General features: G+C 68.6%; 53 protein-coding genes and 1 tRNA gene (2 of these 54 running past the window's edge). 29 read left to right on the plus strand and 25 right to left on the minus strand.

What is annotated here, in order from left to right; all coding sequences use genetic code 11:
* Positions 1-2,505, plus strand: the 3' portion of a protein-coding gene (locus AAHF99_RS17315; RefSeq protein ID WP_342165751.1) for a vitamin B12-dependent ribonucleotide reductase. It extends 1,200 nt beyond the left edge of the window; 2,505 of the gene's 3,705 nt are visible here — the last part of the coding sequence; its start codon lies beyond the left edge, outside the window; its stop codon occupies positions 2,503-2,505.
* A gap of 84 nt (positions 2,506-2,589) precedes the next feature.
* Here AAHF99_RS17315 and AAHF99_RS17320 read toward each other — a convergent pair whose 3' ends face one another.
* Genes AAHF99_RS17320 through AAHF99_RS17345 form a run of 6 tightly spaced genes read right to left on the minus strand, consistent with a single transcriptional unit; the run spans position 2,590 to position 10,106 of the window.
* Entirely contained in the window at positions 2,590-4,305 is a 1,716-nt protein-coding gene (locus AAHF99_RS17320; RefSeq protein ID WP_342165752.1) for an alpha/beta hydrolase family protein, read from the minus strand.
* A 4-nt stretch (positions 4,306-4,309) separates the two neighbouring features.
* Positions 4,310-6,745 (minus strand): glycosyl hydrolase 2 galactose-binding domain-containing protein, encoded by a 2,436-nt coding sequence (locus AAHF99_RS17325; RefSeq protein WP_342165753.1) that lies wholly within the window; start codon positions 6,743-6,745, stop codon positions 4,310-4,312.
* A gap of 3 nt (positions 6,746-6,748) precedes the next feature.
* Positions 6,749-7,717, minus strand: a complete 969-nt coding sequence (locus AAHF99_RS17330; RefSeq protein WP_342165754.1) for a DUF1839 family protein — start codon at positions 7,715-7,717, stop codon at positions 6,749-6,751.
* A 6-nt stretch (positions 7,718-7,723) separates the two neighbouring features.
* The gene (locus AAHF99_RS17335) at positions 7,724-8,692 is read right to left on the minus strand and encodes an amino acid--[acyl-carrier-protein] ligase (RefSeq protein ID WP_342165755.1); all 969 of its coding nucleotides are present in this window, start codon (positions 8,690-8,692) and stop codon (positions 7,724-7,726) included.
* Complete coding sequence (locus AAHF99_RS17340) at positions 8,692-9,855, minus strand: acyl-CoA dehydrogenase family protein (RefSeq protein ID WP_342165756.1); 1,164 nt, start codon at positions 9,853-9,855, stop codon at positions 8,692-8,694. The genes AAHF99_RS17335 and AAHF99_RS17340 overlap by 1 nt, the downstream gene beginning before the upstream one ends.
* Entirely contained in the window at positions 9,852-10,106 is a 255-nt protein-coding gene (locus AAHF99_RS17345; protein ID WP_342165757.1) for an acyl carrier protein, read from the minus strand. The genes AAHF99_RS17340 and AAHF99_RS17345 overlap by 4 nt, the downstream gene beginning before the upstream one ends.
* A 366-nt stretch (positions 10,107-10,472) precedes the next feature.
* On the opposite strand from AAHF99_RS17345, the gene AAHF99_RS17350 reads away from it, so the two are divergent.
* From AAHF99_RS17350 to AAHF99_RS17360, 3 genes are read left to right on the plus strand one after another with little or no spacing between them, the layout of a single operon-like run.
* Positions 10,473-11,231: an ImuA family protein gene (locus tag AAHF99_RS17350; RefSeq protein ID WP_342165758.1), complete on the plus strand. Its 759-nt coding sequence runs from the start codon at positions 10,473-10,475 to the stop codon at positions 11,229-11,231.
* The gene (locus tag AAHF99_RS17355) at positions 11,197-12,675 is read left to right on the plus strand and encodes a DUF6504 family protein (protein ID WP_342165759.1); all 1,479 of its coding nucleotides are present in this window, start codon (positions 11,197-11,199) and stop codon (positions 12,673-12,675) included. The genes AAHF99_RS17350 and AAHF99_RS17355 overlap by 35 nt, the downstream gene beginning before the upstream one ends.
* Complete coding sequence (locus tag AAHF99_RS17360; protein ID WP_342165760.1) at positions 12,672-15,959, plus strand: error-prone DNA polymerase; 3,288 nt, start codon at positions 12,672-12,674, stop codon at positions 15,957-15,959. The genes AAHF99_RS17355 and AAHF99_RS17360 overlap by 4 nt, the downstream gene beginning before the upstream one ends.
* A 2-nt stretch (positions 15,960-15,961) precedes the next feature.
* Here AAHF99_RS17360 and AAHF99_RS17365 read toward each other — a convergent pair whose 3' ends face one another.
* On the minus strand, positions 15,962-16,138 hold the full coding sequence (locus tag AAHF99_RS17365) for a hypothetical protein (protein ID WP_342165761.1): 177 nt from the start codon (positions 16,136-16,138) through the stop codon (positions 15,962-15,964).
* Between the two features lie 124 nt (positions 16,139-16,262).
* Between AAHF99_RS17365 and AAHF99_RS17370 the strand changes: the two genes are divergently transcribed.
* Positions 16,263-16,712 carry a hypothetical protein gene (locus tag AAHF99_RS17370; RefSeq protein ID WP_342165762.1) on the plus strand — a complete coding sequence of 150 codons (450 nt, stop codon included), beginning with the start codon at positions 16,263-16,265 and terminating at the stop codon, positions 16,710-16,712.
* Here AAHF99_RS17370 and AAHF99_RS17375 read toward each other — a convergent pair whose 3' ends face one another.
* Together AAHF99_RS17375 and AAHF99_RS17380 are read right to left on the minus strand one after the other, a co-directional pair.
* The gene (locus AAHF99_RS17375; protein WP_342165763.1) at positions 16,713-16,880 is read right to left on the minus strand and encodes a hypothetical protein; all 168 of its coding nucleotides are present in this window, start codon (positions 16,878-16,880) and stop codon (positions 16,713-16,715) included.
* Between the two features lie 149 nt (positions 16,881-17,029).
* A complete protein-coding gene (locus AAHF99_RS17380; RefSeq protein WP_342165764.1) occupies positions 17,030-17,938 on the minus strand; it encodes a histone deacetylase family protein in 909 nt (302 codons plus the stop codon).
* A gap of 143 nt (positions 17,939-18,081) precedes the next feature.
* Between AAHF99_RS17380 and AAHF99_RS17385 the strand changes: the two genes are divergently transcribed.
* On the plus strand, positions 18,082-19,224 hold the full coding sequence (locus tag AAHF99_RS17385; protein WP_342165765.1) for a ceramide glucosyltransferase: 1,143 nt from the start codon (positions 18,082-18,084) through the stop codon (positions 19,222-19,224).
* 10 nt (positions 19,225-19,234) lie between these two features.
* Here the strand turns inward: AAHF99_RS17385 and AAHF99_RS17390 are convergent, their stop codons facing one another.
* From AAHF99_RS17390 to AAHF99_RS17405, 4 genes are all read right to left on the minus strand, one after another.
* Positions 19,235-19,717 carry a hypothetical protein gene (locus tag AAHF99_RS17390; protein ID WP_243955652.1) on the minus strand — a complete coding sequence of 161 codons (483 nt, stop codon included), beginning with the start codon at positions 19,715-19,717 and terminating at the stop codon, positions 19,235-19,237.
* A gap of 182 nt (positions 19,718-19,899) precedes the next feature.
* On the minus strand, positions 19,900-20,403 hold the full coding sequence (locus AAHF99_RS17395; protein WP_243955651.1) for a hypothetical protein: 504 nt from the start codon (positions 20,401-20,403) through the stop codon (positions 19,900-19,902).
* The gene (locus AAHF99_RS17400) at positions 20,400-22,100 is read right to left on the minus strand and encodes a chromosome partitioning protein ParA (protein ID WP_342165766.1); all 1,701 of its coding nucleotides are present in this window, start codon (positions 22,098-22,100) and stop codon (positions 20,400-20,402) included. Before AAHF99_RS17400 ends, AAHF99_RS17395 begins: the two co-directional genes overlap by 4 nt.
* A 338-nt stretch (positions 22,101-22,438) precedes the next feature.
* Positions 22,439-23,089, minus strand: coding sequence for a metallophosphoesterase (locus tag AAHF99_RS17405; protein ID WP_342165767.1), 651 nt, complete (start codon positions 23,087-23,089; stop codon positions 22,439-22,441).
* A gap of 536 nt (positions 23,090-23,625) precedes the next feature.
* Here AAHF99_RS17405 and AAHF99_RS17410 point away from each other — a divergent pair.
* Together AAHF99_RS17410 and AAHF99_RS17415 are read left to right on the plus strand one after the other, a co-directional pair.
* Positions 23,626-23,964 (plus strand): hypothetical protein, encoded by a 339-nt coding sequence (locus tag AAHF99_RS17410; protein WP_342165768.1) that lies wholly within the window; start codon positions 23,626-23,628, stop codon positions 23,962-23,964.
* On the plus strand, positions 23,964-24,479 hold the full coding sequence (locus AAHF99_RS17415) for a hypothetical protein (protein WP_342165769.1): 516 nt from the start codon (positions 23,964-23,966) through the stop codon (positions 24,477-24,479). The genes AAHF99_RS17410 and AAHF99_RS17415 overlap by 1 nt, the downstream gene beginning before the upstream one ends.
* Before the next feature lie 9 nt (positions 24,480-24,488).
* Here AAHF99_RS17415 and AAHF99_RS17420 read toward each other — a convergent pair.
* Positions 24,489-24,573 (minus strand) — tRNA-Leu (locus tag AAHF99_RS17420).
* A 129-nt stretch (positions 24,574-24,702) separates the two neighbouring features.
* Here AAHF99_RS17420 and AAHF99_RS17425 point away from each other — a divergent pair.
* Together AAHF99_RS17425 and AAHF99_RS17430 are read left to right on the plus strand one after the other, a co-directional pair.
* Positions 24,703-25,284 (plus strand): YqaA family protein, encoded by a 582-nt coding sequence (locus AAHF99_RS17425; RefSeq protein WP_342165770.1) that lies wholly within the window; start codon positions 24,703-24,705, stop codon positions 25,282-25,284.
* 2 nt (positions 25,285-25,286) lie between these two features.
* Positions 25,287-25,775 carry a disulfide bond formation protein B gene (locus AAHF99_RS17430; RefSeq protein ID WP_342165771.1) on the plus strand — a complete coding sequence of 163 codons (489 nt, stop codon included), beginning with the start codon at positions 25,287-25,289 and terminating at the stop codon, positions 25,773-25,775.
* On the opposite strand, the gene AAHF99_RS17435 is transcribed toward AAHF99_RS17430, so the two are convergent.
* The 4 genes from AAHF99_RS17435 to cpdR form a co-directional block, all read right to left on the minus strand.
* Entirely contained in the window at positions 25,772-26,224 is a 453-nt protein-coding gene (locus AAHF99_RS17435) for a DUF1178 family protein (protein ID WP_342165772.1), read from the minus strand. The two genes, AAHF99_RS17430 and AAHF99_RS17435, sit on opposite strands and share 4 nt — an antisense overlap.
* Positions 26,225-26,243: 19 nt before the next feature.
* Positions 26,244-27,083, minus strand: a complete 840-nt coding sequence (locus tag AAHF99_RS17440) for a carbon-nitrogen hydrolase family protein (protein ID WP_342165773.1) — start codon at positions 27,081-27,083, stop codon at positions 26,244-26,246.
* Positions 27,076-27,345 carry a glutaredoxin 3 gene (gene grxC, locus AAHF99_RS17445; RefSeq protein WP_243955640.1) on the minus strand — a complete coding sequence of 90 codons (270 nt, stop codon included), beginning with the start codon at positions 27,343-27,345 and terminating at the stop codon, positions 27,076-27,078. The genes AAHF99_RS17440 and grxC overlap by 8 nt, the downstream gene beginning before the upstream one ends.
* A gap of 85 nt (positions 27,346-27,430) precedes the next feature.
* On the minus strand, positions 27,431-27,787 hold the full coding sequence (gene cpdR, locus AAHF99_RS17450; RefSeq protein WP_003603128.1) for a cell cycle two-component system response regulator CpdR: 357 nt from the start codon (positions 27,785-27,787) through the stop codon (positions 27,431-27,433).
* 210 nt (positions 27,788-27,997) lie between these two features.
* On the opposite strand from cpdR, the gene AAHF99_RS17455 reads away from it, so the two are divergent.
* Complete coding sequence (locus tag AAHF99_RS17455) at positions 27,998-28,909, plus strand: N-formylglutamate amidohydrolase (protein ID WP_342165774.1); 912 nt, start codon at positions 27,998-28,000, stop codon at positions 28,907-28,909.
* Positions 28,910-29,113: 204 nt separating this feature from the next.
* Here AAHF99_RS17455 and AAHF99_RS17460 read toward each other — a convergent pair whose 3' ends face one another.
* Entirely contained in the window at positions 29,114-29,980 is an 867-nt protein-coding gene (locus AAHF99_RS17460; protein WP_342165775.1) for a UTP--glucose-1-phosphate uridylyltransferase, read from the minus strand.
* 166 nt (positions 29,981-30,146) lie between these two features.
* Here AAHF99_RS17460 and galE point away from each other — a divergent pair, with 166 nt between their 5' ends.
* From galE to AAHF99_RS17475, 3 genes are all read left to right on the plus strand, one after another.
* Complete coding sequence (gene galE / locus AAHF99_RS17465; protein WP_342165776.1) at positions 30,147-31,139, plus strand: UDP-glucose 4-epimerase GalE; 993 nt, start codon at positions 30,147-30,149, stop codon at positions 31,137-31,139.
* Positions 31,140-31,142: 3 nt separating this feature from the next.
* A complete protein-coding gene (locus AAHF99_RS17470) occupies positions 31,143-32,330 on the plus strand; it encodes a lytic murein transglycosylase (protein WP_342165777.1) in 1,188 nt (395 codons plus the stop codon).
* 91 nt (positions 32,331-32,421) lie between these two features.
* Entirely contained in the window at positions 32,422-33,822 is a 1,401-nt protein-coding gene (locus AAHF99_RS17475; protein WP_412759904.1) for an SGNH/GDSL hydrolase family protein, read from the plus strand.
* Positions 33,823-33,834: 12 nt separating this feature from the next.
* Here the strand turns inward: AAHF99_RS17475 and AAHF99_RS17480 are convergent, their stop codons facing one another.
* A complete protein-coding gene (locus AAHF99_RS17480; RefSeq protein WP_342165778.1) occupies positions 33,835-35,268 on the minus strand; it encodes a glutamate synthase subunit beta in 1,434 nt (477 codons plus the stop codon).
* A 103-nt stretch (positions 35,269-35,371) separates the two neighbouring features.
* On the minus strand, positions 35,372-40,069 hold the full coding sequence (gene gltB, locus AAHF99_RS17485; RefSeq protein ID WP_342165779.1) for a glutamate synthase large subunit: 4,698 nt from the start codon (positions 40,067-40,069) through the stop codon (positions 35,372-35,374).
* Positions 40,070-40,568: 499 nt separating this feature from the next.
* On the opposite strand from gltB, the gene AAHF99_RS17490 reads away from it, so the two are divergent.
* Positions 40,569-41,399, plus strand: a complete 831-nt coding sequence (locus AAHF99_RS17490; RefSeq protein WP_342165780.1) for a chromosomal replication initiator protein DnaA — start codon at positions 40,569-40,571, stop codon at positions 41,397-41,399.
* A 3-nt stretch (positions 41,400-41,402) separates the two neighbouring features.
* Here the strand turns inward: AAHF99_RS17490 and fdhD are convergent, their stop codons facing one another.
* Positions 41,403-42,179: a formate dehydrogenase accessory sulfurtransferase FdhD gene (gene fdhD, locus AAHF99_RS17495; protein ID WP_412759905.1), complete on the minus strand. Its 777-nt coding sequence runs from the start codon at positions 42,177-42,179 to the stop codon at positions 41,403-41,405.
* A gap of 235 nt (positions 42,180-42,414) precedes the next feature.
* Here fdhD and coxB point away from each other — a divergent pair, with 235 nt between their 5' ends.
* The 10 genes from coxB (at position 42,415) to AAHF99_RS17545 (ending at position 51,680) form a co-directional block, all read left to right on the plus strand.
* Positions 42,415-43,254, plus strand: a complete 840-nt coding sequence (gene coxB / locus AAHF99_RS17500; protein ID WP_342165827.1) for a cytochrome c oxidase subunit II — start codon at positions 42,415-42,417, stop codon at positions 43,252-43,254.
* A 51-nt stretch (positions 43,255-43,305) separates the two neighbouring features.
* On the plus strand, positions 43,306-44,937 hold the full coding sequence (gene ctaD / locus AAHF99_RS17505) for a cytochrome c oxidase subunit I (RefSeq protein WP_243955624.1): 1,632 nt from the start codon (positions 43,306-43,308) through the stop codon (positions 44,935-44,937).
* Between the two features lie 202 nt (positions 44,938-45,139).
* Complete coding sequence (locus AAHF99_RS17510; protein ID WP_342165782.1) at positions 45,140-46,075, plus strand: heme o synthase; 936 nt, start codon at positions 45,140-45,142, stop codon at positions 46,073-46,075.
* Positions 46,076-46,081: 6 nt separating this feature from the next.
* A complete protein-coding gene (locus AAHF99_RS17515; protein WP_243955622.1) occupies positions 46,082-46,246 on the plus strand; it encodes a hypothetical protein in 165 nt (54 codons plus the stop codon).
* A gap of 11 nt (positions 46,247-46,257) precedes the next feature.
* Positions 46,258-46,887: a cytochrome c oxidase assembly protein gene (locus tag AAHF99_RS17520; RefSeq protein ID WP_243955621.1), complete on the plus strand. Its 630-nt coding sequence runs from the start codon at positions 46,258-46,260 to the stop codon at positions 46,885-46,887.
* Between the two features lie 109 nt (positions 46,888-46,996).
* Entirely contained in the window at positions 46,997-47,854 is an 858-nt protein-coding gene (locus tag AAHF99_RS17525) for a cytochrome c oxidase subunit 3 (RefSeq protein ID WP_342165783.1), read from the plus strand.
* Between the two features lie 118 nt (positions 47,855-47,972).
* On the plus strand, positions 47,973-48,332 hold the full coding sequence (locus AAHF99_RS17530) for a DUF983 domain-containing protein (protein WP_243955617.1): 360 nt from the start codon (positions 47,973-47,975) through the stop codon (positions 48,330-48,332).
* A complete protein-coding gene (locus AAHF99_RS17535) occupies positions 48,329-49,069 on the plus strand; it encodes an SURF1 family protein (protein ID WP_342165784.1) in 741 nt (246 codons plus the stop codon). The genes AAHF99_RS17530 and AAHF99_RS17535 overlap by 4 nt, the downstream gene beginning before the upstream one ends.
* 224 nt (positions 49,070-49,293) lie before the next feature.
* Positions 49,294-50,412 (plus strand): dimethylsulfone monooxygenase SfnG, encoded by a 1,119-nt coding sequence (gene sfnG / locus AAHF99_RS17540; RefSeq protein WP_342165785.1) that lies wholly within the window; start codon positions 49,294-49,296, stop codon positions 50,410-50,412.
* Between the two features lie 14 nt (positions 50,413-50,426).
* Complete coding sequence (locus tag AAHF99_RS17545) at positions 50,427-51,680, plus strand: SfnB family sulfur acquisition oxidoreductase (protein ID WP_342165786.1); 1,254 nt, start codon at positions 50,427-50,429, stop codon at positions 51,678-51,680.
* Positions 51,681-51,691: 11 nt separating this feature from the next.
* Here the strand turns inward: AAHF99_RS17545 and AAHF99_RS17550 are convergent, their stop codons facing one another.
* The 3 genes from AAHF99_RS17550 to AAHF99_RS17560 form a co-directional block, all read right to left on the minus strand.
* Positions 51,692-52,579: a cation diffusion facilitator family transporter gene (locus tag AAHF99_RS17550; protein ID WP_342165787.1), complete on the minus strand. Its 888-nt coding sequence runs from the start codon at positions 52,577-52,579 to the stop codon at positions 51,692-51,694.
* Between the two features lie 87 nt (positions 52,580-52,666).
* Positions 52,667-52,903 (minus strand): hypothetical protein, encoded by a 237-nt coding sequence (locus tag AAHF99_RS17555; protein WP_342165788.1) that lies wholly within the window; start codon positions 52,901-52,903, stop codon positions 52,667-52,669.
* Positions 52,904-52,907: 4 nt separating this feature from the next.
* Positions 52,908-53,156, minus strand: a complete 249-nt coding sequence (locus AAHF99_RS17560) for a hypothetical protein (protein ID WP_342165789.1) — start codon at positions 53,154-53,156, stop codon at positions 52,908-52,910.
* A gap of 168 nt (positions 53,157-53,324) precedes the next feature.
* Between AAHF99_RS17560 and AAHF99_RS17565 the strand changes: the two genes are divergently transcribed.
* The 4 genes from AAHF99_RS17565 to AAHF99_RS17580 form a co-directional block, all read left to right on the plus strand.
* On the plus strand, positions 53,325-54,029 hold the full coding sequence (locus AAHF99_RS17565) for a glutathione S-transferase N-terminal domain-containing protein (protein ID WP_342165790.1): 705 nt from the start codon (positions 53,325-53,327) through the stop codon (positions 54,027-54,029).
* Between the two features lie 3 nt (positions 54,030-54,032).
* Positions 54,033-54,419: a hypothetical protein gene (locus tag AAHF99_RS17570; RefSeq protein WP_342165791.1), complete on the plus strand. Its 387-nt coding sequence runs from the start codon at positions 54,033-54,035 to the stop codon at positions 54,417-54,419.
* A gap of 119 nt (positions 54,420-54,538) precedes the next feature.
* Positions 54,539-54,757: a hypothetical protein gene (locus AAHF99_RS17575; RefSeq protein WP_342165792.1), complete on the plus strand. Its 219-nt coding sequence runs from the start codon at positions 54,539-54,541 to the stop codon at positions 54,755-54,757.
* A gap of 31 nt (positions 54,758-54,788) precedes the next feature.
* A protein-coding gene (locus AAHF99_RS17580) for a hypothetical protein (protein ID WP_342165793.1) crosses the window boundary here: on the plus strand, positions 54,789-54,892 show its 5' portion. 64 nt of this gene lie beyond the right edge of the window; 104 of the gene's 168 nt are visible here — the first part of the coding sequence; its start codon is at positions 54,789-54,791; its stop codon lies beyond the right edge, outside the window.

The raw sequence follows: 54,892 nt of genomic DNA on the forward strand, positions 1-54,892 counted from the left end.
GTCTCGCTCACCGACGGCTTCCTCCGCGCCGTCGATGAGGACAAGGATTGGAACCTCACCGCCCGCGTCACCGGCAAGGTCACGAAGACCCTGAAGGCCCGCGACCTGTGGGAGAAGATCGGCGAGGCCGCCTGGGCGTCGGCCGATCCGGGCCTGCACTTCAACACCACGATGAACGACTGGCACACCTGCCCGGCGGGCGGGCGGATCCGGGCCTCGAACCCGTGCTCCGAGTACATGTTCCTCGACGACACGGCCTGCAACCTCGCCTCCACGAACCTGCTGACCCTCTACGACCGTGAGTCGAAGCGGTTCGACGTCGAGGGTTACGAGCACGTCAACCGCCTCTGGACGGTGGTGCTCGAGATCTCGGTGCTGATGGCGCAGTTCCCGTCCCGCGAGATCGCGGAACTGTCCTACCGCTACCGGACGCTCGGCCTCGGCTACGCCAACATCGGCGGCCTGCTGATGACGATGGGCCTGTCTTACGACTCGCATGAGGGCCGCGCCCTGGCCGGTGCCCTCACCGCGATCATGACCGGCGTCGCCTATGCGACCTCGGCGGAGATGGCGGCCGAACTCGGTGCCTTCCCGGCCTACGACGAGAACGCCGACGCGATGCTGCGGGTGATCCGCAACCACCGCCGGGCGGCTCACGGCGAGGCGGACGGCTACGAGTTCCTGAACATCGCGCCGGTCCCGCTGGACCACGCCAACATCCCGCAGGGCGACCTCGGCGAGCGTGCCCGTGTGGCTTGGGACCGGGCGCTCGCGCTCGGCGAGGAGCACGGCTACCGCAACGCCCAGTCAACCGTGATCGCGCCCACCGGCACGATCGGCCTCGTGATGGATTGCGACACCACCGGCATCGAGCCGGACTTCGCCCTGGTGAAGTTCAAGAAGCTCGCGGGCGGCGGCTACTTCAAGATTATCAACCGGGCCGTGCCGGACGCCCTGCGGACGCTCGGCTACCGGGAGAGCGAGATCGCCGAGATCGAGGCCTACGCGGTCGGCCACGGCTCGATGGGCCAAGCGCCGGGCGTCAACCCCTCGACCCTGCGCGCCAAGGGCTTCACCGACGAGAAGATCGCCTCGGTGGAGAAGGGCCTGAAGTCGGCCTTCGACATCAAGTTCGTGTTCAACCGCTGGACGCTCGGCGACGACTTCCTGACCCAGACCCTCAAGGTCCCGGCCGAGAAGCTCGCCGACCCGACCTTCGAGCTGCTGCCATTCCTGGGCTTCGGCAAGAAAGAGATCGAGGCCGCCAACACCCATGTCTGCGGGGCGATGACGCTGGAAGGCGCGCCGTTCCTGAAGACGGAGCATTACGCGGTCTTCGATTGCGCCAACCCCTGCGGGCGGATCGGCAAACGGTATCTCTCGGTGGAGAGCCATATCCGCATGATGGCGGCGGCCCAGCCGTTCATCTCGGGGGCGATTTCCAAGACGATCAACATGCCGAACGACGCCACGGTCGAGGATTGCAAGGCGGCCTATCTGCTGTCCTGGCGCCTCGCCCTCAAGGCGAACGCCCTCTACCGCGACGGCTCGAAGTTGTCGCAGCCCCTCAACTCGGCGCTCATCGCGGACGAGGACGAGGATGCCGACGAGGCGATCGAGGCCCTGATCCAGGCGCCCGCTGCGGCCAAGGCGGCTGCGGCGGCCGAGCGGATCGTGGAGCGGGTGATCGAGCGGGTGGAGCGCATCCGCTCGCGGGAGAAGCTGCCCGGCCGGCGCAAGGGCTACACCCAGAAGGCGGTCGTGGGCGGCCACAAGGTCTACCTGCGCACCGGCGAGTACGACGACGGACGCCTCGGCGAGATCTTCATCGACATGCACAAGGAAGGCGCCGCCTTCCGCAGCCTGATGAACAACTTCGCCATCGCGATCTCGCTCGGCCTCCAGTACGGCGTGCCGCTGGAGGAGTTCGTGGAGGCCTTCACCTTCACGCGCTTCGAGCCGTCGGGCTTCGTGCAGGGCAACGACGCGATCAAGAACGCGACCTCGCTGCTGGACTACGTGTTCCGCGAGCTGGCGATCTCGTATCTCGGCCGCACGGACCTCGCCCACGTCAACCCGAACGAGATCGGCAACACGGTGCTCGGCGGCGGTGAGGCTGGCGACACCACCCGCGAGGGGCCGAAGTCGACCTCGGCGGCCTCCATCGTGTCGCGCGGCCTGCTTCGCGGCTCGGCCGACCGGCTGACCGTGATCCAAGGCGGCCCGGCGGGGGCGACCCTCGCCGTCTCCCCGGCGGCCTCCGGCGGCACGGTCCACGCCATGCGCGGCGCTACGGCCCTGAAGGCCGAGCCCGTCGAGATGGCGCAGATCGCCGAGACCCTGCCCTTCGCCGCGCCGACGCGCACGGTCGAGGATCGCCGGGCCGAGGCGAAGATGAAGGGCTATGTCGGCGAGGCTTGCCCGGAATGCGCGAACTTCACCCTCGTGCGCAACGGAACCTGCCTGAAGTGCGACACCTGCGGCGGCACCACGGGCTGCTCGTAAGCCCTCCGGCACCGCGATAAGAAGAAACCCCGCCCGGCTGATGAGCCGGGCGGGGTTTCTCGTTTCGGTCCTGGCCGGCGACGATCAGCGGCGCGTGGCGGCGAGCGTGTCGGTGATGAGGCGGCGCATCCGGTCCTGAGCGCCTTCGGTACTCATGTTGTGGTCGGTGTCGGACAGCATGACCATCTCGTGGCCGAGGCGTCTGGCCACCGTCGCGGGCGAGCGGCCGAGATGGAGCGCCACCTCGCCGATGCCGGATTCCCCCGCGCTGAAGACGAGAACGAGCTTGGCGCCCCGCTTGCGGAAGGCAACGACCCGGCCCGCGACGCTGGTCGCGGAGGGGAAGGGCTGCATGATCTTCGCCGCGATCTGGCGCAGACGCCCCATCGCGATCCCGGCGAGGCGCCCGGCGATGGCGCGGACCTTCACCTCACCGCGCAGGATCCGGCGCCACGCATCCTTCTGCCGGAGCAAAGAGGCATAGGCCGCCGGGCTGCGGAAGCTCGGCTTCAGGGCTGCCGCGAGGTCGTTCGCCGGGTCCCAATCGAAGCAATACAGATTCGAGATCACGGCCGCCCGCACGCGCGGGTCTGTGCAGATGAGGTGGAAGCCGAAATAGGCGCCGCTGCAATTGCCGGTGACGACGACGCCGTTGCCGTCATCCAGGCGGTCGATGCCTGCGCGGGCCTCCGGCAGGGCGTCGAGGGTGTAGAGGGGCGGTGCCTTGTCAGGCCTGTCCTCGGCATCGCCGACGCCGCGCATGTCCATGCGGAGCGACCGCACGCCCTCGGCGGCGAGGACGCGGGCGAGTTCCGTGGTCTGGCGTCCGTAGCCGGAGCGCGGGTTCACCCCGGAATTGAGGAACAGCACGGCCGGCGTGTCCGGGGCGGCTGTCTCGGGGGTGCAGACGATGCCGACATTGTCGCCGAAGCGGATCACGCTCTCGCTCCAGCCGGGCCCGGTGATCGGCGAGGCGGGCGGGGCGAGGCTCGGGCTGCCGAACGAGGCGGGGACGTCCTGCGCGACGAAACCCGCCACCGTGGCGAAGACATCCGTGGGGGTCTCGGAGATCAGGGCGTTCGAGAGGAACGGCGCGAGGCCGGGAAACGGCCCGGTCGTGACGGTGCTGCCCCCCGCGCGCAGGCGAGCGGCGAGCCCGGCCGGGTCCGGCCCGAGCCAGAGCACATCCGGCACGGGGGCCGGGGGGCGCTTGGCGAGGTCGACCGTGGCGAGGCTCGCGAGCAGCGAGGATGCCGGGCGGAAGCCGCCGAAGACCGGCGCCGCCGGGTCCTGCGGGAAGGGGCGGCCATCCGGCAATTGGTCGATGGTCTTGGTGCGGATCGTCATCTCGCGCAGGTAGGCGCGGCCGGAGGCGAAGGGTGCGAGCAGCACCAGCCGGTCGATTCCGCCCTCTTCGGCGGCCAGCGCGGCGAGGGTCGCTCCGAGGCGCAGGCCGACGAGGACGATCTCTTCGGCGCCGCCCTGCTCTCGCATAAAGCGGACCGCCTTGCCGATGGCGGCAACCAGGGTCCCGACGTCGGTGCTGGCGGGATCGGCCGAATCGCCCTCGCCCGGATAATCGAAGCGCAAGGTCGGGTAGCCGGCGGCGGAGAGGTCGGACGCAAGGCGCCGCCAGCCGCGCCCGGCCGAGATCTGCTCGTAGCCGAGGGTGCCACACAGCACGATGCCCCGTCGCGAGAAGCCGGCGCCGTACCAGCCGAGCATTCCATCGAAGGTGACGGGCATGGCCGGGGCCGGGGTGGAATGAGCGAAATCGGTGTCGGGTCGGGCGAGCGTCATCGCGTCAGATCCTCACCACAGCGTCGTCGTTGAGGGCGCGCACGGTGCCCAGCGGGCGGCCGGCGAGGCCGATGAGTGAAATCCTGCGCGGCAGGCCGGGCATGAGGTGAAACCCGTTCTCGGCGGGTCGCCCCTGTCCTTCGAGGTCGATCTGCACGCCGAGCGCCGGGCGCGCGGTCGAGAGATTCAGGCTCCAGCCTTCCGGACCCTCGGCGAGTTCGGCCGCGAGGCCCGTCGCCTCGGGAGCCACGTCCCGGCCCGCGGGAAAGTGGAAGGCATCCGCAATCACGTCGCCCTGGCTGTCGAGCAGGATGGCGTGTGCGATTCGGTGTTGGGCGGGGCCGAAGCGATAGGCGCAGGTCGCGTCGAAGAACCGCCCGAGCATCTCGGCGGAGGTGAGGGTGATGGCCCCGCGCGGGGCCAGCGTCACGGCACGCTCGGCCTTCACCACCGCCTTGCCGGCGGCGTCGAGGAAGGCGAGGCGCAGCACGGCCTCGACGGGAAGGGGCGTCTCGTTGAGGGCGTGGACATGTAGCCCGTTCAGACCCTCGTCCGAGAGCATCACCTGGACCGGCCGGAAGGCGCGCTTCAGGGCGTACCACGCCGATTTCGGCAGCCCGTCCTGCGCGATCACACCCCAGCCGGCGCCGGGGGCGAGGTCTCGCCAGGAGAGAACGAGCCCGCCCATCGTGCGGGATTGGGCGCGGCGCCATTCAGCGAAGGTCGCCTCCATGCACTCGGCCACCGCCGCGCGGCCGAGGGCGAGGTAGCGCTCGGAATCGTTATGGCGCAGCCGCGCCGGATCGGCGCCGTAGAGGGTGGCGACGTAATGGTCGCGCACCGTCTCGAAATCCCAATCGGCCCCCCGGTCGCGGGGGACGCCCGCCGGCCATCGCGGATCGTTCGGGTCGGTGAGACCCGCGCGGCGCAGGCTCTCGGGCTCCGGCACGTTGGCGAAGGCGAGGCATTCGCTGGCGAAACCCACTTCAGCCCGGCGGGCATCCTCGAAGGGGCGCAGATAGGCGCCGACGCCGAAGTAATGCGCGACGCCCGCACTCACCGAGAACGGCAGATCGCCGCCGGAGGGGGAGTTCGGCACCACGATCAGGTCGGGCCGTACCTCGGCGACGAGGCAGGGCAGGGTCTCGGCGGGGAAGCCGCCCGACCATGTCTCGCGCGGGAGCCCGAGCATCGAAGCCTGCTGCCAGACCTCGCTGCCCCCGCAGATCACGCAGAGCGAGGGGGAGGTCTGAGTGCGGTCGAGGAACGCCGCGATCTCCGCCGCGAGGCTGTCGCGGAAGGCGGGATCGTCGTGCGGGTAGTCGAAATTCGCGAGCATCAGGTCCTGCCAGACCAGGATGCCGAGTTCGTCGCAGAGGTCGTGGAAGGCGTCCGACTCGTAGAGGGTGATGCCGGGCACGCGCAGCATGTTCACCCCGGCCTCGCGGGCGAGGTCGAGGAGCGGTCGCAGGGTGTCCCGGTCGCCGGAAAGACCCACGAGGTCGGCGGGCGTCCAGATGGCGCCCCGGCAGAAGACCGGCTCGCCGTTGATGGCGAGGCTCAAGCCCTCCTCGAACGGGCGCGTCGTAGTGATCGCGCGGAAACCCACGCGGCCGAGGTCGAATCGGCGCCCGCCGATCTCGGCCTCCACCGCATGCAGGCGCGGCTCGCCATGGGTGTGCGGCCACCACGGCGCGACGCCCGGCAGAAGGAGTTCGCCGACGTAGAGGCCGGGCGCCTCCTCGCGGAGGGCGGCTTCGCGGCCGTCGCAGCGGAGCACAGCCCTCCCCTCCCCGTCGGGGAAATCGAAGCGGGCCACGAGGCGGCCGGTGGTGCCGTCGAAGCTGGCGCGCAGATCGGCCGTTGGCGTGCCGATGGGCTCGCGGAGCACCGGCCGGAACGGGCCGACATGGTCGATCACCGGGGACCAGCCGGGCATGAAGCCCAGCAGGGTCGTGCGTGCATTTCGCAGGGAGCCCGGCGTCGCGAGGCGAGGCCGCCAGCGCCCGCGCTTTTGCGGCTTGGCGAGGGAAGCGGCGAGCGAGCGGAAGCAGAGGGTGAGTTCGCTCCGCGCCGTCAGATCCGCTTCGACGATGAAGGGGCGGAACATCGAGTCCGTCGCGAGGAGCAGCACGCCGTCGAGCCAAATCTCGGCGTTCGTCGCCGAGCCCTCGAAGCGCAGGCGCTCGCGGCCCGATCCGGAGATCGGCGCGCGATACCAGATGTCCTTATCTTGGAGTGGCGCCGGCTCGGCATCGTGCCATCGGCCCGCATCGCATAGGGCCTGCGCGGCGGTGCCGGGAACGGGGGCCGGGATCCAGCCGTCCCGGCCGTCGAGGTCGACCGACCCGGCGCAGGCGCCGGCTTCGGTGACGAGCAACCGCCACGGGCCTTCGACGGCACGCGGGAGCGCCCCATCGATGGCATGGATCCGGGCCACGGCTCAGGCCAGGGTGGTGCGCAGGCGGGCGAAGACCTCGTCGTAGGTCTCGGCGGCCTTGTCGAGGCGCTGGGGCAGGCCGGCGGCGCTGCGTTTGGCGAAGGTGCGGGCCAGTTGGAACTGGAACGCCTTGGCCTCGCTCCCGAGGCGGGTGGCACTCTCGGCGGCGGCGGTGAAATCGCCCGCGCCGGAGGTCGTCAGCCAAGCGAGGTGGCTGCCCAGCATCTCGAAGTTGGCGCCGAGCTGGCGCGTCGTGTTGAACGCGTATTTGTGGAACACCGAGAGCGGGCGCACGACCAGCCCCTCGCCGGTCTCCGCGAGGGCGCCCGCGAAGGCCCTCACCGGGTTGCGCCGGGGGGCGCCCCGCAGGTTCGTCCGCAGCAGGTCGAGGGCGACGTGCGGCAGGCGCGCCGCCGGCACCGGATCGGCCACTTGCCGCACGAACTCGGCATAGGGCGGCAACGTCGTCTCGGCGAAGATGCCGTCGTAATCGGCACCGGACAGGGTGAAGCGGCCGGCATTGTGCAGGTAGTCGAGGCGGCGGCCCGCCTTGTCGAGGGCGAGGATGCCGATCGTGGTCTTCGAATGCTCGCGGCCGTAGGTCGTGCCCGCCGTGTCGGGCAGGAAGATCGCGTCAACCTCCACCATCACGACGCTGCCACGCGCGGCCTGGACCAGGGCGTGCTGCTCCAGGCCATCGTAGACCGCGAGTTCATCGAGGCGCAGGCCGTACAGCGCCTCGATCTCGGCCATGGACGGCTTGAAGAAGGTGAACTGGTCGCCCTCGAAATCCTGCTTCACCGTGAAGCCCAGCATCGCCTCCGGGGCGAGCCCGCGATGGTGCAGAAGCTCGATCCAGAGGTCCACGTAGCAGTTGGTCTCGGGCCAAGCCCGGTCCTGCCCGTGGAGCGGATGCGCCGCGTGAGCGGGCGCCTCCGTCCGGTCTTCACGGATGGCGAGGCTGGCAGACACTGTGGCTCAGCCCCAGAGCGTCGCGCGGACGTCCGCCGGCCAGCGGGCGAGGTCGAGCCCGTGGTGGCGCAGCAGCGCGAGGGTGATCCGCTCCAGCCCGAACCCGACGCAGGCCGTGTGCGCGACGCCGCCATCGGCCTGGGTGAGGCCCCAGGTCGTGCCGAAATGGTCCTGGTGATAATTGAAGCTGAGGCAGGCGGTCGGCTTCTCGACGCTGTTGACCGGCACGTTCAGCTCGAACTTCAGGTTCTGGTTGCGCTGATTGTTGGCGAGCATCTTGCCGGCGCGGCCGAAGAAAGGATCATTGGCAAGGTCCACCGCCAGCGGCAGGCCGAGGCCGGCCATCATCTTGGTGCCCCGGTCGAGCCATAGCTCGCGGAAGGCCAGCACCTCGTCCGGGCTGCCCATGCGCACGTATTCGCGCATGCGGAACAGCTGCATCCGGGTCGGTTCCAGCGAGGGCTCGTGCCGGAAGCAGTAGGATTGCAGGTCGAACAGCAGGCCGCCCTGCGGGAGCGGGCCACGGGCGGCGGCCGTCGGGTAGACCGGGTAGCAGGCGGCGGGCGTCAGCACGATGTCGGTCGCGGCCTGCTTGTCGGTCCAGTCCTTGCCGGCCTCGACGCAGGCGAGCAGGCGTGCATGGTCCGCCTCGTTGCCGCAGAAGCTGTGAACGGTGCCCGCCAGGTGCGGGAAGCCCTTCAGGTAGCCGCTGCGCTCGAAGGTCGCCCGGCTCATGCCCGGCGGAAAGCGCATCACCTCGGCGCCATCCTCCCCGCCGAGGCGGGAGACGAGACGGTCCAGGGCCTCAATGACGGATTCAAACGCGCCGCTGCGGCCGTATAGGCCATCGACACCGGTGCGGACGAGGAGACCGGCATCGAACAGCCGGTCGAGGAAAGTGGGGGATTCCACGGTGGTGGAATCCTGCGGCACCTCGGTGGAGGTGTCGATGTCGAGGGCGGGCAGTCTGTCCATCAGGCGCTCAGGAGCTGGCCGCCGCCCTTCTGCACGAGCAGGAGGTTGGCGGTGTTGGAGAGGATGCGGTCGTTGGCGATCATCAGCGGCGCGGACATCACGTCGCGCAGCGGGCGGCCGAGGCTGAACGGCGTGTCGTTGCGGTAGCCGGAGATCCCGACGATCCCGAGCGAACGCTGCACGATGTCGACGGCCATGGAGGAAGCGGTCGTCTTGACGTTGTTGAGGCTCACCGCGAACCCGATGGAGCTGAGCTCGTCCGGTTCGTGCTGGGCGCCCTCGTATTTGCGCAGGCCGGAGAGGACGGTGGCCTTCATCGATTGCAGGGCGCTGGCGGCCTCGGCGAGGCGCATGGCGCTCGGCGGCACCGTACCGGGGCGGCGGCGGGCTTCGCCCTGGACGAAGCTGCGCGCCCGGTCCACCGCGTAGCTCGCGATGCCGAACCACACCGCGCTCCACAGGAGGTGCGAGGAGGCGAGCATCGATTGCGCCGCGATCTCGGCGAAGGGCTTGGGCATGATCTGGACGGTCGGCACGCCCTTGGCTTCCAGGCGGAAGCCCTCGCTGCAGGTGCCGCGCATCCCCAGCGTGTCCCAGGTCGAGGTCCGGTTCAGGCTCATCTGGTCGCGCATCAGGGCGACGAGGACCTGATCGGAGGTCGGGGCTTCCGGGTTGCGCCGGGCGGTGACGAGGACGACGTCCGCCTGCGCCCCGTAGGAGATGACGCTGGCATCCTTGCCGAGGTTGAACAGGTCGCCCTCGGCCTCGACGGCGCACAGGCTGTTGCGCAGGTCGCCGCCGATGCCGGCCTCGGTGGTCGAGGAGGCGATGAGCAGTTGCTCGTTGGCCACCTTGGCCATCAGGCCGCAATGCCAATCGCTGGTGAGCCCGTGGGTCACGAGACTCGCGAGCTTGATGTGGTGCATGGCGAACACCATGGCCGAGGCGCTGCACGCCTGACCGAGGGTGCAGCACACCTCCGCGATCTGCGCGATGCCGGCGCCTTCGCCGCCATACTGGCTCGGCACCTGAAGCCCGAGCAGGCGCTCGGCCTTCAGCGCGGCCACGGCCTCGGCGGGGAAGCGGCCCTCACGGTCGACCGCATCGGCGTGCAGCGCGGCGACCTCCGCGACGCGCTTCGCCCGGCGAGTGAGGTCGCTCACGCGGCGGCTCCCATGGAGAGCTTGCCGACCGTTTCGCGGATGATGCGGATGGTCGAGAAGGAACGGCGGTTCAGGAGCGTATCCGGGAACTCGACCTCGAAGCGTTCCTCCAGGGCCAGCATCAGCTGAACAGAACCGAAGGAGTCGAGACCCTTTTCGAACAGGTCTTCGTCTTCGCCCAAGCTGTCTACGATCCCGGACATGGCTTCGTTCTGCCGAAGGATGTCCCGAATGACTTCATCGGAGACCATTGCGCTGTCCTCTATTGGAGGTTGTACACATACGCCGCGCTGGCGCCTTGTCAAAGCTAACGATGATCTATCGTAAATTTGAGCTTTTTAACGCGAACGCGTTAAGCTCTGATTCCGAAATAGACTGCTTTTCCGGGGCCATAGTCGCAGACGATCACGAATGAATCGTTCCGGAATGCCGCTGAGATGAGAGATTCTCATCCTTAGGGTTGTGGAATCCCCATGCCCCGGGGGGCATCCACAGCCATCCACACCAGTCCACAGGCCAAGCCGCTGTCCTGGCGTCAGATTCCGGAACGGCCAAGGATCGGGTTGAGTTTGTTCCTGTTATGTTCCTATCTCTGAGCATGACCGGACCCGATGACGATGGCACAGGCGCCGACGAGCCCCCCGAAGCCGGAGAGCCCCAAGGATCGCTTGGCCCGGCTGCGTGCGGAGCTTTCCGCCGAGACCTCCCGCGCTGTCGCCGTGATGCCCCTCGGGCATCCGGTGATCGACGCGCATCTCCCTTGCGGCGGCCTTTCCCTTGGGCCGCCTCACGAGATCGTGCCCGCCGAACCCATCGACGCCATCGCCGCCCTGGCCTTCGCCCTGGCCCTCTGCGCCCGCCGCCTCGCGGAGGTGCCGGGCGAGGCGATGATCGCGTCCTCTGGGCACCCCCTCCCCTACGGCCACGGGCTCGCCTCGCTCGGCCTCGATCCGGGGCGCCTGCTGCTGCTCGAAGCGGGGGGCGACGGGGACGTGTTCCGCGCCCTGGAAGCGGCGCTCCACGCCAATTGCCTGTCCGCGCTGATCGGGCTCGTGGGCGAGGGGATGCCGCTCAAGGCCGGGCGGCGCCTGCAACTCGCCGCCGAGACGGGCGAACCGCCCCTCCTCCTCGTCGTGCGCCGGGCGGGGCCGGGCCTGCCCAACGGGGCGGCCACCCGCTGGCGCGTCGCCGCCGCCCCGGCCGGGGCCGACCGCTTCGGCGGCCTTCACGCCCCGCGCTGGCGGGTGCGGCTCGAACGGTGCCGCAACGGACGCGGCGGATCCTGGCTGGTGGAGTGGGACAGTGCCGCGAATCGTCTGCATCTGCCTGAGCGACTGGCCGATGACGCGGCTGCAGCGGGCCGGGCTCGCCCCTGAGGAAGGCCCGCACGCCCTCGCCGCCGTCGGGCCGGGGGGCCTGCGCCTCGTCGCCCTCAACGGGCAGGCCCGCGCCCTCGGCTTGGCCGTTGGGGAGTTGCTGGGCCGGGTCCGCGCGCGGATCGGCGTACCCCTGCGCGTCCACCCGGCCGAACCGGAGGCGGAGCGGGATGCCCTGCACCGCCTCTGCCGCTGGGCGATGCGCTACGCCCCCATCGTCGCGCCCTTCGGTCCGGCCGAGGCGTGCCACGGGCTCGCCATCGACATCGAGGGCGCGTCCCATCTCCACGGGGGCGAGGCGGCGCTTCTCGACGATCTCGCCGGGCGCCTTGCCCGGTCGCGGATCCCGGCGCGGATCGCGCTGGCCGACACGATGGGCGCGGCCTTCGCCCTGGCGCGCAGCGGCCGGGCCTCCCCGGCCCTGGTGCCGCCGGGCGAACACGCCGCGCACCTCGCCCCCCTCCCCGTCGAGGCCCTTCGCCTCGATGCGGAGGTCGCCGCCGGGTTGCGGCGGCTCGGCCTGCGCCGGATCGCGGATGTCGAAGCCCTGCCCCGCTCCGGCCTCGCCCGGCGCTTCGGGCTGGCGCCGTTGCTGCGGCTCGATCAGGCCCATGGCCGCCGAGCCGAACCCCTGGCGCCCCTGGACGAGGCCCGCTCCTTCTCGGCCGCGCGCGGCTTCCTCGATCCGATCGGCCGGCAATCGGACGTGATCGCCGCCGCGCGCGCCCTCATGGAGGAGATCGCCCCTCGGCTCGAACGGGCCGGGCTCGGCGCCTGCGCCCTGCGGCTCACCCTGCACCGGGTCGATGGGGCGGTTCGGACCCTGGAGATCGGCCTGTCGCGGCCGGAGCGCGGCCCGGAGCGCATCGCCGGCCTGATCGCGCTGCGGCTCGAACGGCTCGGCGCCGGCCTCGATGCCGGGTTCGGCTTCGAGACGGTGGACCTCGCCGTCACCTCCGCCGAGCCGATGGCAGCGAAACAGGCCAGTCTCGGTGGATCGGGCGCGGGGGAGCGGGTCGCGAACCTCGCCGACACCATCGCCCAACGCATCGGCCGGCGGCTTCAGCGCCTCGCCCCGCGCGAAAGCCACGTTCCCGAACGGGCCGAGGGCATCGTCTCGTGGGTCGCCCCGCCCCTGCCCTACCCGGCCATCCTGCCGGCACGCCCCCTCGTGCTCTTCGCCCGCAGCGAGGCCGCGCAGGACGTCTTCGCCACGGCGCCGGACGGGCCGCCCCACCGCTTCCGCTGGCGCGCGCGGGAATACCGGGTCGCCCGCGCCGAGGGGCCCGAACGCATCGCCCCCGAATGGTGGCGCGAGCAGGCCGAACCACGCGACTATTATCGCATCGAGTGCGAGGCCGGCCGCCGCCTGTGGCTCTACCGGGATGGGCCGCACGGGCCGGAGCGCCCGGCCGCGTGGTTCGTCCACGGGATGTTCGCGTGAGCGGCTATGTCGAACTCGGCGCCACTACCAATTTCTCGTTCCTGCGCGGCGCCTCGCACCCGCAGGAATACGTGGTCCAGGCGGCGGCTTACGGCCTCGCGGGATTCGGCATCGCCGACCGCAACACCGTCGCCGGTCTGGTGCGGGCGCATTCGGCCGCCCTGCAGATGGCGCAGGACGGCACGCCGATCCGCTTTCTGCCGGGGGTGCGCCTCGTCACGGAGGACGGGTTCGAGGCCCTGACCTATCCGATGGACCGGGAGGCCTGGGGGCGCCTCTGCCGCCTGCTCACCGCCGGCAACCGGCGGGCGCGCAAGGGCGAGTGCCGCTTCTCCTTCAGGGAGATGCTGGAGGCCGCCGAGGGCCAAGTGTTCATCGCCCTTCCGACGGGGCGCCGGCCTGAACCGCAAGCCGGGTTCCTCGCCCGCCTCGAAGCCCTGGCCGTCGCCGCGAGGGGCCGGGTCTGGCTCGGCGCCAGCCATCGCCGCCGGGGGGACGAGCGCCTGCGCCTGCGGCTCCTCGACGAGATCGGCCATCGCACGGGCACGCCGATGGTGGCCGTGGCCGACGCCCTCTACCACCACCCGGACAGGCGCCCGTTGCAGGACGTGCTGACCTGCATTCGCGAGGGCTGCACCCTCGACGCGGCGGGCTATCGCCTGGAAGCCAATGCCGAGCGGCACCTGAAGCCCGAAGCCGAGATGGCGCGGCTGTTCCGCGACCATCCCGAAGCCCTGGCGCGCACCGCCGAGATCGCCGCCCATTGCGATTTCGAGTTGTCGCAACTCCACTACGAATACCCGGACGAGCCCGTGCCCCCCGGACGGCAGGCCCAGGAGTATCTGGCGGAGAAGACGTGGCACCGCGCCCGCTACTGGCGCTACCCGGACGGCATTCCGAACGGCGTCGAGGAGACGTTGAAGACCGAACTGGCCTTCATCGCCAAGATGAAGTTTGCCCATTACTTCCTCACGATCAGCCAGATCGTGGATTTCGCCCGCGACAAGGGCATCCTGTGCCAGGGGCGCGGCTCGGCGGCCAATTCCGCCGTGTGCTTCTGCCTCGGCATCACCGCCGTCGATCCCTCGAAGCACCGGCTGCTCTTCGCGCGCTTCATCTCCGAGAACCGGGGCGAGCCGCCGGACATCGACGTCGATTTCGAGCACGAGCGCCGGGAGGAGGTGATCCAACACCTCTACGAGCGCTACGGCCGCGAGCGCGCTGCCCTGTGCTCGACGGTGATCCATTACCGGCCGCGCATGGCGATCCGCGAGGTCGCCAAGGTGCTCGGTCTGTCGGAAGATGTGGCCGCCTCCGTCGCGGATACGGTCTGGGGGTCCTGGGGCAAGGACCTGCCCGACGCCCATGTCATGCAGGCCGGGCTCGACCCCGCCAACCCGGCCCTGCGGCAGGCCCTGAACCTCGCCCTGCAGCTGATCGGCTTCCCCCGGCACCTGTCGCAGCATGTCGGCGGCTTCGTGCTGACGCGCGGGCGCCTGGACGAGACCGTGCCCGTGGGCAACGCGGCGATGCCCGACCGGACCTTCATCGAGTGGGACAAGGACGACATCGACGTCCTCGGCCTGATGAAGGTCGACGTGCTGGCGCTCGGAATGCTCACCTGCCTCAAGCGCGGGCTCGACTTCCTGAAGCGCGACCATGGCATCGACTACCCGACGCTCGCCGACCTGCCATCGGAGGACCGGGCCACCTACACGATGTTGTCGAAGGCTGATTCCGTCGGCGTCTTCCAGGTCGAGAGCCGGGCGCAGATGTCGATGCTGCCGCGGCTGAAGCCGAAGGAGTTCTACGACCTCGTGGTGCAGGTCGCCATCGTCCGCCCCGGCCCGATCCAGGGGGACATGGTCCACCCCTACCTGAAGCGCCGCTGCGGCGAGGAGCCTGTCGAGTATCCCGCCCCGCACCCGGATCACGGGCCGGCGAACGAACTGGAGGAGGTGCTGAAGAAGACCTACGGCGTGCCGCTCTTCCAGGAGCACGCCATGCAGATCGCCATCACGGCAGCGGGCTTCTCACCGGCCGAAGCCGATGGCCTGCGCCGGGCCATGGCGACCTTCCGCCATGTCGGCTCCATCGGCGGCTTCGCGGAGAAGTTCGTGGGCGGGATGACCCGGCGCGGCTACCCACAGGCCTTCGCCGAACGCTGCTTCGCGCAGATCCGCGGCTTCTCCACCTACGGCTTCCCCGAGAGCCACGCGGCGAGCTTCGCGCTCCTCGTCTACGCCTCGGCCTGGATGAAATGCGCCCACCCGGATGTGTTCCTGGCCGCGATTCTCAACGCGCAGCCGATGGGCTTCTACCAGCCGGCGCAATTGGTCCGCGACGCCCGCGCCCATGGCGTCGAGGTCCGCCATGTCTGCGTGAATGCCAGCGAGTGGGATTGCACCCTCGAACCCTCCGAGACGCCGCGCCTGCACGCCGTCCGCCTCGGGCTGCGTTTGGTGAGCGGCCTACCCGAGGGCGCGATGCGCCGCCTCGTGCGGCTGCGGGCCAACGGCTATGCGAGCATCGAAGGGTTGCAGGCCTCCCTCGCCCTGCCGCGCAACGTGCTGGAACGACTCGCGGAGGCGGATGCGTTCCGGGCACTCGGGCTCTCGCGGCGGGATGCGCTCTGGGCCGTGCGGGCCCTGGAAGGGTTGTCGCGCCGGGCCTCGGCGGCGCATGCGGAGAATGGGCGCCGGGCCGAATTGCTGGACGCGCCGCTGCCGCTCTTCGCGTGGCACGCCGATGACGGCCTGTTCCGGCACGAGCCGGAGGCGGACCTGCCGGCGATGGCACCCTCGGAGACCGTCGCCGACGATTACGCCACGACAAGCCTGTCCCTGCGCGGCCATCCGGTGGCGTTCTTCCGGGAGCGTCTGGGGCGGATCGGTGCCATCACCGCCCGCGCCCATCTCGACCCCGCCCTGCCCCAGGGAACGCGGGCGATGGTGGCGGGAATCGTGCTGGTGCGTCAGCGGCCGGGCACGGCGAAGGGCGTGGTCTTCCTCACCATCGAGGACGAAACCGGCATCGCCAACATCATCGTATGGAAGAAGGTGTTCGAGGCGAACCGCCGGATCGCCATGCAGGGGCGGTTCCTGGCGGTTCGGGGTCGGGTCCAGCGGGCCGGAGAGGTGGTCCACCTCGTCGCCGAGGGGTTTCGAGACCTCACCGAGTCCCTGCGGGACCTGCGGGAAGCTGGGCTGGCTCTACCGGCGGAGACCACCGATTTCGGGGCGCCGACACACAGGCACCCCTACCGCAGCCGAGACTTCCATTGACATCAACGCTGGGCCGCCTCGTCCAAGCGGATCGTCGGGAGCATTGCGAGGGCCTTCGCGGTGATCCGCTCGAGATGCTCGCCCTTGAGACCCTTCTCGGCTCCGAGCTTCTTGATGCGCTCGCGGTGCTGCGCGAGGGTGAGCCCGTAATACGTCTGTTCGGTGGTCTGCTCGGCCATATATCACTCCTGTGGCGGGAGGGGTGATTTGGCAAAAGAACCCCAGTGTTTCAAGGGTCTGGTGGCTACCGCGAGCCACCGACAGCCCCTGTTTCCTGTGCCAGATTGAAGGGACCAACACCCTATGCCGCGCCTGCCCATCATCCTCGCCGCCTGCCTCGCCCTGGCGCCCCTCGCGGCCCATGCCGACGAGTGCGACGACCTCACCCGACAGATCGCGGGCGCGATCGGCGGCAAGGTCGGCAAGCGCTCCGGCCCGAGCATCGACATCCGCCTGCCGGGGCCGAACCGGTTCGACGTGACCTGCCGGGCCGAGCCCATCGTGCAGGCGATCTCGGCCGAGCCGCAGCCCTCGGCCACGTTCTTCCGCGACCTCTCGACGGCGTCCGAAATCCTGACCGGGGAATCGGCCTCGACGGTGGAGCCGATCATCGCGAAGGCCTACCGCACCGCCGTCTCGGACGGGCGCAAATCCTTCATCCAGCAGAACGGCTGGTCCGCGAGCTGCTACGCCGACCCGACGAGCAGCACCATGCGGACCCTCTGCTCGGTGGGCCGCATCCCGCCGGGCTGATCAGCGCGCGTGCGGAATTGTCCCCGTCACGATGGGCTCGACCAGGGCGGCGTCCCGCGCGGGCGACGCTTTCTGCCGGTCGAGCTTGTCCGCCGAGATGAGGGCGGCTGCGATCAGCGCCGCGACCGCAAGTGTCGCTTTGATCGCTTCCCAGCTCCGCGCGAACATGGTCGAACCTCGACGGCGCCCCGGTTGATCGCACCCGGGCCGTCCATCGGCACCGGGCGTCGTAACCGTGATCCTCGGGTCCGCACCTTCTCAAAACCTTACGACGGAACGATTTCACCGCATTGCACAAGCCCCGTGGCCGGGAAGCCTCAGCCCAGTTCCGCCTCGGCCGCCAGCGCTTCGAAGACCAGGGCGTGCCGCCCAGCCAGGGCCTCGACATCGGTGGAGTAGCCGCCGCCGATCACCCCCACGATGGGGATGCCCCTCACCCGCGCCGAGCGGACCACGAAACGGTCACGCGCCCGCAAGCCCTCGTTCGACAGGTTCAGCCGACCGAGCCGGTCGTCCCGGTGCGGGTCCACCCCGGCATTGTAGAAGACGATGTCCGGTTGGAACGCGTCGAGCAGCGGCGGCAGGCGTGCGTCCAGCACCGCGAGATACGCGGCATCGTCCAGCCCATCAGGCAAGCCGATATCCAGATCGCCCGGGATCTTCTGCGACGGGTAGTTCCGCTCGCAATGGATCGACAGGGTGAACAGGTCGGGCTCGCGGCTCAGGCAATCGGCGGTGCCGTCGCCCTGATGGACGTCGAGATCGACCACCATCGCCCGGCCGATCAGACCCTCCTCCCGCAGGGTGAGCGCCGCCACGGCCACGTCGTTCAGGACACAGAAGCCCGCGCCCTGCGCCCGCCGGGCATGGTGGCTTCCGCCGGCCGCGCTTCCCGCGAACCCATGCTGGAGCGCCAGACGGCCCGCCAGCACCGTGCCGCCGACACTCGCCCGCGAGCGGCGGACCAGCGCCTCGCTCACCGGCAAACCGATCTCCCGCTCGATGGCCCTCGGCACGTCGCAGGCGAGGATGGACGCGACATAGGCCGGGTCGTGCGTCCGTTCGAGCATGGCCGCACTCGCCGGTTCGGGCTCGACGAACCCATCGGGCACGAGCCCAAGCCCCCTCAGCGCCTCCGCGAGGAGCCCGTATTTGCGCATGGGAAACCGGTGGCCTTCGGGAAGCGGGGCTTCGTAGGCCGGATGGAAGCAGATGGGGGGTCGCATGCCTCTCGCAACGTGCCGAAGGGGGACGCCGGAGGGAGCTGCACCGCGTCACACAACTGATATGCTGCGGCTGTTAGCCGGACGCCACGGGCGCAGGTGCGCTCCCACGACGCGCCCGGCTCGGCGCCCGACGGCTCTCCCGCATGATCAGCGCGCTGGACGGCGTCTTTCTCGCGCTCGCGGCCTGCCTCGCGATGGCTCTGGTGAACCTCGCGAGCCTCGCCCTGGCCGGCTTCCGCCTCATGCGCCGCATGCCTCGCTCAATCTTCCCCGACGGTGCGGCGGTGTCCCTTGTCCGGCCGGTTTGCGGGCTGGAGCGGTTCAGCGAGGAGACGCTGGAGAGCGGCTTCCGGCTCGCCTACCGAGACTACGAACTGATCTTCTGCGTCGCCGACGCGGGCGATCCCGTCCTGCCCCTGGTACGGCGGCTGATGGCCCGGCATCCGCGGATCCGCTCGCGGATCATCGTCGGCGAGGAGCGGGTCAGCGACAATCCCAAGCTCAACAATTGCGTGCGCGGCTGGGACGCGGCCGAGCACGAGTGGATCGTGCTGGCCGATTCCAACGTGATGATGCCGCCCGATTATCTGCAGACTTTGCAGGCTGCATGGCGGCCGAACACCGGCCTCGTCTGCGCGACGCCCATCGGCGCCCGGCCGGATGGGTTCTGGGCCCTGGTGGAATGCGCTTTCCTGAACACCCTCCAGGCGCGCTGGCAATATGCCGGCGAAGCGGTGGGTCTCGGCTTCGCCCAGGGCAAGAGCATGCTCTGGCACCGTCCCTTCCTCGATAGCGTGGGGGGCATCCGCGCCCTCGCCGCCGAGATCGCGGAGGATGCCGCCGCCACGAAGATCGTGCGGGCGGCCGGGCGTCGGGTGAACCTCGTCGCGTCGCCGTTCTCGCAGCCCCTGGGCCAGCGCAGCTTCGCCGAGATCTGGTCCCGCCAGATCCGCTGGGCGCGTTTGCGCCGGGTGACGTTCCCGCTATTCTTCGCCCCGGAAATCGCCAGCGGGATGCTCGTGCCATGCCTGCTGGCCGCGCTCTACGCCCATTCGGCGGAGGCTACCCTCGGCCTCGGCGCGCTCGTCGCCCTGACCTATGCCGGCGAATACGCCCTCGCCATCCGGGCGGGGTGGTTGCGCTCGCCCGCCCTGATCGCGGCCTTCATTGCCCGCGACCTGCTCATTCCCTTCGTCTGGACCCGCGCCTGGATGCGCAGTGGCGTCGTCTGGCGCGGCAATGCCATGGCCATCGAGACGAAGCCGGGGCGGATCCGGACCGCCTGAGGCGCGCGACCTACGGGAAGTTCAGGTTGGAGCGCACCGCCTCGGAGATGCGGTTCAGCCAATCCTCGGCTTCGCGGGCGCGGTCTTCGGCCGCCTGCAGCTTGTCTTCAAGGGTCTTCACCACATTGGTCGCCCGGTGCTGAACGTCCTGCAGCATCCGCTCGGCCGCCAGCGCGCGGGCATTGGCGGCGGCGATCTCGTCCTGCATGTTCGCGAAGATCTTCTGGGCCTGCATCTCCTGCTGATGCCGGCTCGCCTCGATCTCCTGGATATACTCCGCCGCGTCCTGGATGCGCTCGCAGACGGCCGCCCATTCCTCCTGGCCGAACCGCTTGATCGGCTTCGGCAGGTCGGAGCCCGACTTGGCGATCTCGCCGCCGCGCTCGATCGGGCTGAGCGCCTTCAATTCCTTGCGCATGGTCGGCGTCATCATGAGCGGCGCGGTATCCAGCGTCCTGTCCCGCGTCTCGACCACCCGGTTGCCCTCAGCCATCGCTCCGCCCCGTTAAAGATCGCAACGCCGCTCACGGTGAGACCGGGCGCCGAGACGGCCGGTCCCCTCAGCCTGATTCCGACAGGGCCACCGCGCGGTTCAGAGACCGTGGGGTGCCCGAACGGATACCTTCACGGCGCCCCCCGGCGCCGGACCCGCCACGACCTGCGCGCGGGTGAACTTCAGTGCGACTCGCCCTCACCGGGGTGGAGCGGGCGGCGGAAGCTGGTGATGATCGTGTCGTGCAGGCGCGAGAGCCACGTCTCCGCATCGTTGGCACGGACCTCGGCGGCGCGGGCGCGCTCCTCTGACTTGATCAGCCGGCGCTCCAACGCGGCGACCTGAAGTTCGAGGGCCTTCACCTGCTCGGCCGCGCGGCCGGACACCTGATGAAGCTGCTGCTCCAACTCGGAGGCGCGCTCCTCGGAGAAGCGGATCGCCTCGCTCGCTTCCTTGATGAGGTCGATGGCCGACTTGAAGTCGCGGACGGGGCCACCCTCGCTCGGCTGCGGCTGCGACGGGAAGAACGAGACGTTGCCCGGCAGCGGCACCGGCTCGAAGTTCTGCACGGCTTCGGCCGCAGCGGCGGCAGCGGCGGCATGAGCCTTGAGCGCGGCATAGGCCGCCGCATCGGCGTCGTCCTCGATGGGCATGCGAACCTGTTCCATCATGGTGACTTCACTCACGCATTCATGTCGTTATTGGGCTTCGTGTCACGTCCCTCGCGCTCCGGCGGCGCGAACGGGGTGACATTACTTTCCTCGGCGCGCTCTGTCCGCGCCTCGGGCATCGAGAGCCCGAGCAGCGTGGCCGGATCGACCCCGTGGAGGTTGCGGACGGCGCGCTTCAGGCCCTCATGCTGCTTCTGCAACGAGGCGCGGGTCTCGCGGGCGATGTCGAGGGCGCCCTGCGCGAGGGCCCGCTCGGAGCGCTCGTTCTGTAGCTCCTCGACCAGACGCCGGTTGGCGGCCTGCAATTCGGCCTTCTCGGCCTCGTGCCGGCGGCCCAGCTGCTCCATCCGGTCGGCCAGGGCGGCGACGCGGGTCTGCGACTGGTCCATGGCGGCTTCCTTGGCCGCCAGCGCCTTTGTGAGCATGTCGGCGCGGCTATCCGCCTCCGCGCGCAGGCGCTGGATCTCGGAGACGCGCTCCGTCTGCCGCTGAAGCTCGGCCTGCAAGCCTTCCAGGCGCCGGTCGAGGGTCGTCCGCTCGATCTGAAGCTCCTTCAGCGTCCGGTCGGCGGTGCGAGCATTCTCCTCGCGCTCGCGCAGCTGGCTGCGCACCTGGGCGAGGAGCTGTTCCAAAGTCGCGGCCCGGCCGAGGGACGCGTCCAGCTTCATGGCGAGGTTCGCGCGGTCGGCGCGGATCGCCGCCATCTCGGTCTCGAACTGGCCCTCGGCCCGCTCGCGCGTGGCGATCTCGGAGCTGAGTTGCGTTTCGAGATCGCGGGCACGCTGGCGCAGCACCTCGATCTGCTGGGTCAGCTCGACCACCCGCGCCTCAGCCTCGGACAGGCGCACCGCCTGCTCGCCAGCCAGAGCCTGCAGACGCCGTGCGTCCTGCTCGCTCAGGGACAGGCGCTCGCCCAGGTCGTTCAACTCGCGCTCGGCGCGGGTCATCGCCTGGTCGGCGGCCTGCGCCTCGATGCGCAGCGACTTGTTCTCGCCGGTCAGCGCGCGGACCTGTTCGGTCTCTGCGAAGAGCTGGCGCTCCATGTTCTCGACCGCGACCGTCCGGTCGCGGACGCGCACCCGCAACTCCTCGTTCTCTGCGTCGCGCTCGCGCAACTGCGTTTCGAGGCGTTGCAACTCGGTCGACACCGCCGCGAGTTCGTTGGACGAGGACGCGGCCCGGCCGTTCACCTCGTTCAATTCGCGGTGCAGGTTGCGCATGTGCTCCTGCTCGCGGGCGAGCAGGACTTCGAGTTCGGCGATCTTGATCTTCGCCTGCGGAAGCTCGTCCGCGACGCCGGCCAGGGGCTCGAGGATCTGCGCGAAATCCGCCTGAAGGGTCTTCAGGTCGTCCAGCCGCTCCATCATCTGGCTGATGCGCACGCGCACCATCTCGTTGCGCTGGCCGATGGCGTCGAACGCGCTGTAGGGATGCGCCGCCGGCGCCTCCTGCTGCTGGCGCGGCTGCTCGCGCGGCGCCTGGCGCATCTCCTCATACTCGTCAGGGTCGCGCTCGCGCGGCGGGGCGGGCTGCTGCTGACGCGGCGGCGGCTGCTGCGGCTGGCGCTGCTGCGGCGGAGGCTGCTGGCGCTTCGGCTCCGGCCTCAGGGACTCAAGTTCCAGTTCCGGCAGCCACGCGGAGTCCGAGTTCCGCGACGAATCCGACGATCCCGATCCCTGCCCCAGCAGGCGTTTGATCGGCATCCATGCCATTGCCCGATCTCCTCCGCGCTCAGCCACAACCCGGCCACCCCTCGTATCGCGCGGTTGAGAGACCCTATTGATTTACAGGCATCAAGACCAGAGCGGCACCGCCCGCCGTGAACAGCCCCAGGGGCGTTTCGCGAGGTTGCGCCGGCCCACCGAGCCGTTCTCGTCGCTTAACTTCTGCCCCGGGCGCCAGTCAATTCGGGTTTTTGCCAGACGGATCTCAATTTACGCGAGAGCGTATCGGCTGTGAAAACACTCCAAGGTAGAGGTTTTTCTGCTTGTTGCATATTTGCAACCTTCCGCCATCGTCTTCGCGGCATCCCCGGCAAAAGTAAGCCGGGCTAACGCACTTGGAGGATATCCACCGGATCGGGCTGGGTCTCGTCGAAGATGCCGCAGGTGAACACGCCCGTGCGGCATCCATCGGTGTCGAGGTTGCAGCGGTGCCGCAGGATCTCCGGCAGCCCATCGGCCTGCGGGAAATGACCGTGGACGAGGTACGGCGTGCCGAGATCGGCCGCGGGGGCGAGCGGCGTCCGCGCGCCGAGCAGCATCGTGTCGTCCTGATATTCCATGTTCCCGACCGCCGGGTCGATGGAGGCGTGGACGAAGACGCGCTCGTTGTCCTCGACGTAGCGCAGCAGCTTCTGCCGCAGGAAGTCGATGTAACGAGCCGGAATCTCGGCGGCCTTCGCGACCCCGAAGCTGCGCAGGGTCGCGCCGCCGCCATGATAATCGAAGTTCCAGATGGAGCGCGCATCGCCCCGCGCGGCGGCCAGCAGCATCATGTCATGGTGCCCGCGCAGCGCCATGATCGCGGGCTTGTCGATCAGCAGATCGAGCACCTTGCGCGTATCCGGGCCGATGTTGACGTAGTCGCCGAGCAAGACGATCCGGTGGGGCTCCTCGCCCGCATGCGTCGCGATCCGCTCCAGGACGAGACGTAGGCCATCGACGCAACCATGAATATCGCCGATGGCGTAGGTGTTCATCCCATCCAAGCCTGCGGTGACGGAATTGGCTGCTCTCGCCCGTCTCGCGCAGCGGATTGATCACATTTTTCGTTTTCCCTGGAAAGGTTGCGCCCGGTCAGTTTCCACACCCGTGGGCTGGGTGAGGCTGCCCAACCCCGATTGTACAACTCTAGGCAGCCAGCCGCAGCGATTATCGCGGGGCTTTAAAGCGAAGTTCTCGCACCTCATTGGACATTAACTGTCATTGCGGATGAACGGGCGAAACGCCCTCGAAATCAGGGAAAACTTGGCCGTTCCGTGGCGGCGGGACTTGAGTCGCAGGCCAATTCAGACAAAATTAACGACAAGGCTCAGCGTCGAGCCTTGCCTTCCTGCGGGCACCGTCCACCATGTTTCCGAACATCAATCCCGTGAAGAAACTGCGGTTCGAACGGAGCGAAGACTTCGAGACACCGACCGTGACCGCCCCCGCAGCCGCGCAGCCAACGGGCAGCATTGCGACGATCCTGAGGGCCTTCGGGTCTTCCATCGACGATGACTTGTCGAGGTCCACGATGCGCGAGCCCAATACGGACTGGTCCGTCCTCATCGACCGCATCCGTTCGACGGCGTCCCGCATCCGCGAGGTCGAGGCGCAATCACGCGAGCGGGAATCGCATGTCGAGGAATTGCTGGAACGCGCCCGCGCCGACATGAGGCTGGCGGAGGAGCGCGTCCGGGCGGCGGAGGCGCAGACCTCCGATCTGCAGGTCGCCGCGATGGAGCGGGTGCGCGCCGCCGAGGAGCGCGCCGCCCAGGCCGAGGAGCGCGCCCGGATCTCGGAAGCGTGGCTCAAGCAGATCCACGAGACGATCTTCAACGAGTTCACCGTCCTCGACGAGGCCCCGCGCTGATGTCGCGCCGACTCCACGATCGCCCGGACACCGACGGGGACGCCTTGTCCGACAACGATTGGGAGAACCGCCCGACTCTGCGCCAACTCCTGGCCCCAGGGCACGGAAGCGGCGTGGTGCAGCTTTTCCCCGAGCCGCCCCGTGCGGAGGAAATGGACGACGAGCTGAATTGGCCCGCCGCCATCGAGCTGATCCGCGATGTCGGCTCGCGGATGCGGCAAGCGCGCCGCTTCGCGCAGGACGTCGTGCAGCATTCGCAGGCCGTCCTCGACGGCACCATGCACCGGCTGGAAGAGACGGAGCGCCGTCTGCGCCTCGCGGAATCGGCGGCGCGGGACGCGCATCTGCGCGCCGAGCGGGCCGAACTCGCGGCGCAGATGGCCGATGCCCGGGCGCGGCGCGCGGAGGAGGAGACGGAGCTGAACCGCGCCAAGCTTGCGGAAGCACAGATGTGGCTGAAGCGGCTCTACAGCTCTGTGCAGATCGAGTTCCGCGACCTGTCCGAGGAGGACTGAGCCGGTCTGTGGTGCGGGTAGAGGGAATCGAACCCCCACGCCTTGCGGCTGGCGATTTTGAGTCGCCCGCGTCTACCAATTCCGCCATACCCGCGCGGTGGCGCTCATCGCACAGGTCGGCCTGTGCGGCCAAGAGTTTTCTCCCGCCCTCCGCCTCTCTGGCGTTACGCATTGGGCTGTGCTTGAAGGGGCGCCGCTTTCCTCGCACTCCCCGGACGACTTGATGCTGCGGCGGCTCTACGCCTGGATCCTCGCCCTGAGCGACCGGCCCTCCGCGCCCTACGCCCTCGGGGCGGTGGCATTCGCGGAAAGCTCGTTCTTCCCCGTGCCCCCGGATGCCATGCTGGTGCCGATGGCGGTGAGCCGCCCGGACCGGGTCTGGTTCTACGCGACCGTGGCGACGGTCTGCTCGGTTCTCGGCGGGTTGGTCGGCTACGCCATCGGCGCGCTGCTGTTCGATTCCCTCGGCGAATGGGTCATCAAGCTCTACGGCCTGCAGAACTCGGCGGATGCCTTCCAGCGCTCCTATGCCGAGTACGGCCACTGGGTGATCCTGCTGAAGGGCCTCACGCCGATCCCCTACAAGCTCGTGACCATCACGTCGGGGCTAGCCCATTACAGCCTGTTCTGGTTCACGGTGCTGTCGATCATCACCCGTGGGGCGCGGTTCTTCATCCTCGCCGCCCTGCTCGGCCGCTACGGCGTGCAGATCCGTGGCGTGCTCGATCGGCATCTCAACGCGGTGGCCGCCATCTCCGTGGCGGTGATCGTCCTCGGCTTCGTCCTGTTCAAGGTGATTTTGTAGCGATGGATACGCGTGCTGCCGTCCGCCTCAAGACAGCCGGCCTCTGGCTCGCCCTCGTCGCGGCGGTCACGGTCGGCGCCGCGCTCGTGCTGCAATATGGCTACGGCTACGTGCCGTGTAAGCTCTGCCTGACCGAGCGTCTGCCCTATTACGCGGCGGTGCCGCTCGGCCTCGTGGCCCTGTTCGCGCCGGAGCGGCTCGCCCGGCTCGCCCTCGGCCTCGCGGCCCTCGGCCTGCTCTATGGCGCGGGTGTCGGAATCTACCATGCCGGCGCCGAGTGGGGCTTCTGGCAGGGGCCGACCGATTGCGGCGGCGGCTCGGGCGCCAACCCCGCTGCCGTCGGCGACTTCATGAACTCGCTCCAGAGCGTGCGCGTGGTCGATTGCTCGGTGGCGGCCCTGCGCGTCCTCGGCGTCTCGCTCGCCGGATGGAGCGCGCTCGTATCCTTCGTCCTGGCGTCCTCCGCGGGGACGACGGCGCTCCGGCGCTAGTTCCGGTCGTCCGGCAGCATCGGGATCGGGGCGACCTCGATCCCCTCATCGATCAACGCGCGGGCCTCGTCGAGGCTCGCTTGTCCGTGGATCGAGCGGCCCTCGGCCTCGCCGTAATGGATCTTCCGCGCCTCCTCGGCGAAACGCTCGCCGACATGCTCGGAATGGGCCGCCACATGGTCGTGCAGCGCCTTGATCATCTCGCGCAGCTTGCGCTCCGGCTCGGCGATCATCCGCACCGGAGTCTCGGGCGTTGGCGCCGGGATGGGCACGTCAGCGCGGTCCTTGCGCGCGATCATCGGCGCCATGATGGCCTTGGAAACCGACCCGCTGCCGCAATGGGGGCAGGTCACGAGCCCGCGTGAGACCTGGGTCTCGTACGAATCCGAGGAGGGAAACCAGCATTCGAAGCCGTGCGCGGCCTCGCAGACCAGATTGTACCGGATCATTCGCGTGCGGTTCGGTGTCTCAGGACTTCGCCGCGATCCGTTCGACGCTGAACGGCCGGGCATGGCGAAGCGACGGGATGCGCGCCCTCGCGTCCGCGACGAGGGAGAGGTCGATCTCGGCCAGGATCACCCCCGGCTCGGTGCCGCCCTCGGCGAGGACACGGCCCCAGGGATCGACGATGATCGAGTGGCCATACGTCTCGCGGCCATCCTCGTGGACGCCGCCCTGCGCGGCGGAGATCATGAACGAGCCGGTCTCGATGGCCCGCGCCCGTTGCAGGACCTGCCAATGGGCCTCCCCGGTCTGCCGGGTGAAGCAGGCCGGGCCGGTGAGCACCGTGGCGCCCGCTTCCGCCAGCGCGCGGTAGAGGGCCGGGAAGCGGATGTCGTAGCAGATCGTCAGGCCGAAGGTGGCGAGCGGCGTCACCGCCACCACGGCACAGCCGCCGCCGGTATAGGTCGAGGATTCGCGCCAGCTTTCGCCGCTCGGCAAATCCACGTCGAACAGGTGCAGCTTGTCGTAGGAGGCGGCGATGCCGCCCTCCGGATCGATGAGGAACGCGCGGTTGGCGATCTTCTCGCCGTTGCGCACGGCGATGGAGCCGACCTGCACCCAGGCGCCGACCTCCCGCGCCGTCTGGCGCAGGGCGGTGAGGGTGGGATCGGAGTTCTCGTCCGTGACGACCGCGAACAGCCGCTCGCGGCTGCGCTCCACCAGGGAGGTCATCTCCGGCGTCTGGATATAGCGGGCGCCCTGCCCTGCCGCCTCGCGCAGGCCCGCGACGGCCGCGTCGCGATTGGCCGCCGGGTCGCGCCCGGATCGCATCTGGACGCAGGCGGCGATGAAGTGCTCAGGCATCGGCCGGTGCCTTCAGCAGCGGATCGAGCTTGCCCGAGCGGTCGAGGGCATAGAGATCGTCGCACCCGCCGACATGGGTCGCGCCGACGAAGATCTGCGGCACGCTCGTGCGGCCGCCCGCCCGCTCGACCATCGTCGCACGGGCACCGGCGGCGCGCTCCACGTCGATTTCCTGGAAGGCCACGCCCTTCTGCGACAGCAGGCTCTTGGCCGCCGCGCAATAGGGGCACCAGGACGTGGTGTAGATGGTGACCGGCTGCATTGTCGCTGCGTCCCGCGCGGAAGATCACCCATATAGGGGCTTCGCGCGGAACTTGCCTATGGCAGCACGGTCACGCGCAGCCGTGTCAGGCGGCGAGCAGCTTCTCGACCTCGTTGACGAGATCGCGCAGGTGGAACGGCTTCGACAGGACCTTCGCGTCCTTCGGGGCCTTCGAGTCCGGGTTCAGCGCCACGGCCGCGAAGCCGGTGATGAACATTACCTTGATGTCCGGGTCGAGCTCGGTGGCCCGGCGGGCCAGTTCGATCCCGTCCATTTCCGGCATCACGATATCGGTGAGGAGAAGTTCGAACGGCTCCTCCCTCAGGCGGTTATACGCCGAGAGGCCGTTGTCGAACGAGAGCACGTCGTAGCCTGCGTTCTGCAGCGCCTTGGCGAGGAACCGGCGCATGTCATTGTCGTCTTCCGCCAGCAGAATTTTCATCGGACGGTTCCGAGACCTCGAGTCGAAGCGTTGATCCCACAAAGGGACGGCTTGGTAAACAACGGGTAACCAAAGCGGGTACCGCAAACTGATGACCTACGGACCGTTGTGTCGTTGCAACCGAGCACGCGGCCAGTGGACAGGCGCGGATCCGCGCCCCAGACTGTGCAGACGGGATACGGGATCGCAGCCGGAGCGTCCACGCCGACGATGACAATCTCCGACACGGAAACGTCAGGCCCGATTGGGCCCGCCTCTTTGTTCGCCCCACCCTTCGCGGTGGACGAGCCGGAGCGCCATTCCATCCCCTTCGTGTTCAACACCGGGCATTCGGGCGCGGTCTATCCGCCGAGCTTCCTCGCGGCCTCACGCCTGGACGGCCTGAGCCTGCGCCGCTCGGAGGACGCGCATGTCGACCGGCTGTTCGAGCCGGTGGTGCGGCTCGGCGCCCCGCTGCTGCGGGCGAACTTCCCCCGCGCCTATCTCGACGTGAACCGCGAGCCCTTCGAACTCGACCCGCGCATGTTTGAGGGGCGGCTGCCGCCCTACGCCAACACGCGCTCCATGCGGGTGGCGGGCGGGCTCGGGACCGTGCCCCGCGTGGTGGCCGACGGGCAGGAGATCTATGCCGGCCGCATCACCGCGCAGGAGGCGGTGGCGAGGATCGAGACCCTGTACAAGCCGTACCACCGCATGTTGCGCGGGCTGATCCAGCGCACGGCGAAGGCGCATGGGACCTGCATCCTGATCGATTGCCACTCCATGCCGTCGAGTAGCCTGGGGCGGGAGGAGGCGAAGGCCGACGTGGTGCTCGGCGACCGCTACGGCACCGCCTGCAGCCCGGCCCTCATCGACGCCTTCGAGGCGCAGTTCCAGGCGCACGGGTTCCGCGTGGTGCGCAACAAGCCCTATGCCGGCGGCTTCATCACCGAGCATTACGGCGAGCCGAACCTCGGGCGCCACGCCCTTCAGATCGAGATGAACCGCGCCCTGTACATGAATGAATCGAGCCTTGCCCTGACCCGGGATTTCCCTGCGCTCGTCACGGCGCTCGAATCCATCGTCGCAGCGGTGGCGAAGGGGGCGGGCAACGTTTCCCTGCCCCGGATGGCGGCCGAATAGGGCCTACCAGACAGAAAAAAGGCCACTCCCGAAGGAGCGGCCCGAAGTCTAGGGAGGAAACGCCCAAGAAGGGCAACAGGACCGCGACGCCATCGCGTTCCTGCGATGCACAAACTACAGTGCGGCGCACAAAAGACAAGGATCGTTCTTGCCGCAGATCCTGCTTTAGGCGCATGGCACCCCCGCCGAAACGGGGGGCTTCGCTCACTGGTCCGACAGGAGCTTCGCGATCTCAGCCTTGAGCGGGCCGGCGAGGTCCGGGCGCTCCAGGGCGTAGGCGACGTTGGCGGTGAGGAAGCCCAGCTTCGAGCCGGTGTCGTAGGTCCGGCCCTCGTAGCGCATGCCGTAGAACGATTGCTCGGCCATCAGGTCGATCATGGCATCGGTGAGCTGGATCTCGCCGCCCGCGCCCTTCTTGCCGTGCTCCAGAATGCCGAAGATCTCGGGCTGCAGGATGTACCGGCCGGAGATGATGTAGTTCGACGGCGCGGTGCCCTGCTTGGGCTTCTCGACCATGCCGGTGATCTCGAAGGTCTGGCCGAAGGTGTCGCCGACGCTGACGATCCCGTACTGATGCGTCTCCTCGGGGGCGACCTCCTCGACGGCGATGACGTTGCCGCCATGCCGCTCGTAGGCGGCGAGCATCTGGCCCATGCAGCCCCGGCTCAGCATGTCGGGCAGCAGCACGGCGAAGGGCTCGTCGCCGACGATCTCGCGGGCGCACCACACGGCGTGGCCGAGGCCCAGCGGCGCCTGCTGCCGGGTGAAGCTGGTCTGGCCCGCCTTGGGCAGGTCCTTCTTCAGCTCATCATAGGCAGCCTGCTTGCCGCGCTCGACCAGGGTCTTGTCCAGCTCGTAGGCGATGTCGAAATGGTCCTCGATCACGGCCTTGCCGCGGCCGGTGACGAAGATGAAATGCTCGATGCCCGCCTCGCGCGCCTCGTCCACGACGTGCTGGACGACCGGCCGGTCCACGACGGTCAGCATTTCCTTGGGAACGGCCTTGGTCGCCGGCAGGAAACGCGTGCCCAGGCCCGCGACGGGGAGGACGGCCTTGCGGATCGGTTTCATCGTGCGTTGGCCCTGAAGCGATAGAGTTGAGGATGGACCCGACGATGAGACAGACCGCAACGGTCATCGCAAGGTCCGTTTCATGATACTGCCCAGCAGTCCGCCGTAAATATATCGGCGGACGCTACGTGTAGCGTTAATTCTCGGCTTCAACGGAGACAATGCGATGGCGGTGCTGGTGACAGGCGGGGCCGGGTATATCGGCAGCCATATGGTGCTCGCGCTGCTGGATGCCGGACACGAGTCGGTCGTGGTGCTCGACGACCTCTCGACGGGCTTCGATTGGGCGGTGCCGGAGGGTGTGAGCCTCGTGGTGGGCGATGTTGCCGATCAGGACCTCGTCACCCGCACCATCCGCGAGCACAAGATTGACGCGCTGGCCCATTTCGCGGCCAAGATCGTCGTGCCGGAATCGGTATCGGACCCGCTGGGCTACTACCTCGCCAACACGGTGAAGACCCGGGCGCTCATCGAGGCGGCGGTGAAGGCAGGCGTGCGCCACGTCATCTTTTCCTCCACGGCGGCCGTCTACGGCGAGCCGGAGGTGGTCCCAGTAACGGAGACCGTGACCCTCAACCCGATCAATCCTTACGGCCGCTCCAAGCTGATGAGCGAGTGGATGATCGCGGATGCCGCCGCTGCGCTCGGCTTCACCTACGTGGTGCTGCGCTACTTCAACGTCGCCGGGGCCGATCCGAAGGGCCGCTCGGGTCAATCGACCCCGAACGCGACGCACCTCATCAAGGTCGCGACCCAAGCCGCCCTTGGCCAGCGGGAACGCCTCGACGTCTACGGCACGGATTATCCGACCCCGGACGGATCGTGCCTGCGCGATTACATCCAAGTGACGGACCTCGCCGAAGCCCATCGCCTCGCCCTCGACTATCTCCGGGGGGACGGCGAAAGCCTCGTGCTGAATTGCGGCTACGGACTCGGCTATTCGGTGCTGGAAGTGGTCGAGGTGGTGAAGAAGGTATCCGGCAAGGACTTCCCGGTGCGCATCTCCCCCCGTCGGCCGGGAGACCCTGCGCGGATCGTGGCGGCGGCGGACAAGATTCGCGACCGTCTCGGCTGGGTGCCCCGTTACGACGACCTGCAGACCATCGTGACCCAGGCCCTCGCCTGGGAGGATCACCTCAGCAAGCGCAACCGGGTCTGAGCCATGCGCCATCTCGCGGCGTCCCTCGTCGCCGTCGCGTTGCTGGCTGCCGCGCCGGCTTCGGCCAAGCCGGAGGGAGGCCCGTCCTTCGCGGGCTTCCTCGCCGACCTGCGCCGGGACGCCGCCGCGCGCGGGGTGTCGGACGCGACCTTCGCGGCGGCCTTCCGTGACGTGAAGGGTCCCGACTCGTCCGTCCTCGCGCGGACGAAGAAGCAGGGCGAGTTCAGCCGCCCGGTCTGGGACTATCTCGTCGGGGCGGTGACGCCGGGGCGGATCGCGCGGGGCCGGGCGCGGGCTCAGGCCCTCGCCGCGACCCTGAGGGGCATCGAATCGCGCTACGGCGTGCCTGAGAGCGTCGTGCTGGCGATCTGGGGCGTGGAGTCGGATTTCGGCGCCAGCGCCGGGACGATCTCCACCGTGAAGGCCCTCGCCACCCTCGCCGCCGCCGGCCATCGCGGCGACCTGTTCCGGAACGAATTGCTCGACGCGCTCCAGATCCTGCAGCGCGGTGACATCACCCCGGCGGCGATGAGCGGGAGTTGGGCTGGGGCGATGGGGCAGGTGCAGTTCCTGCCCTCGACCTATCTCGGCCATGCAGTCGATTTCGACGGCGACGGACGGCGCGACATCTGGCGGGACGATGCCGACGCCCTCGCCTCGATCGCGGCCTACCTCAAGGATCTCGGCTGGAACCCTGCCGTCTCGTGGGGATATGAAGTGCGGCTGCCGGACGATTTCGACCTCAGCCGCTATGCCGGCGACCTGTCGGATTTCGCCGCGCGGGGTGTGGCGCGGGCCGATGGCGGCGCCCTCCCCCGCTCCGGGAAGGCGAGCCTGTTCCTGCCGGGCGGGCGCGGCGGGCCGGTCTTCCTGCTCACCGACAATTTCGAGGTGATCCGGGGCTACAACACCTCCGATTCCTACGCCCTCGCCGTGGGCCATCTGGCGGATCGTCTCGCGGGCGGCCCGGCCCTCGCCGCGCCCTGGCCGGCTGCCGCGCCGCGCCTCGACGGCGCCGGCATCAAGGCGCTGCAGCAGGGCCTCGCCGGCAAGGGCTTCTACCAGGGTGAGGCGGACGGCCGGGCCGGGCCGAAATTGCGCGAGGCGGTGCGCCGCTACCAGATCGATGCGGGACTTCCGGCAGACGGCTACGCCTCGCCCGCCTTGCTCGCGCATCTCAGGGGGCGGTGAACCATCGCAGGCCCGCGCGCTTAGACGGCGCAGGTTCGTTCCGCTATCGTGGGCGCTTCCTCCGGGTGCGCTGGACGGAAGGCGTGAGCGTATGACGAGATCCTTCTCTCCCCTCTCCCTGGCGGCCGTGTTCGCCCTGATGGTGCTGGCGCCGGGTGAGGCCGCCGCCCAATGGGGCGACGGCTATTCGGATCCGCGCGGCGGCTACTATCAGGCGCCCCCCCGCCGCCGGCCGCGCGACGCCTATTATCGCGATGACGGCGCCTACAATCGCCCGCCGCGCTACGCGCCGCAGCCCGAGCCGCAGCGCCAATTCTACTGGCCGTGGGAGGACCGTCCGCAGCAGGCCGCGCCGCAGCCCGAGCGTGCCTATCGCCCGCCGCCGCCACGCCAGCGCAACTACGGCACCGCCGACAGCCAGCGGTCCCCGAGCGTCCAGCGCCGCCCACAGCGGGTGCGCCCGCCGGAGCCGCCGAAGGCCGTCGCCGCCAAGACCGATCCCAGCGTGCAGATCGCGGTGTTCGGCGATTCCCTGGCCGACCATCTCGCCAAGGGCCTGGACGACGCCTTTGAGGACAATTCCGATATCGCCGTGGTCGACCGGGCAAAGGGCGATAGCGGCCTCGTCCGCAAGGATGTGGTCGATTGGCCGAAGGTGGCCGACGATTACCTGACCGCCAACCCCAAGGTCCGCTACGGGCTCGTCATGGTCGGCGCCAACGACCGCCAGCCGATCAAGGACGGCGACGCGACGGTCGATCCGCTGACAGACCGCTGGAAGGAGCTCTACCGCGCACGGGTCGAGGCCTTGGTGAAGCCCTTCACCGACCGGAAGATTCCCCTGATCTGGGTCGGGCTGCCGCCGATGCAGAGCCAGAGCCTGACCCGCGACCTCGCCGCAATCAACGACGTGGTGCGGGAGACGGTGACGAAGGCCGGCGGGACCTATGTCGACATCTGGCCCGGCTTCGTGGACGACCGCGACCGCTATACCGCGTCGGGTCCCGACCCGGAGGGGCAGATCGCGAAGCTGCGCACCTCGGACGGCGTGCATTTCACCAAGGCCGGCAACCGCAAGCTCGCGCATTTCGCCGATATCGAGCTGAAGCGGCTGATGGGAACGGCCGCGCCGTCCCTGCCCGAGCAGCCCGCCACGGCGGCCGTCGCGCCGGGTGTGCCGGCCGGCGTGCCGGGAGCGAGCCTCGACGGTGGCGACGCGCAACCGGGCGACACGGCGGCCATCGACCGCCAGATCACCGCGATGCTGCCAAGCCTGCCCGAGCCCGCCGGGATACCCGCCTTGCCGGTGAAGCCGGCGGCGGGACCGGTCGTGCCGCTGCTGCGCAACGAGACATCGCCCGGCGGCGCTTTGCTGAGCGGCCGCCCCCAGGAAGGCGATTCGATGGGAACGGTCGAGCGCACCCTCCAGCGCGGAAACGCCCCCGCCCCGCAGCCGGGACGGGCCGACGATTTCCGCTGGCCGCCCGGCTGAGTTCCTGCCGCCTCAGCGCGGCAGGACGCTGGCGCCCATGAGCGCTTCGTCGATGGCGCGGGCGGCCTGACGGCCCTCGCGGATCGCCCAGACGACCAGGGACTGGCCGCGACGCATGTCGCCCGCCGCCCAGATCTTCGCATCGGAGGTGCGGTAATCCTCCTCGTTGGCCGTGATGTTGCCGCGCTTGTCGACGGTCACGCCGGACTGCTCGACGAGCCCCTTCTGCACCGAACCGGCGAAGCCGATCGCCATAAAGACGAGATCGGCCGGCAGGACGAACTCCGAGCCCGGGATCGGCTGGCGTTTGGCATCGACGCGGGCGCAGACCACCCCGGTCAGCACGCCCTTCTTGTTACCTTCGAGGCGCAGAGTAGCCGCCTGGAACTCGCGCTCGGCGCCCTCGGCCTGGCTGGACGAGGTCCGCATCTTGGTCGGCCAGTAGGGCCACACGGTCAGCTTGTCTTCGCGCTCCGGCGGGCGCGGGCGGATGTCGAGCTGCGTCACCGACAGGGCGCCCTGGCGGAAGGCCGTGCCAACGCAATCGGAGGCCGTATCGCCGCCGCCGATCACCACAACGTTCTTGCCGTTCGCCAGGATCGGCGCCTCGCCGTTGCCGCGCATCGGCTCCTGGCCGACCCGGCGGTTCGACTGAACGAGGTAGGGCATCGCGTAATGGACGCCCTCCAGCTCCTGGCCCGGCAGGTTCGGGTTGCGGGGATCCTCGGCGCCGCCGCAGAAGATCACCGCGTCGAACTTAGCCTTCAGCTCCTCGACCGACTTCGTGACGCCGATGTTCTCGTTGTAGTGGAAGACGACGCCTTCGGCCTCCATCTGCTTCACGCGCCGGTCGATGTGGCGCTTCTCCATCTTGAAGTCCGGGATGCCGTAGCGAAGCAGGCCACCGGCCTTCGGCTCGCGCTCGAAGACGTGGACGTCGTGCCCGACGCGGGCAAGCTGCTGCGCCGCCGCCATGCCGGCCGGGCCGGAGCCGATCACCGCGACGCGCTTCCCGGTGCGGATCTCCGGCACCTCGGGCTTGATCCAGCCCATGTTCCAGGCGCGATCCGCGATGGCCTGCTCGATCGTCTTGATGGCGACCGGCTGGTTCTCAAGGTTCAGCGTGCAAGCTTCCTCGCACGGGGCGGGGCAGATGCGACCCGTAAACTCGGGGAAGTTGTTCGTGGAATGGAGGTTGCGTGAGGCCTCCTCCCAATCCGACTGGAAGACGAGGTCGTTCCAGTCCGGGATCTGGTTGTGGACCGGGCAGCCAGTCGGCCCGTGGCAGAACGGGATGCCGCAATCCATGCAGCGGGCCGCCTGCTTGGTGAGGTCATGCTCGTCCAGCGGGAGCGTGAACTCGCGGAAATGCCGAACGCGGTCGGCGGCGAGTTGGTACTTCTGCTCCTGCCGATCGAATTCGAGGAAGCCCGTGATCTTGCCCATCGATCAACCCTTGAGGCCGTCGCGGATCGTCCGATCCGGGGCCTGAAATTAGTGCTGGCTCCGGCGCGCGGCCCTTTCCGCGCGCCGACTGGTCGCAGCTGGATTACTCCGCCGCCACCGGCATCCGCGCCATCTCCATCTCGCGCAGCGCCCGGCGGTACTCCACCGGCATCACCTTGACGAACTTGGTGCGATAGCTCGCCCAATCCTCAAGGATCGCCTTGGCCTTCGGGCTGCCCGTGTACTTCAGATGGTTGGTGATGAGCTGGCTCAGCCGCTCCTCGTCGTGGCCCGACATGTCCGCGAGGATGTCGACTCGGCCCTTGGTCTCAAGGTCGCCGTCCTGGTGGAAGCGACGCATCAGGTCGTCCTCCTCCTCGACGGGCTCCAGATCCACCATCGACAGGTTGCAGCGCTTCGAGAATGAGCCGTCCTCATCGAGCACGTAGGCAAGGCCGCCCGACATGCCCGCCGCGAAGTTGCGCCCGGTCTCACCGATGGACACCACCACGCCGCCGGTCATGTACTCGCAGCCATGGTCGCCCATGCCCTCGACCACGGCGATGGCGCCTGAGTTGCGCACGGCGAACCGCTCGCCGGCCGAGCCACGGATGTAGCACTCGCCCGCGATGGCCCCGTAGAGCACGGTGTTGCCGACCATGATCGTCCGCTCGGACGGCGACTTGAGCGCGTCGCTCGGCCGGATGATCAGCTTGCCACCCGACAGGCCCTTGCCGACGTAGTCGTTGCCGTGGCCGGTCAGTTCGAGGGTCACGCCCGCCGCCGCCCAGGCGCCGAAGCTCTGGCCGGCGGTGCCCGAAAGCTGCACCTTGATCGTGTCGTCGGGCAGACCGTCATGGCCGTGCGCCTTGGCGACCTCGCCGGAGAGCATGGCCCCCGCCGCCCGATCCGAATTGCGGATCGTGTCGGTGAGAACCACCGGCTCGCCGTTGGCGATGGCATTCCGCGCGCCTTCGATCAGCCGCCGGTCGAGGACGGTGTCGATCGGGTGATGCTGCCGCTCGACATGGCGGATCGCCATCTCGGGGCCGACATCCGGCCGGTGGAACAACTTCGTGAAGTCGAGGCCCTTCGCCTTCCAGTGGGAGATGGCCGCGACCTTGTCGAGAATGTCCGAGCGGCCGACCACCTCTTCGAGCTTCGTGAAGCCGAGGGCGGCCAGGATCTCCCGGACCTCCTCCGCCACGAAGAAGAAGTAGTTCACCACGTGCTCGGGCGTGCCCTTGAAGCGCTTGCGCAGGACGGGGTCCTGCGTCGCCACGCCCACCGGACAGGTGTTCAGGTGGCACTTGCGCATCATGATGCAGCCGGCCGCGATGAGTGGCGCGGTCGAGAAGCCCATCTGGTCCGCGCCGAGCAGGGCCGCGACGATCACGTCCCGCCCGGTGCGGAGGCCACCATCCGCCTGAAGGGCGACGCGCCCGCGCAGACCGTTGAGGACCAGCGTCTGCTGGGTCTCGGCGAGGCCGGTCTCCCACGGGCCACCCGCGTGCTTGAGCGAGGTGAGCGGCGCCGCGCCCGTCCCCCCGTCGAAGCCCGAGATGGTGATGTGGTCGGCCCGCGCCTTGGCGACGCCCGCCGCGACGGTGCCGACGCCGACCTCGGAGACGAGCTTCACCGACACGTCCGCCGATGGGTTCACGTTCTTCAGGTCGAAGATCAGCTGGGCCAGATCCTCGATCGAGTAGATGTCGTGGTGCGGCGGCGGCGAGATCAGGCCGACGCCCGGCGTGGCGTAGCGGACCTTGGCGATCTTCGCATCGACCTTGTGGCCGGGCAGCTGGCCGCCCTCGCCGGGCTTGGCGCCCTGGGCCACCTTGATCTGCATCATGTCGGAGTTGACGAGGTATTCCGTCGTCACGCCGAACCGGCCCGATGCCACCTGCTTGATGGCCGAGCGCCGCGAGCGCCCGTCCGGCAGGGGCTTGAACCGCTCGACCTCCTCGCCGCCTTCGCCCGAGTTCGAGCGACCGCCGAAGGAGTTTAGCGCGATCGCCAGCGTCTCGTGCGCCTCCTTGGAGATGGAGCCGTACGACATGGCGCCGGTGGCGAACCGCTTCACGATCTCGGCGGCCGGCTCGACGGCATCCAATGGCACCGGAGCCCGACCGAGTTCATCGGCGGACTTGATACGGAACAGGCCGCGCAGGGTCTTGAGCTGGTTCTCCTGCTGGTTCACCAGCTTGGCGTATTCCCGGTAGCGCTCGGGCACGTTCATGCGCACCGCGTGCTGCAGGGTCGCCACCGTGTCCGGCGTCCAAGTGTGGACCTCGCCGCGCAGGCGGTAGGCGTACTCACCGCCGACATCCAGCGCGTTCCGGTAGACGGGGGCATCGCCGAAGGCGTCGCGGTGACGGCGCACCGTCTCCTCCGCAACCTCGGCCATGCCGACGCCCTCGATGGTCGTCGCCGTGCCGAAGAAGTCGCGGGCCACGAAGGCCGAGTTCAGGCCCACCGCGTCGAAGATCTGCGCGCCGCAATAGGACTGGTAGGTCGAGATGCCCATCTTGGACATGACCTTCAGCAGACCCTTATCGATGGCCTTGATGTAGCGGTAGATGATCTCGTCGTCGGTGAGGTCCGGCGGGAACTCGTCCTTCATTTCGATCAGGGTTTCGAAGGCGAGGTACGGGTTGATCGCCTCCGCGCCGTAGCCGGCGAGGCAGGCGAAGTGATGCACCTCACGCGGCTCGCCGGACTCGACCACGAGGCCGACCGAGGTGCGCAGCCCCTTGCGGATCAGGTAGTTGTGCACGGCCGCCGTCGCGAGCAGCGCCGGGATCGGGATGCGATCCGGCCCGACCGCCCGGTCGGTGAGCACGATGATGTTGTAGCCGCCGCGCACCGCCGCCTCGGCGCGGTCGCAAAGACGGTCCAGCGCCCCCTCCATGGCCGCCGCGCCATTCTCGGCGGGGTAGGTCATGTCGAGGGTCTTGGTGTCGAACCGGTCCTCGAAATGGCCGATGGAGCGGATCTTCTCCAGATCGCCGTTGGTCAGAATCGGCTGGCGGACTTCCAGCCGCTTGCGGCGGGAGGCCCCCTCCATGTCGAGCAGGTTCGGCCGCGGGCCGATGAACGAGACGAGGCTCATCACGGCCTCCTCGCGGATCGGATCGATCGGCGGGTTCGTCACCTGCGCGAAGTTCTGCTTGAAGTAGGTGTAGAGCAGCTTCGACTTCTCGGAGAGCGCCGAGAGCGGCGTATCCGTGCCCATCGAGCCGACCGCCTCCTGGCCGGTGACGGCCATGGGCTGCATCAGCAGCTTGAGGTCTTCCTGCGTGTAGCCGAAGGCCTGCTGGCGATCGAGCAGGTTGACGTCGCCGCGCGACTCGCGCGGCTGCACCGGGCGCAGGTCCTCCAGCACGATCTGGGTGTTCTTCACCCAATCGGCATAGGGATGCGCCTGGGCGAGCTCGCCCTTGATCTCCTCGTCAGAGACGATCCGGCCCTTCTGCAGGTCGATGAGCAGCATCCGGCCCGGCTGAAGGCGCCAGGACTGGACGATCTTCTCGTCCGGGATCGGCAGAGTCCCGGCCTCAGACGCCAGCACGACCAAGCCGTCATCGGTGACGATGTAGCGCGCCGGGCGCAGGCCGTTCCGGTCGAGCGTCGCGCCGATCTGCCGGCCATCGGTGAAGGCAACGGCGGCCGGACCGTCCCACGGCTCCATCAGGGCAGCGTGGTACTCGTAGAAGGCGCGCCGCTCCTCATCCATGAGCGGGTTGCCCGCCCAGGCCTCGGGGATCAGCATCATCATCGCGTGGGCGAGCGGATAGCCGCCCATCACGAGGAATTCGAGCGCGTTGTCGAAGCAGGCGGTGTCGGACTGACCCTCGTAGGAGATCGGCCACAGCTTCGAGATGTCGTTGCCGAACAGGTCCGAATCGACGCTCGCCTGCCGGGCGGCCATCCAGTTCACGTTGCCACGCAGGGTGTTGATCTCGCCGTTATGCGCCACGAAGCGATACGGGTGAGACAGCCGCCAGGTCGGGAACGTGTTGGTGGCGAAGCGCTGGTGCACAAGCGCCAGCGCCGAGACGAACCGCTCGTCCTTCAGGTCGAGGAAGTAGTTCCCGAGCTGATTCACCAGCACCATGCCCTTGTAGACGATGGTGCGGGTCGAGACCGAGACCGGATAGAACTCCTTCATCCGTTGGTCGTCGTGCTTGTAGATGGTGTTCGAGATCGCCTTGCGGGCGACATAGATGCGCCGCTCGAACGCATCCTGGTTCGACACCGAAGCCGGGCAGCCGATGAAGACCTGCCGGTGGCAGGGCTCCGTCGCGAGCACCGCCTTGCCGAGATCGGACGAATCGACCGGCACGTCGCGCCAGCCGAGCAGGGGCAGACCCTCGGCCGCCAGCGTCGAGGCGACGATGCCCTCGATCACCCGGCGCGGCTGCTCGGCCTTCGGCAGAAAGAGCTGCGCGATGGCGTATTGCCCGGCGGGCGGAAGCTCGAAGCCCAACCGCGAGCACTCCTCCGCGAAGAAGGCGTGCGGGATCTGCGTGAGGATGCCGCAACCGTCGCCCATCTTCGGGTCCGCGCCGACGGCGCCCCGGTGGTCGAGGTTTTCGAGGATCTTCAGGCCCTGCTGCACGATGGAGTGGCTGCGCCGGTCGTGCATGTCGGCGATGAAGCCGACGCCGCAGGCGTCACGCTCATGGGCGGGGTCATACGCGCCCTGGGCTTTCGGGAAAGCAGGGTCGCGCACGATGAGCGGCGCCGTGGTGGCGCCGCGGGGAGCGTTCGGCTCGGGGGCGAAACCGCGTCCAGCCATGCTTCCTCTCGTCCTTCCCTCGTCACGAGCCGCGCCCGATCCTTCGGGTTCCGCCAGCAGGTTTCGTGCCTCGATATCACCTTCGACCGGCCGGAGCGCAAAAGACGCAGGAGGCCGCCCCGTGTGGCGGTGCCCGGAGGCCCGCTCGCACAACAGCGGCGCGGTCTCTTCTGCCGACGATTGCGCCCGCGCGCGACGCGCGATCAAGGCGAATGGGACAGTGCTACTGTCCTAATCGACGAAGTTGGCAGATTGGAGTGGTTTCAGCAAGGGCTCCAGCGCTTTGCCGGGGTTGCGACCTGTGGTGGTTGCACTTCGAGCGCGATACGGCCGACGCCATTCGCAATATCGCCAGAATCGGCTTGTCTACGGAAGGGGCCGAGCACAAGCGGCATGCGGGGCAACGACCTCGCCGGCATGGCCGAGAACCGGGCGAACCGGGCGGGCCATGCCGGAACCGGACTACCCGGCCGGGTCTCCAGAAACGGGAACGAATGTGATGAGCGTGAGCGCCAATCCGATGAGCGCCAAGCTGCGATCCCGCGCGCTGCGGGCTGCCCTTCTGTCGGTGGGCCTCGTCGCGGCCTCGGCCGGCGGCGCAAGCGCGCAGGGCTTTGCCCGGACCTTCTTCGAGGATGACGTTTTGCCGCCGCGCGTCATCGCGTGGCGTCTGGCCGACCGGGGCTTCACCGGGGTGACGCGTCCGCGCTACGACGGCCGCTTCTATCTCGTGGATGCGATCAGCCCCGCCGGCATGCCGGTGCGCGTCGTGGTCGATCCGACCAGCGGCGCCATCGTCGGCCGCGAGCGGATGCCGGGCCAGGAGGTCTATGCGCGCCTCGAACGACCGCCCGTCCGCTCCATGCCCGGCTATGGCTGGACAGAGGAGGACGTCGCCCGGCCGCCACAACCCGCGCCTTATGAACCCGGACCGTCCGCCCGCCAGCCGCGTCGGCCCGGCGCCGAGGCCGTGCGTCCGCCCGAGGGCAATCCCCTCGGCCTGAACCCCGATGGCGGCCACCGTGCCGAACCGCCGCGCAAGGTCGCCCGCACTAGCCCGACCAAGGTGCCGGAGAAGCCGTCCCTCGCCAAGGTGAGTCCCGTCGCCCCCGCGCCGAAGCCGGTGCCGGAAGCGGCGCAGCCCCCGGCCGAACCCGCGACCCCGGCGGCCAACGCGAACACGCCGGCCGAGCCGAAGCCCATCGCGGCTGCCGCGCCGAAGCCGGATTGGAAGGACCCGCCCGCCGAGGGCAAGCGCAACGTCCGCGTGATCGGCGGCGCAACCGTCGTGCCGGGTACACCCGGGAAGGACGGCGAGGCCTCTCAGTAACCCTCAGCGAACCAGTCTCTCGCCGCCCGTAAAGACGGTGAGGGAATCGGAGCGGGCGATGGCGCACAGGGTGATCCCGTGGTCGTTCGCCCGTTCGAGGGCGAGCGAGGTCGGCGCCGAGATCGCGACCACCATCCCCGCCCCGAGCCGGGCCGTCTTCTCCACCATCTCGAAAGAGCAGCGGCTCGTGATGACGAGGAATCCCTCGGCCGGGTCGGTGCCGGCCCGCATCATCGCGCCGATGAGCTTGTCGAGGGCGTTGTGGCGGCCGACATCCTCGCGCACCGCGAGCAATGTCCCATCGAGGAGCGCCCACGCCGCCGCGTGGACCGCCCGCGTCGTCGCGCCGAGCGTCTGCGCCGAATCGAGGGCTCCAAGCGCCTTGGCGATCGACGCAACCGGCACGCGCAATGACAGGCTTTGACGGGTCTCGGCGCGCGGCAGGGAGTCGAGATCTTCGATCCCGCAGACGCCGCATCCCGTCCGTCCGCTGATCGCGCGCTTCCTGGCGAGGTGTTCGCGCAGCCGGCCGGGGGCGAGTTCGACCAGGAGACGGAGTCCGTCTTCGACCTCCTCGACTTGGACGTCGCGGATCTCCGAAGCGTCCTCGACGATGCCTTCGGTTAAGCTGAAGCCATAGGCGAAATCTTCCAGATCGCCCGGCGTGGTCATCATGACAGCATGCGGCACGCTGCCGTAGACGAGGTTGACTGGCGCCTCGACGGCAAGCGCCCTCGTCCCTTCGCGAAATGCCATTTGGGCGTAGTCGACCACACTCATCTGTGCATCGACGGAAAGAAGCGACTTCTGTTGCTGTTGCGCGACGCTTCCAGCCTTTGGAAAGCCCTCCATGCGACGCTTGGGTGGTTGCACCACGATCGTCCTTGTGATCTGAAGCCATCCGCGGAAGCCCGTTCAGTGACTGATCGGGCATTCCGTCAGGTCGGCGATGGTCCCCGCGCAGTCAAGACGGGGCGAACGACCTGCAGCGAATGGACGGGGAGCCATGAGAGGAATGCGGACGGTGCGGACGATCACCAGGTCCTTGACGACCTTGCCGTTCCTCGGCGCATTGCTTGCGGGCGCCGCTCCGGCCTCGGCCGCCGGGTTCGGCCAGCCTGTGCCGTGGGAGATGAGCCGGCAGATCCCGGTCACGGAAAACGCCCGCGACATCCTGAATTTCGAGATCGGCCTGCACTGGCTTTCGCTGGCGATCTCACTCTTCGTGCTGGGCCTGATCCTGTGGTGCGTGTTCCGCTTCGGCGAGAAGCGCAACCCGACTCCCTCGCGCTTCACCCACAACACCGCCATCGAGGTCGCCTGGACCATCGTCCCGGTTCTGATCCTCGTCGCCGTCGCGATCCCCTCGTTCCGCCTGCTGCGCACGCAGCTCTCGGACCCGAAGGCGGACATGATCGTGAAGGTCATCGGGCACGCGTGGTACTGGTCCTACGAGTATCCGCAGACCGAGCAGGGCGGCGGCTTCACGTTCGACGCCAACATCGACGAGGACAAGCAGCCCCGCCTGCTGCAGACCGACAACGAGATGGTCGTCCCGGTGAACAAGGTCGTGAAGATCCAAGTCACCGCCGCCGACGTGCTGCATTCCTGGGCGATGCCGGCCTTCGGCTTCAAGATCGACGCCGTTCCGGGCCGCCTGAACCAGATGTGGTTCCGCGCCGAGAAGGAAGGCACCTTCCACGGCCAGTGCTCCGAGCTGTGCGGCCAGCGGCACGCCTACATGCCGATCGTCGTGCGCGTCGTCAGTGACCAGGCCTACGCGGAATGGCTGAAGGAGGCCAAGACCAAGTACGCCGCCATCGACAACGGCAAGAGCTTCGCCGAGGCGCGCTGACCCGCGCCCGGCCTCCGCAACGCACCCGTCCATCCTTAAGGCACGTCTCAGATGGCAACACACGCCACCCATGCCGGGGCCCATGACGCCCACGACCACCACATGCCGGGGTTCTTCGCCCGCTGGTTCCTCTCGACGAACCACAAGGACATCGGCACGCTGTACCTGCTGTTCGCGTTCTGCGCGGGCATGATCGGCGCCTTCCTCTCCTTCGGCATCCGCATGGAGATGGAACAGCCCGGCCTGCAGTACTTCTCCAACCCCGCGACGTATAACGTCTTCGTCACGGGCCACGGCCTCATCATGGTGTTCTTCATGGTGATGCCCGCCCTGATCGGCGGCTTCGGGAACTGGTTCGTGCCGCTGATGATCGGCGCGCCGGACATGGCGTTCCCGCGCATGAACAACATCTCGTTCTGGCTCACCGTCGCGGGCTTCTGCTCGCTGCTGTGCTCGCTGTTCGTCGAAGGCGCCCCCGGCGCCAGCGGCGCCGGCACGGGCTGGACTGTCTATCCGCCGCTCTCGACCGCCGGCCATCCCGGCCCGGCCGTCGACTTCGCGATTTTCGCCCTGCACCTGTCCGGCGCTGGCTCGATCCTCGGCGCCATCAACTTCATCACCACCATCCTGAATATGCGCGCCCCCGGCATGACGCTGCACAAGATGCCGCTCTTCGCTTGGGCCGAGCTGGTCACCGCGTTCCTGCTGCTGCTCTCGCTGCCGGTGCTCGCGGGCGCCATCACGATGCTGCTGACCGACCGCAACTTCGGCACGACGTTCTTCGACCCGGCCGGCGGCGGTGATCCGATCCTGTACCAGCACCTGTTCTGGTTCTTCGGTCACCCCGAAGTGTACATCATGATCCTGCCGGCCTTCGGCATCGTGTCGCACATCATCGCGACGTTCTCGCGCAAGCCGGTCTTCGGCTACCTCGCGATGGCCTACGCGATGGTCGCCATCGGCGTCGTGGGCTTCGTGGTGTGGGCTCACCACATGTACACGGTCGGCCTGTCGCTCCAGACCCAGTCCTACTTCGTGTTCGCCACCATGGTGATCGCGGTGCCGACGGGCGTGAAGATCTTCTCCTGGATCGCGACCATGTGGGGCGGTTCGATCCGCTTCACCGCCGCGATGCACTGGGCGGTGGGCTTCATCTTCCTCTTCACCGTCGGCGGCGTGACCGGCGTGGTGCTCGCCAACTCGGCGGTCGATAAGTACCTCCACGACACCTACTACGTGGTGGCGCACTTCCACTACGTGCTGTCGCTCGGCGCCGTGTTCGTCATCTTCGCCGGTGTCTACTACTGGTTCCCGAAGATGACCGGCCGCATCATCCCGGAATGGGCCGGCAAGCTGCACTTCTGGCTGGCCTTTATCGGCGCGAACATCCTGTTCTTCCCGATGCACTTCCTCGGCCTCGCCGGCATGCCGCGTCGCTATGCCGACTATCCGGAAGCCTTCGCCGGCTGGCATAAGGTTTCCACCTACGGCGGCCACATCTTCGGCCTCGGCATGTTCGTCTTCGTCATCGGCGTCGTCCTGGCGTTCCGGTCGAAGGAGCGGGCTGCGGACAATCCGTGGGGTGAGGGTGCCACCACCCTGGAATGGACCCTGTCCTCTCCTCCGCCCTTCCACCAATTCGAGACCCTGCCCCGCATCATCGACGAGCCGGGCGTCCACTAAGACATCCAACGCCGGGGGCCGTTCGCGGCCCCCGCCCTTCCCCGGAGGCCGCCTCGCGCGACCTCCCGGCAAGGGCGCCCCGGGGCCGATTGCCGGGGGACGCGGGCCGCAGAGCCCCGACACCTTGAACGGACTTGCACCTGAGTGACGACCCCGTGGCGCATGCCGCCCCGTGGTCGCGGGCCGAGCAGCAGCGAACCTGATGACGAGTGCCACCAACACCCTGAGCCCTGCGGTCGCGTCCGTCGGCGGCGACGTTCCGGACTACTTCGCCCTGCTGAAGCCGCGGGTGATGGTGCTCGTGATCTTCACGGCGCTGGTCGGGATGAGCGTGTCGCACGGCCATGTCTCGCCGGCCATCGGCGCGATCTCGCTCTTCGCCATCGCGGTGGGCGCGGGCGCCTCGGGCTGCCTCAACATGTGGTGGGACGCCGACATCGACGCGGTGATGACCCGCACTTCGAGCCGGCCGATCCCGGCCGGCAAGATTACCTCCAGCGAGGCGCTGGGCTTCGGCCTGTTCCTTTCCGTGGCGTCGGTGATGGTGCTCGGGCTGGCCGCGAATTGGCTCTCGGCGGCGCTCCTCGCCTTCACCATCGTCTTCTACGCCGTGATCTATTCGATGTGGCTGAAGCGGGCGACCGCGCAGAACATCGTCATTGGCGGCGCGGCGGGCGCTTTGCCCCCGGTCATCGGGCAGGCGGTCGTCACCGGACAGGTCGGCATCGAGTCGCTGGTGCTGTTCGCCATCATCTTCATCTGGACGCCGCCGCACTTCTGGGCGCTGGCGCTCATCAAGGCCGGTGAGTATGCCCGCGCCGGCATCCCGATGATGCCGAACGTCGCCGGCCCGGATTCGACTCGCCGCCAGATCGTCTGGTACTCGCTCTTCCTGGCGCCGCTCGGTCTCGTTCCGGTGGCCCTCGGCTTCGGTGGCCTGCTCTACGCCGTGGTCGGCACCGTGGGCGGGGTCGGCATGGTGGCGCTCAGCGTCCGCGTGCTGAAGAACAAGACCGGCGAGGCCGAGAAGAAGGCCGCTATGGGCCTGTTCGGCTTCTCGATCCTCTATCTCTTCGCGCTGTTCTCGGCGCTGCTGGCCGAGCAGAGCCTCGGCCTGTTCCGCGCGGTCGTGGCCTGAGCCATGATGCCGGATCCGAAGGTCGAGTATCGTCCGCTTACCCCAGAAGAAGAAGCGCGCCGCCGCAAGCGTTCGGTGGCGATTGCCCTGGCGCTGGGCGCGATGGTCCTGCTGTTCTTCGTGCTGACCATCGCGAAGCTCGGTCCGCAGGTTCTCAACCGGCCGCTCTAGAGGGAGACGCGATGACTGCCCTGTCCCCCGGCCCCTCCCCTCGCCCCCCGACGACACGCGGTGCCGCCCGCACGGCGGTGATCTGCGCGGGTGTGGCCTTCGGGATGGTCGGCCTCGCCTACGCGTCGGTGCCTCTCTACAACGCCTTCTGCAAGGCGACGGGCTACGACGGCACACCCCGGCAAGGCCCTGCCCTGTCGGTCGCCGCCGCGCACAGCAACGACAGCATGGTCGTCCATTTCGACACCAACGTCGCCCCCGGCCTGCCATGGAAGTTCGCGCCGGAGGCGAACCAGGTCGAGGCCAAGCTCGGCGAGACCAAGACCGTCTTTTTCCGCGTGAAGAACGCCAGCGACAAGCCGACGACGGGTGTCGCGACCTTCAACGTCCAGCCCGGCCTGATGGGCGGCTACTTCGTGAAGGTGGCCTGCTTCTGCTTCAACGAGCAGACGCTGCAGCCGGGCGAGACCATCGACGTGCCGGTGGTTTTCTACGTCGATCCGGCCGTGCGGGACGATTCGAACACGGCTCATCTGTCCGAGATGACGCTGTCGTACACGTATTTCGCCTCGAAGAACGGGCAGCCGGTGACGGCGTCCGTGGCCAACACGGCACCGTCGGGGACGAAACGCGATTTCTGATCGCGGGCGCGTGACAATAAGGGCCCGGAGCGATTAAAGCTGCGGGTAAGCTGGGCAAGAGCGGTGGTGCCGGAAGGGCTTACACCGCCGCGTGAGGAGCGACGGGACGATGGCTGAGGCGCACGCCAAGAATCACGACTTCCATATCCTCGCGCCGAGTCCGTGGCCGCTGATCGGTGCCTTCTCCGGGTTCCTGATGGCGTTCGGCGCCGTGTTTTGGATGAAGAGCCTGCAGATCGGCACGCTGTCGCCGGGGCCCTACGTGTTCGGCCTGGGTACGGTCGGCGTTCTCTACACCATGTACTCGTGGTGGAAGGACGTCGCGCACGAGGCCGATGCCGGCGATCACACGCGCGTCGTGCAGCTCCATCACCGCTACGGCATGATGATGTTCATCGCCTCCGAGGTGATGTTCTTCGTCGCGTGGTTCTGGGCCTTCTTCGAGGCCGCCCTCTACACCGCCGACCCGATCCAGGTGTCGCGCGTGGAGTTCACCGGCGGTGTCTGGCCGCCGAAGGGCATCGAAGCGTTCGACCCGTGGCACCTGCCGCTGCTCAACACGCTGATCCTGCTCACCTCCGGCACCACCATCACCTGGGCGCACCACGCCCTCCTCGAGGGGGACCGGAAGGGCCTGAAGTACGGCCTGTGGCTGACGATCGTCCTCGGCGTCATCTTCACGGCTTGCCAGGCCTTCGAGTACAGCCACGCCGAGTTCGGCTTCGCGGGCAGCATCTACTCGTCGACGTTCTTCATGGCGACGGGCTTCCATGGCGCCCACGTCATCATCGGCACCATCTTCCTCGCCGTCTGCCTGATGCGGGCCTATGCCGGCTCCTTCACGCCCAAGCAGCATCTCGGCTTCGAATTCGCCGCCTGGTATTGGCACTTCGTCGATGTGGTGTGGCTGTTCCTCTTCGCCGCCATCTACGTATGGGGCTCGGGAATCGGTCACGCGGCCCACTGACGGGCGTCGCTTCGAAAAGAACACTGATCCAAACACATGACGGGGCGGCTTTGGCCGCCCCTTCTTCGTTCCGCGGCGATCCCTTATCTCAACGACAGACTCAACGTACTGGATCGCCATGCCCACCCCCCCGCCGATACCGACAGGTTTGCGCGGTGCCTGTCCGCGCTGCGGCGAAGGCCACCTGTTCCAGGGCTATCTCGCGCTGCGGCCCCGCTGCGAGGTCTGCCACCTCGATTACTCGGGCTTCGATTCGGCGGACGGGCCGGCCTTCTTCGTCATGTCGATCGTCGGCCTCATCGTCGTCGGCACCGCCCTGTGGCTGGAGATCAGCTACGAGCCGCCGATCTGGGTACATGCCCTAGTGGCGGGCACCCTCTCCATCGGCTTGAGCCTGCTGTTGGTGCGTCCGCTGAAGGGGCTGCTGATCGCGCTGCAGTTCAAGAACAAGGCCGAGGAGGGCCGCTTCGAGCTGTGAGCGGTATTCGGGCCGGTGCTTGGCGCGATCTGATCGCGCCGGGTCTGTCTGCTTTGATCGCGCTGGCGATTCTGATCGGCCTCGGGACGTGGCAGGTCGAGCGCAAGTCATGGAAGGAGGGCTTGATCGCTCGGATCATCGCTCAATCCAGGGCCGAGCCGGTGGCGCCGCCCGCCGCGACGGCCTGGGATCCGGGCGACGAGTTCCGGCATGTGCGCGTCTCGGGCCATTTCCTGAACGATAAGGAGACGCTGGTTCACGGCCTCGCCGCAGGCGAGACGCCGGGACGGGCGCTTCAGGGCTACTACGTCATCACCCCCTTCGTGCGCGACGAAGGCGGCACAATCCTCGTCAATCGCGGCTTCGTCCCGACGGAATTGAAGGCGCAGGCCGACCGTGCCGCAGGGCTGACCGAGGGTGAGACCAACGTCACCGGTATCCTGCGGGCGAGCGAGCCGCGCGCGATGTTCGTGCCGGCGCCGGATCCCGCGAAGGGCGAATGGTTCAACCGCGACGTAGCGGGCATTGCCGCCGCGCGGGGGCTCAGCGACGTCGCGCCCTACCTGATCGAGGCCGATGCGGTGCCGGGCCAGACGACGTGGCCGCGTGGCGGCCAGTTGCGCGTCGACTTGCCGAACAACCACCTGCAATATGCCTTCACGTGGTACGGCATCGCCGCCTGCCTCGTGGGCGTATTCGGCGTGTTCGCGTGGCGGCGGCTGCACGAGCCGGCCTGACCCACCCCGTTTCTGCATACATTTGGACAAGAGAACGAACCGCCCTCGCAGACGTGGGGGCGGTGGCAGGTCGTACCGGTTCGTCGTTCGAAAAGAGCCGAACGTTCCTTTGACGGGATGAAAGAGGCTGGCGATACTCTGACTGTCGGATCAACCGAAGTACTTCAGCGGACGCCATGAGACGGCGCGATGTACTTCGCCCCTCAGAAGGACATCGCCGCGCCATGAGCATTCGTCGCGAGCACACCGATTCCGAACCCGTTCGTTTCGCCTATTGGGTGCCGAACGTGTCCGGCGGCCTCGTCATCAGCCGTATCCCGCAACGGACGAGCTGGGACGCGGAATACAACCGCAAACTGGCACAGATCGCGGAAGACGCGGGGATCGACTACGCGCTCACGCAGATCCGCTTCACTGCCGGCTACGGGGCCGAGTACCAGCACGAGTCGGTGGCCTTCAGCCACGCCCTTCTCGCCGCCACGACCAAACTGAAGGTCATCGCCGCGATCCTGCCCGGCCCGTGGAACCCGACGCTCGCCGCCAAGCAGATCGCCACGATTTCGCAGCTGACGAGCGGGCGCATCGCGGTGAACATCGTCTCGGGCTGGTTCTCCGGCGAGTTCCGCGCCATCGGCGAGCCCTGGCTCGACCATGACGAGCGCTATCGTCGCTCGGAAGAGTTCATCCGCTCCCTGCGGGGGATCTGGACGCAGGACAACTTCACCTTCCGCGGCGATTTCTACCGCTATACGAACTACACGCTGAAGCCGAAGCCGGCCGAGCCCCTGCCGGAGATTTTCCAGGGCGGCTCGTCGCGGGCGGCGCGGGACATGGCCGCGCGGGTCTCCGATTGGTATTTCACCAACGGCAACACGCCGGAGGCGATCCGCACGCAGGTCGATGACATCCGCGCCAAGGCGGCCGAGAGCGGCAACGCGCCGAAGATCGGCGTGAACGCCTTCGTCATCGCCCGCGACACCGAGGAGGAGGCCCGTGGCGTCCTTGACGAGATCATCACCCATGCCGACCCGGATGCGGTGAAGGCGTTCGGGCACGAGGTGAAGAACGCCGGCAAGGCGAGCCCCGAGGGCGAGGGCAACTGGGCGAAATCCACCTTCGAGGATCTGGTCCAATACAATGACGGGTTCCGCTCGAACCTGATCGGCACGCCGGACCAGATCGCGGAGCGCATCATCGCCCTCAAGGATGCAGGCGCCGACCTCATCCTCCTGGCCTTCCTGCATTTCCAGGAAGAGGTGGAGTATTTCGGCCGGGAGATTCTGCCGAGGGTCCGCGCCTTGGAAGCGGCCCGTCAGGTGGCGCCCGCCGCCGCTGCGGCTTGAGCGCGGAGGCTGCCATGACCATCGCCCTCGCCCCTCACTCCCTCGGCGGCAGCGCGGCCGGGGTGCCCGGGCCGCCCAAACCCACGACACCGGCCCACGTGATCCGCGACGACGCGGAGGCGATTAGGGTCGCCACCCGCCTCGCCGCCGAGATCCGCTTGGGCGCGTCCGAGCGGGACCGCGACGCGGTGCGGCCTCTGCGCGAGGTCGATGCCTTCTCGCAGAGCGGCCTCTGGTCCATCAACGTGCCCAAGACCCATGGCGGGCCGGAGGTGTCCTACCGGACTCTGGCGCGGGTCATCGCCATTGTCTCGGCGGCGGACCCGTCCGTCGGTCAGATCGCCCAGAATCATCTCGGGATCGTCGCAGCGATCAGAACCGTCTCGGACGAGGCCCAGAAGGCGCTCCTGTTCGGGGAGGTGCTGCGCGGCGTCCGCTTCGGCAACGCCTTCTCGGAACGGGGCACGAAGCGCGCCGCAGATTTCGAGACCCGCTTCGTGGACGACGGCGACCACGTCGTCGTGCGCGGACAGAAATTCTACGCGACGGGCGCCCTTCTCGCGCATCTCGTTCCCATCGTCGCCGTCGATGGCGAGGGGCGCGCGTGGTACGCCATCGCAGAACGGGATGCGCCGGGCCTTACGGTGATCGACGATTGGTCCGCCTTCGGCCAGCGTGGCACGGCGAGCGGCACGGTGCTCATCGAGGATGTGCGGGTGCCGAAGACACACCTCGTCCCGGCCTGGAAGGGCTACGAGGGGCCGCGTACGGACGGGGCGGTGTTCCAGATCATCCAGGCGGCCATCGATGCCGGCATCGGCCGCGCCGCGCTCGATGACACCATCGCCTTCGTGCGGGAGAAGGCCCGGCCATGGATCGACAGCGGGCAGGAGCGCGCAGCGGACGATCCCTATACGATCCAGGCCATCGGCGACCTCACCATCCGCCAGCACGCCGCCGAGGCGCTGCTCGACCGGGCGGGCGAGGCGCTGGACGCCGCCATCGCCACGCCGGATGCGGAGACGGTCGCCGCCGCCCAACTCGCGGTGGCGGAGGCGAAGGTGCTCACTACCGAGATCGCGCTGGCCGCGTCGAACAAGCTGTTCGAGCTCGGGGGCACCCGCTCGACCCTCGCCGCCGAGAATCTCGACCGGCACTGGCGCAACGCCCGAACCCACACGCTGCACGATCCGGTGCGCTGGAAATACGCCATCGTCGGCAACCACGCGCTCAACGGCGTCAACCCGCCGTTCCACGCCTGGAGCTGAGTCCGCCCGCGTCAGAGCACCGGCACGCCGCGCGCCTTGGCCTTGTCGCCGGGCTCGACATGGATCGTCACCACGGTGCCGGGAATCGTGGTGGCGAGGGCATCTTCTAGGCGGTCGCAGATGCAATGCGATTCCGCGACCGTCATCTCCCCCGGCACGACGAGGTGGAAATCCACGAAGGTCGCGCTGCCGGCGGAGCGGGTGCGCACGTCGTGCGCCTCCAGCGCGCCCTCCCCGTGCTGCGAGATGAGGGCGCGGACCTGCCCGACCACCTCGGGCGACGCGGCCTTGTCCATCAGCCCATCGACCGACTCGCGGACCATGCGGTAGCCGGACCACAGGATGTTCAGCGCGACGAGGCCCGCGATGGCCGGATCGAGTACCGGCATCCCGGTGAACCACACCGCTGCCACGCCGCTGAGCACGCCGATCGAGGTCAACACGTCGGCGAAGATGTGCCGGGCGTCGGCGATCAGGGCGGGCGAGCGCCATTCCCGGCCCCAGCGCAGCAGCGCCCACGCCCACGCGGCGTTGATGACGCCCGCGACGGCGTTGATCGCCAAGCCGGCGGCGGGGGCATCGAGGGGCTTCGGATTAAGGAAGCCATTGTAGGCCTCCCGCAGGATCAGGAGGGCGGCCACGATGATGAGCGCGCCCTCGATCACCGCCGAGAAGAACTCGGCCTTGTGGTGGCCGTAGGGGTGGTCCTCGTCGGCCGGCTGGGCGGCGATGCGCAACGCGATGAACGCCCCTGCCGCCGCGACCACGTTGATGATGCTCTCCAGCGCATCGGAATACAGCGCGAGGCTCCCGGTGAGCCAGGCGGCGTAGAATTTCAGCGCCGTGACGGCGACGCCGATCCCCGCGCTGAGCAGGGCGGCTTGCTGCGAGCGTTCCATGGTCGAACCGTGTGGGTGAACGCCGGCTGCATATCCGACGACACCCCCGGAAGACCATGGCAAAGCTTCGAGTGCCGGGAATACCTCTTAGCCCAGGCTTAATTCGGTGGGCGTGTCGGGTGCCGGATCCCGGCGCGCGGCCTCCCGGCTGCGGCTGCGTTCCGCCTGGGCGCGGGCGCGCTCGGCCTTGCGGAGGAAGCCGCGCTTTTGCCAAGCGAACCGGGCCTTGGTGGCCAGGGCGTCGAGGCGGGCTGCCTCGCGCGACCAGTAATCCACGAGTTGGCCGTCGAGGGTCACCCGCAAACGCGCTGTCTTGCGGTCCATGACATCACTCCTTCGGTGAGGGAGGTTCACTCGTCTCTTCGATCGTCAGGGCATCGGGCTCGCTGCCGAAGCTTCCGATCCCGGCGTCGCGCACCGGAACGGTGGGGCTGCCATAGGGCTCGCTCGGATAGGCTTCCTGGAACCGCGACCGTGCCTCGTCGGGGTCATCGGCCTTCAGGACGATCTGCTCCGTCCCCGGCAGGGGCCAGCGCGGGTCGGCGGGATCGCGCGGACGCACGGCGTACCACGGCATAGGCTCGCTCCTCCGGCCGCGCGTTCGTTTGGATCAGGCGTGGCGGCGACCAAGCATTTAAGTCCGACGGCGCGATTCGGTTCGGCCTGCTTGATCCGAAGGGTGTTCCGTCCCACCTCCTCCGCGACTGCACCGGGCCGGGGTGACGGCCTGCAACGAGGACGTGCGATGATCGATCTGCATTATTGGCCGACGCCGAATGGCCACAAGGTCACGATGTTCCTGGAAGAGGCCGGGCTGCCCTACACGATCAAGCCTGTGAACATCGGCAAGGGCGAGCAGTTCAATCCGGACTTTCTCAAGATTGCCCCGAATAACCGCATGCCGGCCATCGTGGATCACGAGCCGAAGGGCGGCGGCACGATGAGCCTGTTCGAATCGGGCGCGATCCTCCTCTACCTCGCGGAGAAAACCGGGCGCTTCATCCCGCAGGAATTGTACGGCCGCTACGAGGTGCTGCAATGGCTGTTCTGGCAGATGGGCGGCCTCGGCCCGATGCTCGGACAGAACCACCATTTCAATCAGTACGCGCCGGAGAAGATCGAATACGCGATCAAGCGCTACGTGAACGAGACCAACCGGCTCTACGGCGTCCTCGACCGTCGCCTCGCCGACCGTGAGTTCGTGGCGGGGCCGGATTACACCATCGCCGACATGGCCTGTTACCCGTGGATCGTCCCGTGGGAGAAGCAGGGTCAGGACCTCGACGAGCACCCGCACCTGAAGCGCTGGTTCCATGCCATCGCGGAGCGGCCCGGCACCAAGGCGGCCTACGCCCACGCGCCGAAGATCAACCCCGATTTCGGGAAGACCATGAGCGAGGACGCCAAGAAGATCATGTTCGGGCAGACCGCCTCCCTCACGCCCCGCTAGGCCATGCGCCGAAGCCGCGCCGCCCTCCTCGCCCTCGGCCTCGCGGCCCATCCCGTCGGGGCCTACGCCGCCTCGGCGGACAACCTCGCCTCGCTGTGGCGGACGCTCGGCGCCTGCGCCACGCTCGACGGCGTGCCACCGGGGGCGGTGGGCTCGGAAGTGACGGTGCTGTTCAGCCTGAAGCGCGACGGCTCGCTCCTCGGCCAGCCGCGCATCACCCATTCCCGCCTCGTCGGGACGGGTGACGAGCAGCGCGGCTTCATCGCGGCGGCGCTCGGTGCGGTGTCGCGCTGCCTGCCGATGGCGATCACCGACGGGCTCGGCGGGGCCATCGCCGGGCGCCCGCTGAGCCTGCGATTGACGAGCAAGAGACCCGAACGGGCACTCTGAAGCCGATCCTCACGACATCCTTATCGCGGCCGGCGGCTCGCCCCCTCGAACCCTCATGCCAATAGGCTCACATGGGGTGCGGCGTCCTCAGAGGATCGCGTGAACCCCTCCCCCCATCCATGTCACCCACTCTTCTCGTCAGCGCCACGCCGGCGCCCATGAACACCTTCGTCGTCGGCCAGGATTCCCGGGGGCGCTGGGTCGCCGTCGAGATCCATGGGCGCGGCAGCGGCCTGTTCCGCGACCGGCAGGCCGCGTTCCACTACGCCTGTGTCGAGACGGGCCGCCGGCCCGACGCGGTGCTCGTCTCCGGCGAGCGCATCGAACTCCGCACCTGATCGTCGGCGCGTCGGGGACGCGAAGCCGGGCGTGACCGCGCATGTCGGGCAGGCCGAGATCGAGGATGACGAGGCGGGCGAGGGGCGGTTCGGGTTCGCATCAGACCTCTGGCATTGGGTCAGGAGCGGAAAAAT

It is taken from the genome of Methylobacterium litchii (genome assembly GCF_038442315.1).
Classification (GTDB): domain Bacteria; phylum Pseudomonadota; class Alphaproteobacteria; order Rhizobiales; family Beijerinckiaceae; genus Methylobacterium; species Methylobacterium litchii.

What these genes read in the sequence shown, in the direction of transcription:
- gltB (WP_342165779.1), bottom strand. Translation starts at nt 40,069, where the DNA reads ATGGCTGGACGCGGTTTCGCCCCCGAGCCGAACGCTCCCCGCGGCGCC.
- AAHF99_RS17320 (WP_342165752.1), bottom strand. Translation starts at nt 4,305, where the DNA reads ATGACGCTCGCCCGACCCGACACCGATTTCGCTCATTCCACCCCGGCC.
- AAHF99_RS17490 (WP_342165780.1), top strand. Translation starts at nt 40,569, where the DNA reads ATGAGCGTGAGCGCCAATCCGATGAGCGCCAAGCTGCGATCCCGCGCG.
- AAHF99_RS17355 (WP_342165759.1), top strand. Translation starts at nt 11,197, where the DNA reads ATGACGCGGCTGCAGCGGGCCGGGCTCGCCCCTGAGGAAGGCCCGCAC.
- galE (WP_342165776.1), top strand. Translation starts at nt 30,147, where the DNA reads ATGGCGGTGCTGGTGACAGGCGGGGCCGGGTATATCGGCAGCCATATG.
- fdhD (WP_412759905.1), bottom strand. Translation starts at nt 42,179, where the DNA reads ATGAGTGTGGTCGACTACGCCCAAATGGCATTTCGCGAAGGGACGAGG.
- AAHF99_RS17575 (WP_342165792.1), top strand. Translation starts at nt 54,539, where the DNA reads ATGTCACCCACTCTTCTCGTCAGCGCCACGCCGGCGCCCATGAACACC.
- AAHF99_RS17335 (WP_342165755.1), bottom strand. Translation starts at nt 8,692, where the DNA reads ATGGACAGACTGCCCGCCCTCGACATCGACACCTCCACCGAGGTGCCG.
- AAHF99_RS17560 (WP_342165789.1), bottom strand. Translation starts at nt 53,156, where the DNA reads ATGCCGTGGTACGCCGTGCGTCCGCGCGATCCCGCCGACCCGCGCTGG.
- ctaD (WP_243955624.1), top strand. Translation starts at nt 43,306, where the DNA reads ATGGCAACACACGCCACCCATGCCGGGGCCCATGACGCCCACGACCAC.
- AAHF99_RS17380 (WP_342165764.1), bottom strand. Translation starts at nt 17,938, where the DNA reads ATGCGACCCCCCATCTGCTTCCATCCGGCCTACGAAGCCCCGCTTCCC.
- AAHF99_RS17565 (WP_342165790.1), top strand. Translation starts at nt 53,325, where the DNA reads ATGATCGATCTGCATTATTGGCCGACGCCGAATGGCCACAAGGTCACG.
- AAHF99_RS17410 (WP_342165768.1), top strand. Translation starts at nt 23,626, where the DNA reads ATGCGCGAGCCCAATACGGACTGGTCCGTCCTCATCGACCGCATCCGT.
- AAHF99_RS17365 (WP_342165761.1), bottom strand. Translation starts at nt 16,138, where the DNA reads ATGGCCGAGCAGACCACCGAACAGACGTATTACGGGCTCACCCTCGCG.
- coxB (WP_342165827.1), top strand. Translation starts at nt 42,415, where the DNA reads ATGCGGACGGTGCGGACGATCACCAGGTCCTTGACGACCTTGCCGTTC.
- grxC (WP_243955640.1), bottom strand. Translation starts at nt 27,345, where the DNA reads ATGCAGCCGGTCACCATCTACACCACGTCCTGGTGCCCCTATTGCGCG.
- AAHF99_RS17555 (WP_342165788.1), bottom strand. Translation starts at nt 52,903, where the DNA reads ATGGACCGCAAGACAGCGCGTTTGCGGGTGACCCTCGACGGCCAACTC.
- AAHF99_RS17515 (WP_243955622.1), top strand. Translation starts at nt 46,082, where the DNA reads ATGCCGGATCCGAAGGTCGAGTATCGTCCGCTTACCCCAGAAGAAGAA.
- AAHF99_RS17350 (WP_342165758.1), top strand. Translation starts at nt 10,473, where the DNA reads ATGGCACAGGCGCCGACGAGCCCCCCGAAGCCGGAGAGCCCCAAGGAT.
- AAHF99_RS17570 (WP_342165791.1), top strand. Translation starts at nt 54,033, where the DNA reads ATGCGCCGAAGCCGCGCCGCCCTCCTCGCCCTCGGCCTCGCGGCCCAT.
- AAHF99_RS17405 (WP_342165767.1), bottom strand. Translation starts at nt 23,089, where the DNA reads ATGAACACCTACGCCATCGGCGATATTCATGGTTGCGTCGATGGCCTA.
- AAHF99_RS17455 (WP_342165774.1), top strand. Translation starts at nt 27,998, where the DNA reads ATGACAATCTCCGACACGGAAACGTCAGGCCCGATTGGGCCCGCCTCT.
- AAHF99_RS17545 (WP_342165786.1), top strand. Translation starts at nt 50,427, where the DNA reads ATGACCATCGCCCTCGCCCCTCACTCCCTCGGCGGCAGCGCGGCCGGG.
- AAHF99_RS17510 (WP_342165782.1), top strand. Translation starts at nt 45,140, where the DNA reads ATGACGAGTGCCACCAACACCCTGAGCCCTGCGGTCGCGTCCGTCGGC.
- AAHF99_RS17375 (WP_342165763.1), bottom strand. Translation starts at nt 16,880, where the DNA reads ATGTTCGCGCGGAGCTGGGAAGCGATCAAAGCGACACTTGCGGTCGCG.
- AAHF99_RS17385 (WP_342165765.1), top strand. Translation starts at nt 18,082, where the DNA reads ATGATCAGCGCGCTGGACGGCGTCTTTCTCGCGCTCGCGGCCTGCCTC.
- AAHF99_RS17390 (WP_243955652.1), bottom strand. Translation starts at nt 19,717, where the DNA reads ATGGCTGAGGGCAACCGGGTGGTCGAGACGCGGGACAGGACGCTGGAT.
- sfnG (WP_342165785.1), top strand. Translation starts at nt 49,294, where the DNA reads ATGAGCATTCGTCGCGAGCACACCGATTCCGAACCCGTTCGTTTCGCC.
- AAHF99_RS17460 (WP_342165775.1), bottom strand. Translation starts at nt 29,980, where the DNA reads ATGAAACCGATCCGCAAGGCCGTCCTCCCCGTCGCGGGCCTGGGCACG.
- AAHF99_RS17530 (WP_243955617.1), top strand. Translation starts at nt 47,973, where the DNA reads ATGCCCACCCCCCCGCCGATACCGACAGGTTTGCGCGGTGCCTGTCCG.
- cpdR (WP_003603128.1), bottom strand. Translation starts at nt 27,787, where the DNA reads ATGAAAATTCTGCTGGCGGAAGACGACAATGACATGCGCCGGTTCCTC.
- AAHF99_RS17520 (WP_243955621.1), top strand. Translation starts at nt 46,258, where the DNA reads ATGACTGCCCTGTCCCCCGGCCCCTCCCCTCGCCCCCCGACGACACGC.
- AAHF99_RS17470 (WP_342165777.1), top strand. Translation starts at nt 31,143, where the DNA reads ATGCGCCATCTCGCGGCGTCCCTCGTCGCCGTCGCGTTGCTGGCTGCC.
- AAHF99_RS17345 (WP_342165757.1), bottom strand. Translation starts at nt 10,106, where the DNA reads ATGGTCTCCGATGAAGTCATTCGGGACATCCTTCGGCAGAACGAAGCC.
- AAHF99_RS17425 (WP_342165770.1), top strand. Translation starts at nt 24,703, where the DNA reads ATGCTGCGGCGGCTCTACGCCTGGATCCTCGCCCTGAGCGACCGGCCC.
- AAHF99_RS17370 (WP_342165762.1), top strand. Translation starts at nt 16,263, where the DNA reads ATGCCGCGCCTGCCCATCATCCTCGCCGCCTGCCTCGCCCTGGCGCCC.
- AAHF99_RS17415 (WP_342165769.1), top strand. Translation starts at nt 23,964, where the DNA reads ATGTCGCGCCGACTCCACGATCGCCCGGACACCGACGGGGACGCCTTG.
- AAHF99_RS17440 (WP_342165773.1), bottom strand. Translation starts at nt 27,083, where the DNA reads ATGCCTGAGCACTTCATCGCCGCCTGCGTCCAGATGCGATCCGGGCGC.
- AAHF99_RS17430 (WP_342165771.1), top strand. Translation starts at nt 25,287, where the DNA reads ATGGATACGCGTGCTGCCGTCCGCCTCAAGACAGCCGGCCTCTGGCTC.
- AAHF99_RS17475 (WP_412759904.1), top strand. Translation starts at nt 32,422, where the DNA reads ATGACGAGATCCTTCTCTCCCCTCTCCCTGGCGGCCGTGTTCGCCCTG.
- AAHF99_RS17525 (WP_342165783.1), top strand. Translation starts at nt 46,997, where the DNA reads ATGGCTGAGGCGCACGCCAAGAATCACGACTTCCATATCCTCGCGCCG.
- AAHF99_RS17400 (WP_342165766.1), bottom strand. Translation starts at nt 22,100, where the DNA reads ATGGCATGGATGCCGATCAAACGCCTGCTGGGGCAGGGATCGGGATCG.
- AAHF99_RS17550 (WP_342165787.1), bottom strand. Translation starts at nt 52,579, where the DNA reads ATGGAACGCTCGCAGCAAGCCGCCCTGCTCAGCGCGGGGATCGGCGTC.
- AAHF99_RS17480 (WP_342165778.1), bottom strand. Translation starts at nt 35,268, where the DNA reads ATGGGCAAGATCACGGGCTTCCTCGAATTCGATCGGCAGGAGCAGAAG.
- AAHF99_RS17435 (WP_342165772.1), bottom strand. Translation starts at nt 26,224, where the DNA reads ATGATCCGGTACAATCTGGTCTGCGAGGCCGCGCACGGCTTCGAATGC.